Source organism: Bradyrhizobium sp. CCBAU 25360, assembly GCF_028128695.1.
Taxonomy (GTDB): Bacteria; Pseudomonadota; Alphaproteobacteria; order Rhizobiales; family Xanthobacteraceae; genus Bradyrhizobium; species Bradyrhizobium ottawaense.
Genome location: NZ_LBJA01000044.1, coordinates 631,109 through 688,364, shown reverse-complemented (window position 1 = coordinate 688,364; position 57,256 = coordinate 631,109). Strand labels below are relative to the sequence as shown.

Genomic DNA, 57,256 nt, shown 5'->3' with positions numbered 1-57,256 from the left:
CGAGACTGCCGGCTGGGAAACGCCGGATCTCACGGTCAGGGCCCCGACCGTCTGCTCCCCCTCGCGGCACAGCCGCTCGAAGATCGCCCGCCTTGTGGGGTCGGCGAGCGTCCGGAACAGGAGGTCGGGGGCGAGGGACATGGGAATCCATAACCGGGAAGTTATGGTTTAACTCATAACCGTTGGGTTATGGGTAAGTCAAGCATGATGGCGGCGGCGGGAGCTTTGCAGCGGAAGGCATCCGCGGGCGCGACTTACCTCTCTCGCTTGCGGGAGAGGTCGACGCGAAGCGTCGGGTGAGGGTTCTCTCCTCTGGGGGTTCTTCATTGCGGAGACACCCTCTCCCCAGCCCTCCCCCGCAAGCGGGGAAGGGGCGCACCTTTCTCGTGGCAACCGCAATGCCCTAGGGCCGCAAGTACAGATACCCCTGCGACTGCAGCTCGGCCAAACGAACCACGCCGCCCTTTTCCGCGCTCACGAAGCCCGGCAGCAGCTCGGTGAGCGTCACGTTCTGCGCCTTCATCGTGTTGCCGCACGCGGCGAGCTCGACGCCATCCTTGGAGAATTCGCCGACGCGCTTGCTGATGTCGGGGTTGGCCTGCGCCGAGTGGAATGCCTTCAGCGCCGGCCCGTGGATCACCAGCGCGATCGTGACGTGATCAGGACCGTCGACGCCGTCGATGTGGTTCTGGATGTTGCCCAGCACGAAATTGACCTTCTCGGCATCGCTGAGATGGTAGACCACTTTGAGCTTGTTGCCCGCGCCCGCTTCCGTCGCGGCTTTCGCGCTGGAGGCACCGAATGCCGCGCCCAGGGCCGAGATTGCGCTCCACAAGATGTTCCGCCGGTTCATGGCGATCTCCCTCGACTGGACTGAATTCGCCGGAGACATATCATCATTTGTGGCGGAGCGCTGCGAGTTCCTTGCGGTCGGTCACCAGCGAAGCGCACTCGCTGTTGTCGGTGCGGTCGAGGCGGAAAATCCGGTCGTCGGCACCGCCGACCAGCGACTGCTCGGCCTCGTCATCCGGCTTGTTGTTCTGCCAGACGCGGACCCGTTCGAGCCGCACGATCGCCGATCTGTCGTCTTTGGACAGTGCAACGCCGATGCCACCGCCCTCGCAATCGACACCGCAACCGAGGCGAACCTCGTTGCCGTCCTTGGTGAATACGGCGTGGTTACAAGAACCGCTGGAGTCGAAATCGCCGGAGCGATGGCGGTACCTGAAGCCCAGGCGGAAGGAATTGTGCAGCTCCCTGTCTTCCTTGTCCAACTCGGCTGAGATCAGCAGCTTCATCGAAGCGACCTTCTGTTTCGGATGCCGCGCCAGATGCTCCGCATCGTAGCGGCGGACGAAGCAGGCATAGGCCTTGTTGCCGGGGGTGCCCGCATACATCCGCGTGTTGAAGGTCTCGGCCTCGGCCTTGCTGGCTTCGCGGATGTCGTCAGCCTCATCCGCGTGGGCCGCGCTGATGAGTGCGGCAACGGCGAGGGCAGTCAGGAGAGAGAGCTTCATGATGGCCTCGAGCGCAATAGCTGAGCTGTAGGCTTTAGACGCGGCCCAAGTGCGACGCGTTCAACGCGCGCAAGTCGCGCATGATCATCGCAGCGCGGAGTGGGATGGATAGTTCCAGGCACGGCGTTAGTCACCGGGAGGGCGAGGAAGGTTCAACCGATGCGACGCCTTCGCCGTCCGGAACTCGATCCCTGCGAGTCGTTCGACATTGCTCCATTTCATCAATGTGATAGCCTTCACAGACGATCGCCTTTAGCGGTCGCAAGCTGGGGCTGCCTTTGTAGGTTTGTGGAGTCCCCCCGCAATGGGCGAAATTCGCAACTTCAGACCCGGAAGTCAGGATGAGCCGCCTCCGCACGGCTCAATGCCTCGTCGTCTCGCAGCCATCATCGTCGGTGACATCGCCTCCTACAGCCGCATGATGCAGGCCGACGAGGAGGGCACGCATGTCCGCGTCAAGCGGATCGAGCGTGATCTCATCCAGCCCAGCATCGTCGAACATCATGGGGCGCTGGTGAAGACGACGGGCGATGGCTTCATCGCGATCTTCGACAGTCCTGTCGAGGCCGTTCGCTGCAGCATCGTCATCCAGCAGAACCTCATCGGCCGCAATGCCTCGCTTCCGAAGCACTCCCGGCTCGAATACCGGATCGGCGTCAATCTCGGTGACGTGATCGTGGAGCCGGACGATGTCTATGGCGACGGAGTCAACATCGCCACACGTATCGAGGGTATCGCCGAGCCCGGTCACGTCTATATCTCGGGCGCGATCTACGAGCAGATCAAGCACAAGGTGGTGTGCGGCTATGAGTCGCTCGGGGACCGCAAGGTCAAGAACATCACGGATCCGGTGCGCGTCTATCGCGTGCTGCCGGACGCAGATGCCGTCGGAAGGACGCGAGGACGGCGCGAGAATACTCTGATCTTTCTCCTTGGCATCACGCTGCTGGTGATTGCGACCGGCGCGCTGTGGTATCTGCTGGCGCAGCCGCGGGGTAGAGTGGGCGAGCAGGCCGCCACGCCGGCCGCATCCCCGGTCGCTTCCCCGAGCCCGCTGGCTCCGCCGCGCGAAGCGGCGACGCAAACGCCGCAACCATCTCCGTCATTGGCGTCGTCTCCGGCACCGGCGCCCAGCCCGTCGGTCGCGCCGCCCAGCCCATCGGCCACGCCGCCCCGCGAACCCGAGATGATCGCCATTCGCGGCGGCAGCTTTGCGATGGGAAGCAATGACGATCCGACCGAACGTCCTGTCCACCAGGTCACGGTCAAGCCGTTCTCGATCGGCAAATATCCGGTGACCGTGCAGGAATGGAACGAATGCGCGGCCGCAAAGGCGTGCAGCTTCACCGCTACCGGCAAAGACGATGCGCCGATCAGCAATGTGAGCTGGACCGACGCGCAGCAATATGCGGGGTATCTGGCGCAGGCGACCAAGAAGCCCTACCGGCTTCCGAGCGAAGCCGAATGGGAATACGCCGCGCGCGGCGGCACGCAGAGCAAATATTGGTGGGGCGACAAGCTCCAGCCAGGCATGGCCGGATGCAAGGATTGCGGTGACCTCGCGGCCGAGCAGCCGGCGAAGGTCGGCAGCTTCAAGCCGAATCCGTTCGGCCTCCACGACATGGGTGGCGGTATCGATCAATGGGTCGAGGACTGCTGGCACAAGACCTATCAGGGCGCGCCCACCGACGGCTCGGCATGGAGTGGCGGGGACTGCAGCTCGCACGTCCTGCGCTCGGGCTCGTGGAAGAACGATGCGAGATATGTGAGGCCATCCAATCGCGATGGTTACGACACCAATGTCCGTTATCCCACGCATGGATTCCGCGTCGCGCTCGGTCCGTAAGTGCTGGAGTGGATTTGATGAAGATCATTCATTGTGTCGCATTGGCGACGGCGATCGCAGTGCACCCGGGCGCAGCCTACTCGCAGGGAAAGACCGCGCCAAAGGACGCAAAGCTCTATTTCATTACGCCGCACGATGGGCAGAAGGTTCGCGGTGGATTCTGGGTCCGGTTCGGGCTGCGCAACATGGGCGTGACGCATGCCGGCGACGATTACCAGAATGCCGGTCATCATCATCTGCTGGTCGACGTCAACGATCCCATCGATCCCAAGGAGCCGATCCCGCAGGACAAGTCGCACCTGCATTTCGGCGCAGGGCAGACCGAGACCATGCTGGACCTTGCGCCGGGGACTCACACCCTGCAGCTGGTGCTCGGCGACGCCAAGCACTATCCGTTCGAACCGCCGGTCGTGTCGGAGAAGATCACGATACGCGTCAGGTCGCCGGCTGCGGCCCGGAGCAAATGATCACCGCAGGCTGGCGTTGATCTTGTCCAGCACGGCCGAACCCGGGCACAGCGTGTCCGCTTCCAGCGTGTTGAGCGGCGTCTCGACCGTGTTGAGATGCTCGTGCAGATCTTCGGCGTCGGGGTCGACGTAAAGGAGACCGGTGACGATCTGCCCCTTGGCGGCGTGCCGCGCGAGGAAGGTCTGGGCGCCCAGCCGGTCATGCGGATCGTAGTCGGCGTCGATCTTGCGCAGCGCGATCTTGCTGCCGTCATGCTGCTCGACCATTTGCACCGTGCCCGGCGCATAGTCCACCGCGATGGGGTCGCGGCCGACCAGCACGTCGAGCCGGTTCACGGCGTCGTTGTGCTCGCGGACATAATCAAAGCTCTTGGTCGAGCCGGCGTGGTTGTTGAAGGCGATGCAGGGGCTGATGACGTCGATGAAGGACGCGCCCTTGTGGCGGATCGCGGCCGCGATCAGCGGCACCAGCTGGGTCTTGTCGCCGGAAAAGCTGCGCGCGACGAAGGTGGCGCCCAGCTGCAGCGCGATCGCAACGAGGTCGATGGCGTTGTCGGTGTTGGTGACGCCCTTCTTGGACTTCGAGCCGCGGTCGGCGGTGGCCGAGAACTGGCCCTTGGTCAGCCCGTAGACGCCGTTGTTCTCGACGATGTAGGTCATGTTGACGCCGCGCCGGATCGAGTGTGCGAACTGGCCGAACCCGATCGAGGCGGAATCGCCGTCGCCGGAGACGCCGAGATAGATCAGATCGCGGTTGGCGAGGTTGGCGCCGGTCAGCACGCTGGGCATGCGGCCGTGCACGGAGTTGAAGCCGTGCGAATTGCCGAGGAAATAGTCCGGCGTCTTCGACGAGCAGCCGATCCCGGAGATCTTCGCCACCCGGTGCGGCTCGATCGAGAGCTCGTAGCAGGCCTCGATGATCGAAGCCGTGATCGAATCGTGACCGCAGCCGGCGCACAGCGTCGAGATCTTGCCCTCGTAGTCGCGATGCGTGTAGCCGAGCTCGTTCTTCTTGAGGCCGGGATGATGGAATTTCGGCTTTGCAATGTAGGTCATGAGAGCACCTGCGATCCCAAGCCCGTCATGGCCGGGCTTGTCCCGGCCATCCACGTCTTGGCCGGGAAGAAGAAAGGCGTGGATGCCCGGATCAAGTCCGGGCATGACGATGGAGAGAGCAACGCGTCGGTCATGACACGGCCTTGCGGAGCGGGGTCACCTTGAGGTGATCCTGGTGGTCGCCAATGGCTTTTGCGATGAAACGGGCGGTGATCGGCGAGCCGTCATAGTGCACGATCGGCACGAGGCGCACCGGGTCGATGCCGTTCTCGTTGACGATCAGCTGGCGGAGCTGGCTGTCGCGGTTCTGCTCGACGACGTAGACGAAATCGTGCTCGGCGAGGAAGCTCGCCACGCTCGAATGGAACGGGAAGGCGCGGATGCGCAGGCGGTCGAGCTGATGCCCGCGCGCTTCCAAAAGGCCGATCGCCTCGTCCATCGCCGGTGAGGTCGAGCCGAAATAGATCACGCCGTATTTGGTCGGCCGTTCCGCATTGGCCTGCAGCGGTCGCGGTACCAGGTCCTGCGCGGTCTCGAACTTGCGCATCAGGCGCTGCATGTTGTCGGCGTAGACCGAGCCTTCCTCGGAGTAGCGCGCATAGCGGTCGCGCGAGGTGCCGCGGGTGAAATAGGAGCCCTTGGTCGGGTGCGTGCCGGGATAGGTGCGGTAGGGGATGCCATCGCCGTCGACGTCGAGATAGCGGCCGAAGTCGCGCCCCTCTTCCAGCATCTCCTCGGTCATCACCTTGCCGCGGTCGTATTGCCTTGCGTCGTCCCATTTCAGCGGGCGGCAGAGCCGGTGGTTCATGCCGATGTCGAGGTCGAGCATCAGGAAGATCGTGGTCTGGATACGCTCGGCGAGATCGAACGCGGCGGCCGCGAATTCGAAGGCCTCGGCGGGATCCTCGGGGAACAGCAGCACATGCTTGGTGTCGCCGTGCGAAGCATAGGCGCAGGCGATGATGTCGCATTGCTGGGTGCGGGTCGGCATGCCCGTCGAGGGGCCGGCGCGCTGGATGTTCATGATCACGGCCGGGATCTCGGCGAAGTATGAGAGGCCGATGAACTCGGTCATCAGGGAGATGCCGGGGCCCGACGTCGCGGTGAAGGCGCGGGCGCCGTTCCAGGACGCGCCGATGACGATGCCGATCGAGGCCAGTTCGTCCTCACCCTGGACGATGGCGTATTTCGCCTTGCCGGTCTCAGGATCGTGCCGGTATTTCTTGCAGTGCGCGGTGAAGGCTTCGGCCACCGAGGAGGACGGCGTGATCGGATACCACGCGCATACCGTGGCGCCGCCATAGACGGCGCCGAGCGCGGCGGCGCTGTTGCCCTCGATGAAGATGCGGTCGCCGACCTTGTCCGACTTTTTCACCCTGAGGCCAATCGGGCATTTCAAATTCTGCAGCGCCCAGTCGCGCCCCAAATGCAGCGCATGGACGTTGGAGGAGAGCAGCTTTTCCTTGCCCTTGTACTGCTCGCCGATCAGCTGCTCGATCAGCTTCGGGTCCATGTCGAGCAGCGCCGAGAGTGCGCCGAGATAGATGATGTTCTTGAACAGCTGGCGCTGGCGCGGATCGGTGTAGGTCGAGTTGGTGATGGCGGTGAGCGGCACGCCGATTACGGTGATATCGTCGCGGAATTTGGTCGACGGCATCGGCTTGGTGGAATCGTAGAACAGATAGCCGCCGGGCTCGATGCCGGCCACGTCCTTGTCCCAGGTCTGCGGGTTCATCGCCACCATCATGTCTACGCCGCCGCGGGCGCCGAGATGGCCGTCCTCGGTCACCCGCACCTCGTACCAGGTCGGCAGGCCCTGGATGTTGGAGGGGAAGATGTTGCGTGGGGACACCGGGACGCCGTGCCGCAGGATCGCGCGCGCGAACATCTCGTTGGCGCTGGCCGAGCCCGAGCCGTTGACGTTGGCGAAGCGGACGACGAAGTCGTTTACGCTGCTGATCGGCTTTTTGTCGGGCATGTCGAACCTGCGTGGGTCATCTCGATGAAATATTTTTGCATGTCCCAGGCGCCGGTGGGACAACGCTCGGCGCACAGCCCGCAATGCAGGCAGACGTCCTCGTCCTTCACCATTACGCGCCCGGTTTTGAGATCCGAGGAGACGTAGAGGTCCTGGTCCGGATGCGGCGAGGGTGCCTTCAGGCGCTGGCGCAAATCGCTTTCCTCGCCGTTGCCGGTGAATGTGATGCAATCCATCGGGCAGATGTCGGCGCAGGCATCGCACTCGATGCAGAGCGAGGTCGAGAACACGGTCTGGACGTCACAATTCAGGCAGCGCTCGGCTTCGCCCAACGCCAGCTTGACGTCGTAGCCGAGCTCGACCTCGGCGCGGATGTCCTTCAGCGCGATCACCTTGTCGCGATGCGGCACCTTGTAGCGTTTGTCGATCGAGATGTCGTTGTCATAGCTCCATTCGTGGATGCCCATCTTCTGCGATGAGACATGCACGTCGGGCAGCGGACGCTCGGTAATGTCCTCGCCCGAGAGCATCTTGTGGATCGACAGCGCGGCGTCATGGCCGTGCGCCACCGCCCAGATGATGTTCTTCGGGCCGAATGCAGCATCGCCGCCGAAGAACACCTTTGGATTGGTCGAGGCGAATGTCTTGGGATCGACCTTGGGCATGTGCCATTTGTCGAACTCGATGCCGCAATCCTGCTCGATCCAGGGGAAGGCGTTCTCCTGGCCGACTGCGACCAGCACGTCGTCGCAGGGAATGGTCTGATCGGGGTCGCCCGAAGGCACGAGGTTACGGCGGCCTTTGGCGTCAAATTCGGCTTTGACGTGCTGGAAGGTGACGCCGATGAGCTTGCCGGCGACGTGCTTGAATGCCACCGGCACCATGTAATTGAGGATCGGAATATCCTCGTGGATTGCGTCCTCCTTCTCCCACGGCGAGGCCTTCATCTCCTCGAAGCCGGAGCGCACGATCACCGTGACTTTCTCGCCGCCGAGGCGGCGCGCGGTGCGGCAGCAATCCATCGCGGTGTTGCCGCCGCCGAGCACGATCACGCGCTTGCCGATCTTGTCGACATGGCCGAATGACACGTTGGCCAGCCATTCGATACCGATATGGATGTTGCCCGCCGCTTCCTTGCGGCCGGGAATGTCGAGCTCGCGGCCGCGCGGTGCGCCGGAGCCGACGAAGATCGCGTCGTATTTCTCCGCGAGCAGCGACTTCATGCTCTCGATGCGGTGGCTGCCCTTGAAGTCGACGCCGAGACCCAGGATGTAGCCGGTCTCCTCGTCGATCACCGAATTGGGCAGGCGGAATTTCGGGATCTGCGTGCGCATCATGCCGCCGGCTTCGGGATCGGCATCGAACACGGTGCAGTGATAGCCGAGCGGCGCCAGATCGCGCGCCACCGTCAGCGAGGCGGGGCCGCCACCGACGAAGGCGACGCGCTTGCCGTTCTTCGGCGAGGGGCGCGGCAGGCGCTGCCTGATGTCGTCCTTGAAATCGGCGGCGACGCGCTTGAGCCGGCAGATCGCGACCGGCGTCTCCTCGACGCGTCCGCGGCGGCACGCCGGCTCGCATGGACGATCGCAGGTGCGTCCCAGAATTCCGGGAAACACGTTCGATTTCCAATTGATCATATAGGCGTCGCTGTAGCGGCCTTGTGCGATCAGTCGGATATATTCGGGAACCGGGGTGTGCGCAGGACAGGCCCATTGGCAATCGACCACTTTGTGAAAGTAGTCGGGGGCCGCGATATCGGTCGGTTTCATTCCTACCCTGTCCGCGCAGGCTCAAAGACCCGGCGGCCTCTTCTGAGCTTGGCGAACGCTTAACGCGCTGCGATCTGGTTTCTGAATGACGTCATTGGGTTAGCTTATTAGAACCTTTCCGAAGTACAACGGCAAAGTTCGGCGCGTCCCCGCTTTCATGGGAGCTACGCGCGCACAGCATTAACGGCCGTGCGCGATGCGCGTGCGGTGCAATATGTTGCGATGCAGATGGTTGTTCAGCCGCGCGCGATATCGCTCTTCGCGAGATCCCACATCAGGCTGTAAGTCCCGACCGAGACGGGCAGCGGGAAGGGTGATGCGGCAGGGCCGGTGAAGCGCTCGGCGATCACGGCCGAGACAGCGCCGACATGCGTGCCGTCGATCAGCACGAACCAGTCGCGGACGCCTTCGTTGCGCACCGCCGGAATGTCCGCTGTCGCGCCGGACAATTCCGGCTCGCTCTCGAGCAGATGCATGGAGATGATGCCGTCGCGCTTCTCCGGCGCCAGCTTCTCTTGCAGTGCATCACGCCATGCGCCGGCATTGTCGGGCGTCGGCCGCAGGCGCACCACGCCGAGCGCAGCGCCGCGGCCGGTGCCGTTGCTGATGGTAATGCGAGCGACGACACGGAGCATGTCCTTGAAATGCGCCATGCTCCGCCGCGACCATTCGGTCTGGTTGGCCAGCCGCGCCCGATAGGCGGGACTGTCGAGCACGTCGAGCGTCGCGGTCGAGTACAGCGAGAGATATTTGGGATTGGCGGCATGCGCGACATAGCGCCGCGCTTCCAGAAAGCCCTCGATCGCGACGCGCTCTTCCAGATGTTCGCGATCGTACCAGCGGTTGAAATCGGCCTCATTGCCTGCGTCGATGTTCATCGACGTCAGCAGCATGCCCTTTCCGGCGAGCGGCATTTTCTTGTTGTCCTTTTTCGCGCATTAGCGCGCGGCCTTCGACGCAAGGTCGGCAATCGACTTCATCACCGCATCCCTCACGCCGGCATCATAGAGCGAATGTCCGGCTTCTTCCACGAGGCGAATCTCGGAACCCGGCCAAACTTTCGCGAGCGTGTGTGATGTCTCAGGAGGGCACAACAGGTCGTAGCGGCCCTGCACAATAATGCCGGGAATGCCGGCGAGCCGGTCCGCGTTCCGCAGCAGCTGGTCTTGGTTCATGAAGGAGTTGTTGATGAAATAATGTGCCTCCATGAACGGCGTCGCCGGCAGCGTGCGCCACACGTTCAGTGACGCCAGGTCCAGCCGCGTCTTCGCCGCCTTGTGCTCCGACAGGGCTCGCTCGGTATCGTGCCAGGCGCGGGCCGCAGGTCCGTGAATGGCCGGATCGGCATCGAGGATGCGGCGATAATAGGCTTCCACCGGGCGTGCGCGTTCCCCGGGCGGCAGCACGCTCAGAAAATCCTCGTAGAGCGCGGGATAGAATTGCGGCAGGCGCACCGTGAAGGCCGTCTCGACCTCTGCCCGCGTGCCCAGAAAGGTCGCGCGGAGCGCAATGCCGGAGATGCGCTCCGGATGGGCCTGCGCGTACGCCAGCGCCAGCGTCGCGCCCCAGGAGCCGCCGACGACCATCCAGCGTTCGAAGCCGAACTTGTCGCGGATCATCTCCATGTCCGCGATCAGATGTTCCGTGGTGTTGTGCTCGCGCGATCCCTTGGGACGGCTGCGGCCGCAGCCGCGCTGGTCGAACAGCACGGCGCAGAAGCGATCAGGGTCGAACAGCCGGCGATGATCGGGCTGGCATCCGCTGCCGGGCCCGCCGTGCAGGTAGACCGCGGGAATGCCGCCGCTGCGACCGACGCTCTCGACATAGAGCTCATGGCCGTCGCCGACGTCGAGCATGTCGGAGGTCAGCGGCGCAAAGGGATCAGCGCGCCTCGCCGCTGTGCCTGCGTCGGCGTCAGGCCCCATTCTCGGATTCCAGGGTGCCGCCGGCGAAGTTGCGATAGAGGAAGCGGCTGGTCTCGCCCTCGGCCTCACGCTCGGCCTGCTTGAAGATGGTTTCGTGCAGCGGCGACAGCGCGCAGGCCGGATCGGTGTTGGCGGCATCGCCGGTCAGCGCAAAGGCCTGGCAGCGGCAGCCGCCGAAATCGATCTCGCGGAATTCGCAAGACTTGCACGGCTCCTTCATCCAGCCGGTGCCGCGATAGCGGTTGAAGGCCTCGGAGTTCTGCCAGATCCAGGCGATCGAATGGTTGGAGCGCACCGACTCGAAGTCGAGCCCGGTGATGCTCTCGGCGGCGTGGCAGGGCAGCACCTTGCCGGCGGGCGAGATGTTGAAGAACTGACGGCCCCAGCCGCCCATGCATTTCTTCGGCCGCAGCGCGTAGTAATCGGGAACGACGTAGTCGATCGCAAGCGTGCCCTTCAGCCGTTCGCGCGCCTCCTCGACGAGGCGGGTACATTCGTCGAGCTGCGCCACCGTCGGCATCAGCGCGGCGCGGTTCTTCAACGCCCAGCCGTAATACTGCACATTGGCGACCTCGAGCCGGTCGGCGTCGAGATCGACGGACATCTGGATGATGTCAGGCAGCTGGTGCAAATTCTGCCGGTGCATCACCGCGTTCACGGTGAGCGGCAAATCGAGCTCGCGCGTCCACTTTGCGACCTCGAGCTTCTTGCGGTGGCCGCCCTTGTAGCCGGCGACGCGATCGGCGAGGCCTTCCTCGATGCCCTGGAACGAGATCTGCACATGGCAGAGCCCGGCATCGGCGAGATCGCTGAGCTTCTCGCGCGTCAGCAGTACGGCCGAGGTGATCAGGTTGGTGTAGAGGCCGACGTCGCTGGCATGCTTGACGAGGTCGACGAGGTCCTTGCGCGCCGTCGGCTCGCCGCCGGAGAAATGCACCTGCAGCACGCCGATCTCGGCGAGCTCGCTCAAGACCTTCTTCCATTCCTCGGTGGTCAGCTCCTTGCCCGAGCGATCGAGCTCCACCGGGTTGGAGCAGTAGGGGCATTGCAGCGGGCAGCGATGGGTGATCTCCAGCAGCACCGCGAGCGGAATGCCAAAAGTCTCCGCTGTCGAGCGCTGCTTCTCCAGCACCGCGAGGCTGTCGCTGGCGTTGGGCGGGACGGTGGGATTGCCGAGCACATCGCTCATGACGTCTTCTCCCGGGCTTCCGTGAGAAAGCCCTTGTCGGCGAGATCCTGCAGCATGACGATGACATCGGCCAGGATCGCCTCGCGCGGCGCGGCGTATTTGACCGCCAACGCGTCCGCAATGTCGCCGACGCTGCGCTCGCCGTTGCAGAGCTGCAGGACCTCGACTGCGATCTCGTCCGGGGCCAGAACACGTTCCGGCGCCAGGATCACCCAGACCTTTCGCGTCTCGTCATATTTCAGCTTGGCATGCCGCGGCAGCACCGGGCGGCTTGCCTCGCTGACGCTGATGTTCCGCGGCCCGGCCATTCCAGTTCCTCTTCAGTTCGCTTTGGGCACGAACGCGCCCGGCGGAATGTTGCCCTCGACATAGGCGTGCTGGAGCGCGTCGAGCTGCACCCATAGCACGTTGGTCTTGAAGATCAGCGCGTTGCAGACGGAGGCGCGCTCTTCCGGCGTCCTTGCATGCGCCTTGACATAGTCGAGCGCAAAGCCGGCATCGCGCGGCGCCTGGGTCAGGCGACGCTTGAAGTAGCTCATGATGTCAGGATTGACGAAATCATAGTGCTCCAGCATGCCGGAGATGCGTTCTTCATGCAGATTTGGCGCGAACAGCTCGGTAAGCGAGGAGGCGATCGCCTCCAGCGGGCTCTTCTCGCGGCAGTAGTGGACGTAGGCTTCGACCGCGAAGCGCGTCGCCGGCAAGATGCCTTCGGTCGATTCCACGTAAGCCGTGTCGAGCCCGAGTCCTTCCGTCAGCTTGATCCAGCGCTCGATGCCGCCCTCGGAGCCGACATCGCCGTCATGGTCCTCGATGCGATGGCGCCATTCCAGGCGCGTGGCGCGGTCGCGGAAGCGCGAGATCACCACCGCGTCCTTGATCGGGATGGTGCTCTGGTAATAGTAGCGGTTCAGCGCCCAGGCCTGCACCTGGCCCTTGTTCAGCTTGCCGCCGTGCAGCAGCTTATGGAACGGATGCAGGCTGTGATAGCGCGTCGCCCCGATATGGCGCAGCGCCGCCTCCAGCTCCTCGGCGCTCGTGAGCTTGATGTCCTTGCCGATCGAGAGCGCAGTCATTCCAGTCATTGACGCCGCATTCACAGCACGATCTCCGTTCCATCCGCCGGTATCTGCCAGCCCGCCGCCTCAGCGGCCTTGCGCTCGGGTGAGGCAGGCAGCAGCGCCGGGTTCGAGTTATTGATATGCAGAAATATCTTCCTGTCGATAGCAAGGTCGGCCAGCCGTGCGATGGCGCCGTCCTGGCCGGACATGGCGACATGTCCCATGCTCTTGCCGGTCTTGTGGCCGAGCCCGCATTTGATCATCTCGTCGTCCTGCCAGACCGTGCCGTCGAAGAACACGAGCGAAGCGCCGTCGATTTCGGCCTTCAGCGCGTCGGTCACCTCGGCGCACGCCGCGATGAAGTAGAAGCACTTGCCGGTCGCCTTGTCGGTGATCTTCAGGCCCAGCGTGTCGCCGTCGCCGCTCTCGCCACCGGGATGCGCCTTGCCTTCCAGATACCAGGCCGACTTGCCGGGGACTGCGAAGGCCAGCACTTCCAGCCCGGAGCGCGCGCCATCCGGTAGCCGCGGTTCGAACGGCTCGCTGATGTCGATCGGCTGGCGCCGCACGTTCTTTTCGTTCAGCACGTCGAAGATGCTGTTGCTCTTCAGGATCGCCAGCACCTTCTCGTGCGCATAGACCGTGAAGGGCGAGCCCTCGCGCATCGAGAGCAGGCCTGCCACCGCATCCACCTCGCTGTTGGTCAGGATAACGCCTGCGATCGGCGTATGGCGCAGCGCGCCCGCTTTGGGGTGCAGCTGCGGCGTGGCATTCAATTGCTGCCGCAGGTCCGGGGAGGCATTGATCAGGAACCAGTGCTCGCCGTCGCCGCTGAAGGCGACCGAGGCTTGGGTTCTCAAGAGTTCATGGCCGTTCTCACGGGCCGCCCGGCAGCCCTCGCAGCCGCAATTCCATTGCGGCACTCCGCCGCCGGCTGCGGCGCCCAGGACGACGACGCGAAGCATGATCCGTCTCCTGGAAGCAACGTCACGGAGGTGGATCTCAGGCCGACACGATTTCCATCATTCGGAAACCGGTCGTGACCGAAAGATCCACCTGCGCTGAACGCAGATCACCAACCGCTTACTTGCGGGTGGCGCTCACGTACATGTTGATTTCCATGCCGCAGGGCACTTCGACGATCTTCGGGGCTTTCCAGGCCATTTTGGCACTCCATTTTCGCGAATTCGGACGTATCCGCCCACCCGTTAAATTAATGCGCGCCGAGAAGTTCGCCAGTGAAATTTTCCCGAGAAGCCCATGTTGCGCCGCGAAAAAAAGCCCTCGGGAACACCACTTCTGGGGCGCTGCCTTGCGTTCGGCGCATTCGGTCGCGAACCCTGTCCTGATAAAGCAGTTGTGAGTGCAGTGCAGCTTTCAATCCGGTACAGGCGACCCAACTGGATTTCGATGATGCCCAGATACTACTTCAACACCCGTATCGGCGACGAACTGATCGTGGATCCCGAAGGCGAGGACCTGCGCAACCCCGACCGCGCCTGGGAGGTCGCCCGCCAGATGATCCTGGAGGTGGTGAAATCCGAGGGCACCCAGCGCGCCCTGCTGGACGCCGTGATCGAGGTGACCGACGCCGAAGGCGAGATCGTGCTGGAGTTCCCCTTCACCGAGGCGCTGCTGGACATCCCGGACGCGTCCGCGACGCGGCACTAGCCCCCACTCTCTCCCCGTCATTGGCCCTTGCGACGAAGCAATCCAGACTGCCTCCGCGGAGGGATTTCTCGATTGCTTCGCTGCGCTCGCAATTCAATGACGAGGGACCACCCGGCGCCTCAGCGCCTTCGCCCCTGCGAAATCCGCATGGCTTTGCCGCGTTCCCGGCGCTAAAAGACGCCGGTTACACGGAGCAAGCCATGCAAGATCTCTGGCGCCTGTCGGCTGCCGACCTCGCCACCCTCGTCAAGTCCAAAAAGGTGTCCGCCAGGGAGGCCGCTAAGGCCGGTCTCGCCCGCCTGGACGCCGTCAATCCCCAGCTCAATGCGGTGATCGACCACCGGCCGGACGACGTGCTCAAGCAGGCCGACGCCGTCGATGCCGCCATCGCGCGGGGCGAGGACCCCGGCGTGCTCGCCGGCGTGCCCGTCACCATCAAGGCCAATGTCGACCAGGAGGGCTTTGCCACCACCAACGGCCTCAAGCTCCAGCGCGATTTGATCGCGCGCGAGGACAATCCGGTGGTCGCCAATTTCCGCAAAGCCGGCGCCATCCTGCTCGGCCGCACCAATTGCCCGGCCTTCTCCTATCGCTGGTTCACCACCAACCTCGTCCATGGCGACACCAAGAACCCGCGTGACGCCTCTCTGACCCCGGGCGGCTCGTCCGGCGGCGCCGGTTCGGCGGTCGCGGCCGGCATCGGCCACATCGCCCACGGCACCGACATCGCCGGCTCGATCCGCTACCCCGCCTATGCCTGCGGTGTGCACGGCCTGCGCCCGACGCTGGGCCGCATCCCCGCCTTCAATCCGGCACTGCCGGAGCGCCCGATCGGACCGCAGATCATGGCGGTCTCGGGTCCGCTGGCGCGCACCGTCAACGACCTCAGGATTTCACTGGCTGCGATGTCGGCCCGCGACATCCGCGATCCCTGGTACGCACCAGTGCCGCTGGAAGGCCCAGCACGGGACAAGCGCGCCGCGCTCTGCCTCAATCCGGACGGCCTTGCCACCACGCCCGAAGTGAAGGCGGCGGTGATCGATGCGGGCAAGCGCCTCGAGCGTGCCGGCTGGACGGTCGAGACGATCGAAAACACGCCGTCGATGCGCGAGGCGGTCGAGTGGCAGATCAAGCTTTGGCTCGGCGACGGCTATGAAGCGCAGCTGGAGATGGCCGAGCGCGAGGGCGATCCCGGTGCGCTGGCGTGCCTGCGCGGCAATCGCGGCAGGGTCACGCCGATGGATCAGGCCAATTACGCCAAGGCGCTGACGCGGCGGGCCACTCTGACCCGCGACTGGATGCTGTTCTTCGAAAAATACGCGGTGCTGCTGACGCCGGTGTCCGGCGAGCTGCCGTTCCCCGATCATCTCGATCGCAAGGACGATGAGTCCTTCAAGCGCGTCTGGGAAGCGCAGCTGCCGCAGATCGCCATTCCCTTCATGGGTCTGCCGGGCCTCGTGGTCTCCACGGGTCTGGTCGGCAAGGCGCCCGTCGGCGTGCACATCGTCTCCGGCCGCTACCGCGAAGACCTCTGCCTGCTCGCAGGCGAAGCGATCGAGGCGGGCGGCGTGCCGCCGTCGCCGATCGATCCCGTGGGTTAGCGATGTCCGCGATCTACGATTTCAAGGCCAACTCGCTTGCGGGTGAGGAGGTTGCGCTCCGCCGCTTCGAGGGGCAGGTGCTCCTGATCGTCAACACCGCGAGCAAATGCGGCTTCACGCCGCAATATCGCGGTCTGGAGGATCTGCATCGCGATCTCTCGCCGCGCGGCTTCTCCGTGCTCGGCTTTCCCTGCAACCAGTTCGGCGCGCAGGAGCCGGGGCAGGCGAGCGAGATCCAGGCGTTCTGCTCGACCAATTACGACGTCACCTTTCCCTTGTTCGAGAAGATCGACGTCAACGGCGCCCATGCGCACCCTCTGTATGAGTACCTGAAACACCAGCAATCGGGCTTGTTAGGGGCCTCCATCAAATGGAATTTCACCAAATTCCTGGTGGACCGTCAGGGCCGCGTAATCGCGCGCTACGCGCCGACCGCACGGCCCGAAGGATTGCGGAATCAAATCGAGACCCTGTTATGAGCGAGACAATCATGAGCGACGAATTTCCGGACCGCCTGTCGGTCGATCCGAACAGCCCCTATTACAACGCAGACATCCTGGCGCGCGACGTCGGCATCCGCTTCAAGGGCGTCGAGAAGACCAATGTCGAGGAATACTGCATCAGCGAAGGCTGGGTCCGCGTCACCGCCGGCAACGCCAAGGACCGCCACGGCAACCCGCTGACCATCAAGGTGCACGGGCCGGTGGAGCCGTATTTCAGGGATAAGAAGTGACGGCGAAGCCGTCATTCCGGGGCGATGCGAAGCATCGAACCCGGAATCTCGAGATTCCCCGGTGCGCAATTGCGCACCTGAGGTCAGGTCCTTCGGACCATCCCGGAATGACGGGCTAACAAATCGAAAGGCCCCCCATGTCCGTCCGCATCGTCGACGTCCGCGAGATCACCAAGCCGATCTCATCGCCGATCCGCAACGCCTATATCGACTTCACCAAGATGACGACGAGCCTCGTCGCCGTCGTCACCGACGTCGTTCGCGACGGCAAGCGCGTGATCGGCTACGGCTTCAACTCCAACGGCCGTTACGGGCAGGGCGGCCTGATCCGTGAGCGTTTTGCCTCGCGCATCACCGAGGCCGATCCGAAGTCGCTGCTGAATGCGGCCGGCGACAATCTCGACCCCGACAAGGTCTGGGGCGCGATGATGACCAACGAGAAGCCCGGCGGCCACGGCGAGCGCTCGGTCGCAGTCGGCACCATCGACATGGCGGTGTGGGACGCGGTGGCGAAGATCGCGGGCAAGCCGCTGTTTCGCCTGCTCGCCGAACGGCACGGCGTCAAAGCCAATCCGCGCGTGTTCGTCTACGCCGCCGGCGGCTATTACTATCCCGGCAAGGACCTCTCGATGCTGCGCGGTGAGATGCGCGGCTATCTCGATCGCGGCTACAACGTCGTGAAGATGAAGATCGGCGGCGCGCCAATTGAAGAAGACCGCACCCGCATCGAGGCGGTGCTGAAGGAGATCGGCAAGGACGCGCAGCTCGCCGTCGACGCCAATGGCCGCTTCAACCTGGAGACCGGCATCGCCTATGCCAAGATGCTGCGCGACTATCCCTTGTTCTGGTACGAGGAAGTCGGCGATCCCCTCGACTACGCGCTGCAGGCCGCGCTCGCCGAATTCTATCCAGGCCCGATGGCCACAGGCGAGAATCTCTTCAGCCACCAGGACGCCCGCAATCTGATCCGCTACGGCGGCATGCGCCCGGACCGCGACTGGCTGCAGTTCGACTGCGCGCTCTCCTACGGCCTGTGCGAATACCAGCGCACGCTGGAAGTCCTGAAAACCCACGGCTGGTCCCCCAGCCGCTGCATCCCGCATGGCGGCCACCAGATGTCGCTCAACATCGCCGCCGGCCTCGGCTTAGGCGGCAACGAGAGCTACCCCGACCTGTTCCAGCCCTACGGCGGCTTCCCGGATGGCGTTGGCGTCGAGAACGGCCACATCACCATGCCGGACCTTCCGGGCATCGGTTTTGAAGGCAAGTCGGATCTCTACAAGGAGATGAAGGCGCTGGCGGAGTAGGGTCGACGGCGTCTCCAACAACTCGGTGTCGTCCCCGCGAACGCGGGGACCCATAACCCCAGGGAGAGGTTATGGAGCGGGCCGGCAACTCCGAATCTTCGCCAAACCCAACCCTGTGGCTATGGGTCCCGGATCAGCGCTTCGCTTGTTCGGGACGACGACTGAGTTTGCGGCTACGACAACCGCATGTCCAGCAGCCGCCTTCCTTCGCCCTTCAGCAGCTTCTTCACAGCGCTCGACGCCACCACCTCGCCGTCATTCGCGTAGGCCTCGTGGTTTTTCTCGATGTCGTCGAGGCGATAGAGGTAGTTGACCATCACGCCGGCGGATTCCCGCACGCCCTTCGGCGAGAGATCGCCGAGCCAGTTGATGCGCTCCAGCCTTGCGCCGTTGCCGAGATGGAAGCGGGCGACGGAATCGATCAGCTTGCCCTTCGGCGTGCGCGCCTTGAGGAAGTAGTGCGCCGCGAGCGGCTCGATCACGGCGCGGAGCTGTGCCGTCGTCTCGGGGCTCTCGAACCATTTGGGGTCGTCGAGGCGCTTCAGCACCTCGCGGTCCTCGTCCGACAGCGGCAGGTCCTTGTCCTGCTTCAGCCATGGCATGAAACCCGGCACCGGCGACAGCGTCACGAAAGTGTCGAGCTTGGGCGTTTCGCGGCGCAGCTCCTCGACCACCTGCTTGATCAGGAAGCTGCCGAAGGAGATGCCGCCAAGACCGCGCTGGGTGTTGGAGATCGAATAGAACACGGCGGTGCGCGCGCGCTCGATCGGCAGATACTGGCGATCGACCGCGAGCAGCGGCGCGATCGCGCCGGGGATCGTCTCGGTCAGCGCCACCTCGACGAAAATCAAGGGCTCGTCGACCATCGCGGGATGGAAGAAGGCGTAGCAGCGGCGGTCGACCGGATCGATGCGGCGGCGCAGATCGTCCCAGTCGGAGATCTCGTGCACGGCCTCGTAGCGGATGATTTTTTCGAGGATGTTGGCCGGGGTCGACCAGTCAATCCTGCGCAGCACGAGAAACCCCCTGTTGAACCACGAAGAGAGAAGATGCGAGACGTCGCGATCGAGCGCGGCGAGCTCGGTGTGGCCGTTCATCATGCCGAGCAGATCGGCGCGCATGTTGACGAGATCGCCGGTGCCGCCGGGCGCGCGGTTGAGGCGGCGGATCAGCTCCTGCCGCCGCGGCTCCGAGGCGAAATGCAGCGAGCTCGCGTCCTCGTCGCTCGGCGCGGCGCGCCATTTCTCGATCGCCTTGGACAGGCGCTCCCGGTCCGGGCCGAAATCGCGCACCAGTCCGTCGAAGAAGGCGCGGCGTCCCGCCGCATCCAGCTCCCGGTAGATGTCGAGCACCTCACGCGCGATGGCGATGCCCGATGCCTCGCCCCGGCCCGACAGCAGCGCGTCGCAGAGATCGATCAGCCCGTCGGCGTCCCGTCTGGTGTCGGCGGAATCTCCCCGACGAAGCAGCGTGCGGCCGCGCTCGGAGATCGTGGCGAGCAGGTCGGAGAAGAAGGCGTTGGCCATCGGGACTTTCGTGTCGGGTTTGTGCGTTGCGGAAGCTTACACGGGATTTGGGCAGAAACCGATCACAATCAAGCGGAGGAATGCGGCAACTTTAGTTGGGCCGTGCGTCTGGAGAATGCCGGCATGCCTGCCTTTGCGGCAATGCCACCGAGGGCCCCCCTACCGTAGGGTGGGCAAAGGCGCACTTGCGCCGTGCCCACGATCTCTCTCGATTGCGAAAAATGCGTGGGCACGCTCCGCTTTGCCCACCCTACGAGTTCTGCGCTCGTATCGACCAGCTACACTTTCCCCGCAAACTCAGTCGGCGTGCGCCCCGTCACCTGGCGGAACGCGGCCGAGAACGCGGGCACGCTGGCATAGCCGAGCTGGGTCGCAAGCTGCTTCACCGACACGCTGGCATCCGTCGAGAGCCGCTGGATCGCCGCGGCAATCCGCGCGCGCTGGCACCAGCTCTTGAAGCTCAGCTGCGTTTCCGTCGAGAACAGCCGCGACAGCGTCCGCGCGGAAGTTCCAACCTCGCGCGCCAGCGTGTCGATGTCGTGCAGGCCGGTGGGATCGTCGAGCACGATCATGGCGGCGCGGCGGCAGCGCACTTCGCGCGGCAGCGGCACGAAGGTCGCGGAATCCTCGGCCTGGTGCAATTCCAGCATGACGAGGCGCACCAGCAGCTCGGTCCGCTCCTCCGTGTTGCGCGCGTCGAACAGCGCCAGGATCGCCTGATTGAGCAGCGGCGACACCCGCACCACGAATTCCCGGGTCAGGCCGACATAGCGCTGCTCGCGCTTCAGCCAGGACAGGTCGAAATACAGCGTGCGCATCTCGATGTCGGCGAGCAGATCGATGGCATGCTCGAGCCCGGCCGGGACCCAGACCGCGCGATCCGGCGGCACCAGCCATCGCCCCCCGGGCGTCGTCACCTGCATCGTGCCCTTGGCCGCATAGATCAGCTGCGCCTCGCGGTGCAAATGCGGATCGATCCGCATGCCCTTGGGATAGTCGCGCGCGACCAGGTGCACGCCCGCGGGCGAGCGGTGGTTGCTCCGGACCTCCCTCAGGATTGGCGTTTCCAAGATTGGCGTTTCCAAGACAGTCATTGGCAGCATCCCGTCATGGGTCCGACATATAACTCATTTTGGAGCAGGAGAGGATTCGTAATGAACAGCCCCAGCCGGGTCATCAGTTTCGTCAACGCAGGCCATTTCATCGACCATTATTCGATGCTGATCTTTGCCGCCGCCGTGATCATCATGGGGCCGGCGCTCGGCATGGCCTATTCGGAGCTGCTGCCTTACGCGACGCCGGGCTTCATCGCGTTCGGTGCCGGCTCGCTGCTGACCGGCTGGCTCGGGGACCGCTGGAGCCGCCGCCACATGATGCTGATCTTCTTCGTCGGCATTGGTGCCTCCATGATCTCGGTCGGCTTCGTGCAGACGCCCGTGCAGCTCGGCGCCGCGCTGCTCGCCATCGGCATCTTCGCCTCGATCTATCATCCCGTCGGCACCGCCATGATCGTGTCGTATGCCGACCGGCTCGGCCGCGAGATGGGCATCAACGGCGTCTGGGGCAATCTCGGCGTTGCCTCCTCGGCGCTGGTCACCGGCGTGATCGGCCAATATCTCGGCTGGCGTTTCGCCTTCATCGTTCCCGGCGTGGTCACGATCCTGATCGGTATCGCCTTTGCGATGCTGGTCGTGCACGAGGACCGCAAGGGCTCGAAGCAGGCGGCGGCGCAGGCGCGGGTGGCAAAACAGGACATGTGGCGCGTGGTGCTGTCGCTGCTGATCGTGGTGATCGCGATCTCCACCACGTTCAACGCCGTCACCGTCGCGCTGCCAAAACTGTTCGCGGAGCGTCTCGCCGATTTGACCAAGAGCCCGGCGTTGCTCGGCGTGATCGCGGCCTGCGTCTACGTGTTCGGCGCGATGACGCAGTACACGATCGGCCGGCTGCTCGACCGTTACTCGCTGAAGACGGTGGCGTTGCCGCTGTCCTTCATGCTGGCGCCGTTCCTCTATCTCGCCGCCAGCCTGAACAATCTGCCGCTGATCCTGGTCTCGATCGGCATCGTCATGGGTGCGTTCGGACAGGTCACGGTGAACGATGCAATGGTCGGCAAGTACACCAGCGAGGAATGGCGCTCGCGCGCCTACGCCGTGCGCTATTTCATCGGGTTCACCGCGGCGGGCGCCTCGGTCGGCCTGGTCGCCTGGCTCTACGAGCAGGGCGGCTTCGTCACCATGCTGCACGCCTTCGCCGCGCTCTGCCTGCTGGCGATCGCGGCGGCGATCATCCTGCCGCGCGAGATCAGGACGCCGGCTGCAGTGTGAGGGCCCGTGTCCCGGGCAAGCTGCAACGCGTAAGCGTTGCGGCGCAGAGCCGGGACCGAGAAAATTGCGGGCAAGTTTCTCGGCGGCATAGGCCCCGGCTCTGCAGCGCACCGCCGAAGAGGCACTGCGCTGCTTCCGGGGCACCAGCGGGGTGGAACCCGCCCCACCTCCCGAGGGTTCTATCCCCGTGGCCCCGACACCGGGGGTGAAGGGGGAAAGACACCAGCATGCCATGGCGCCTGCTTCGACCGGCCGGCCTCGTCCCCGCGGCGCTTGTCCTCACCACCATTGCGGCCGGTGCCGAGGGCGGCAAATCGGCTGGCCCATCCGAATTCCTGTTGGTGGCGCAGATCGTGCTGTTGATCGCGGTCGGTCGCGGTCTCGGCGAGATCATGCAGCGCGTCGGCCAGCCCTCGGTGATCGGCGAGTTGCTCGCCGGCATCATCCTGGGACCGTCGCTGTTCGGCTGGATCTGGCCGGAAGCGCAGCACGCGATCTTCCCGAAGGCACCCGAGCAGAAGGCGATGCTCGACGGCATTGCCCAGTTCGGAATCCTGCTCCTGCTGCTGCTCACCGGCATGGAGACCGACCTCAAGCTGGTCAGGAAGGTCGGCAGGGCCGCGATCGCGATCTCGATCGCCGGCATCCTCGTGCCCTTCGCCTGCGGCTTCGCGCTCGGCGAGTTCCTGCCCGATGCGCTGCTGCCCAATCCGCAACAGCGCCTGGTCGCTTCGCTGTTCATGGGCACGGCGCTGTCGATTTCGTCCGTGAAGATCGTCGCCGTGGTGGTGCGCGAGATGAATTTCATGCGCCGCAATGTCGGTCAGATCATCGTCGCGACCGCCGTGATCGACGACACCATCGGCTGGATCATCATCGCCGTCATCTTCAGCCTGGCCTCGCACGGCACGCTGGATATCGCCTCGGTGGCGAAAGCCGTGCTGGGCACGCTCGCCTTCCTCGCCGTCAGCTTCACCATCGGCCGCCGCTTGGTGTTCCAGCTGATCCGCTGGGCCAACGACAATCTCGTCAGCGCCGCGGCCGTGATCACGGTGATCCTGCTGTTGATGAGCGTGATGGCGCTGATCACGCATCTGATCGGTGTGCATACCGTGCTCGGTGCCTTCGTCGCCGGCATCCTGGTCGGGGAATCACCGATCCTGACGCGGCAGATCGACGAGCGCCTGCGCGGGCTGATCTCCAGCTTCTTCATGCCCGTGTTTTTCGGCCTCGCCGGCCTCAGTGCCGATCTCTCGGTGCTGCGCGATCCCAATCTGCTGATGCTCACCGGCCTCCTGGTCGTGATCGCCAGCGTCGGCAAGTTCGGCGGCGCCTTCGTCGGCGGCACATTGGGCGGCCTGAACAATCGGGAGTCGCTGGCGCTGGCGAGCGGCATGAATGCCCGCGGCTCGACCGAGGTGATCATCGCGACCATTGGCCTGTCCATCGGCGTGCTGAGCCAGAACCTGTTCACGATGATCGTGACCATGGCGATCGTGACCACGATGGCGATGCCGCCGATGCTGCGCGCCGCGCTGGCAAGGCTGCCGATGAACAAGGACGAGAAGGAACGGCTGGAGCGGGAGGAATTCGAGAAGCGCGGCTTCCTCGCCAATCTCGAGCGCCCTCTGCTGGCGGTGGACGAAAGCGTCAACGCCACCTTTGCCGCCCACATCGCCGGCCTGATCGCCGGCATGCGCGGGCTGCCGATCACCGTGCTGCATATCGGCAAGAGCGCCAAGGAACAGGAGAAGGGCCGCGACCAGGAGGAGAGCCACGAAGCGGTGGTGAAGAAGGCCGCCGAAGTCGTCTCCGCCCATGGCGACGGCGGGGCCGGCAACGTCGATGTCGTCACCCGTGCGAGGCAGGCGGAGCTCGGCGAGACCATCGCCGACGAGGCGCGCAAGGGTTTTGATCTTCTCGTCGTCGGCGTCGACAAGGTCGTGACGGCCAAGGACCGTTTCGACCGGAGGATCGACGACATCGCCGCGAAGTTCGAAGGACCGCTTGCGATCGTCGCGGCCAAAGGCAAGCACCTGAAGCAGCCGGCGCCCGATGCGCTCAACATCCTCGTTCCCGTCTCCGGCAGCGGCATCTCCAAGCGCGGCGCCGAGGTGGCGGTCGCGCTGGCGCAGGCCGGGTCAGGCTCGCTCCGGGTGATCTATGTCGCGACGACGCGCGACAAGGGCGCGCAGCGCGGCGCCTCCCGTGGCCTCGGCCAGGAGGCGGGCATCCTCAAGGACGCCAGCGATCTCGCCGCCCGCTACGACGTCGACATCACCACCACGCTGCGGGTGAACCGGGCGCCGGAGGCCGCGATCCTGCGCGAGATCGACACCACCGACGTCGATCTCGTCGTCATGGGCGTCGACCGCATCCAGGCCGACCATCTCTCCTTCGGCGGCGTCGCCGACGCCGTGCTCAGGCAGTCGAAAGTCTCGGTGCTGCTGGTGTCGAGCGGCGAGGCGCGGCAGGCGGTGGTGGAGAAGGCTTAGGATGTGGCTGTAGCCGCGTGGACGGTGCGCTCCCTCTCCCGCTCGCGGGAGAGGGGTGGGGAGAGGTGTTTCCGCAGTGGGCTCTTAGGGCTTCACCTCCGCCGCCGTCTCCACCTTCGCCACCTTCTTGCTCGCCCGCCAGTTCTCGAAGCGCTGCACCACCACGAAGAAGGCCGGCACGAACAGCACGGCGAGGCAGGTCGAGGCCAGCATGCCTGAGAACACCGTGATGCCGATCGACTTGCGCGCGCTGGCGCCGGCGCCGGTCGCGAGCACCAGGGGCACCACGCCGAGGATGAAGGCGAACGAGGTCATCAGGATCGGGCGGAAGCGGGCGCGCGCCGCCTCGATCGCGGCCTCAAGCACCGGCTTGCCGTCGCGGCCGTGGAGCTCGAGCCCGACCTCGACGATCAGGATCGCGTTCTTGGCCGACAGCGCGATCAGGAGGATCAGCCCGATCTGGCAATACAGGTTATTGTCGATCTTGAGCCCGGAGAGGATCAGCATCGGCCCGAGCAGCGACAGCGGCACCGCGAGGATCACCGAGATCGGCGCGTACCAGCTTTCATACTGGCCGGCGAGCACGAGATAGACCAGCAGCATGGCGAGGCCGAACACCCAGTAGATCTGGTTGCTGACCGCCTTCTCCTGATAGGACATCGCGGTCCATTCATAGCCGGTGCCAGGCGGCAGCGTCTTGTCGGCGATCTCCTCCATCAGCTTCAACGACTGGCCGGAGGAGTAGCCCTGCGCCGGCAGGCCGATCACGGTCGAGGACGGATAGAGGTTGTAGAGGCTGATCAGCGAGGGGCCGGTGGCCGGCGTGATCTTGGCGACGGTGCCGATCGGGATCATGTCGCCGTTCGAGTTGCGCACCTGCATGTTGGCGATGTCGCTCTCGGTGACGCGGAAGGCGGGATCGGCCTGGGTGTAGACCTGGAACACACGGCCGAACTTGTTGAACTGGTTGACATAGGACGAGCCGAGATAGGTCGACAGCGCCGAGAACACCTGATCGGTCGTGACGTGCAGCGTCTGGGTCTTGACCCGGTCGATCTCGACGTTGAATTGCGGCACCGAGGAGCGGAACGAGGACTGCACGCGCTGCAGTGCGCTCTGGCTCTGGCCGTTACTGACCATCGCGCCGGTGATCGCCTGCAGCTTGGCGAAATCGCTGTTGCCGTCGCGCAGCTCGACCTGCATCGAGAATCCGGCGGCGTTGCCGATGCCCTGGATCGGCGGCGGCGGCAGCACCAGCGTGCGCGCCTCCATGATGGTCGCGAGCTTGTCATTGAGCCCGTACACCAGCGAGCGCAGATCCTCGCCGGGTCCTTTGCGTGCGTCCCAATCCTTCAGGATGATGTAGGCGACGCCGGCATTGGCCAGGCTTGCGCTGTTGTCGAGCGCGGAGATGCCGGCGATGGTGATGACCTGCGCCACGCCCGGCGTCTCCTTGATCAGCCCGCTCGCTTTGTCGAGCACGGCTTGGGTCCGCTCCAGCGCGGCGCCGTCGGGCAGCTGCACGGCGGCGATCAGATAGCCCTGGTCCTCGATCGGTAGGAAGCCGGTCGGCACCCGCGACAGACCGTAGCCGCTGGCTCCGATCACCAGCAGCGCGAACGCAACCGAGACGGTGGCGTGCCGGCACAGGAAGGTGATCAGCCTTGTATAGCCGCGCTCGACCCGGTCATAGACCGCGTTGAAACCGCGATAGAAGAAGTTGCGCTGCTCGGGCGGCACCGTCGGTCGCAGCCACAGCGCGCATTGCGTCGGCTTCAGCGTCGCCGCGTTGATGGCGGATAGCAGCGCAGTCGCCGCGATCACCAGCGCGAATTGCGAATAGATGCGCCCGGTGAGCCCCGCGAGGAACGAGGCCGGCAAAAACACCGAGATCAGCACCAGCGTGATGCCGACGATCGGCGCGAACAGCTGGTCCATCGCCTTGATCGCGGCATCGTGGCCGTTCATGCCCTGCTCGATGTTGTGCGCCGCGCCTTCGACCACGACGATGGCGTCGTCGACAACGATGCCGATCGCGAGCACGATCGCGAACAGCGTCGACATGTTGATGGTGAAGCCGAGCGCCGCCATCGCCGCAAAGGCGCCGATGATGGTGACAGGCACGGTTGTCGCCGGCACCAGCATCGCGCGCCAGTCCTGCAGGAAGACGAGGATCACGACCAGCACCAAAAGGCCGGCCTCGATCAGGGTCATGTAGACCTCGTGCACCGAGGCCTCGACGAATTTCGTGGTGTCGAACGGCGTGTCGTATTTGATGCCTTCCGGAAACCGCTTGGCGAGGTCCGCCATCTTCTTCTCGACGGCCTGCTCGACCTGGAGCGCGTTGGCGCCGGGCGACTGGAACACGCCGATGCCGACGGCCGGCTGCTTGTTGAGCGAGAAGATCTGGCTGTAGGTCTGCGCGCCCAATTCGACCCAGCCGACATCGCGCACCCGCGTGACGTCGCCGCTGGTGCCTGACTTGACGATGATGTTCTCGAACTGGCTGGTGTCGTCGAGCCGTCCGTTGACGTTGAGCGTGTACTGGAACGCCTGGCCCGGCGGCGTCGGCGGCGCGCCGACCTGGCCGGCGGAGACCTGCTGGCTCTGCTGCTGGATCGCGTTGATGACGTCCTGCGGCACGAGGCCGCGAACCTGCAGCTTGTTGGGATCGAGCCAGACCCGCATCGAATACTGGCCGGCGCCGAACACGGTGACGTTGCCGACGCCGGGCAGGCGGGAGAGCTCGTCGCGGATGTTGATGGTGGCGTAGTTGCTAAGATACAGGCTGTCGTATCTGGAGTCCGGCGATGTCAGCGTCACGAACAGGAGGATCGAGGTCGACCGCTTCTGCACGGTGACGCCCTGGTTCTGCACCGCGCTCGGCAATTGCGACAATGCGCTGGAGACGCGGTTCTGCACCAGCACCTGCGCGAAATTGAGGTCGGTGCCGATCTTGAAGGTCACGGTCAGCGTATAGGTGCCGTCGGAGCCGCTGTAGGACTGCATGTAGAGCATGTCCTCGACGCCGTTGACCTGCTGCTCGATCGGCAAGGCAACGGTGTCGATCACGGTCTTGGCGCTGGCGCCGGGATAGCGCGTGGTGACCTGCACGGTCGGCGGCACCACATCGGGGTATTGCGCGATGGCGAGATTGAACAATGCGACGCCGCCGATCAGGATCATCAACAGCGCGATGACGTTCGACAGGACCGGCCGCTCGATGAAGAACTTTGAGATCATGGCAGGCAGCTCCCTACTTGGCAGACGCCTGCGGCTGCTCGATCTTCGTTGTTTGCGGATCGATCTTCTGGCCCGGGATCACCCGCAGCAGTCCCGCGATGACGACGCGGTCGTCCGGCTTCAAGCCGCTTTCGATGACGCGCAGCCCGTTGTCGACCGGGCCGATCTGCACCTTGCGCTGCTCGACGACGTTGTCGCCGTTGACCACCAGCAGATAGCGGCCGCCCTGGTCACTGCCGAGCGCGGTGTCGGGGACGAGCAGGGCGCTCTTCTCCTGGTCGAAGGGCACGCGCACCCGGACGAAATAACCGGGCAGCAGCACCCGCTTGTCGTTGGGCACGACGCCGCGCACCGCGAGCGTGCCGGTTGACGTATTGAGGGTCGGCGAGACGTAGTCGAGCTTGCCCTCATGCGGATAGCCGGTCTCGGTCTGCAGTCCCACCTGAATCGGGAATTGCTTCATGTCGGCGGGGGTCAGTCCGCGGCGGGCCGCTTCGGCGCGGATGCGCAGCACGTCCTGCTCGTTGACCGTGAAGTTCACCCAGATCGGATCCATCGCGACGATGGTCGCGAGCTGGGTCGGCGAGGAGACGCCGACGAGCTCGCCGATCGAGACCAGGTGGGCGCTGACGATGCCGTCGAACGGCGCTGTCACCCTGGTGTAGCCGTAATTGACCTCGGCCAGCCTCGTATTGACCTGGGCCTGCTGGAGGTTGGCCTGGGCGTTGTCGCGGGTCGATGTTGAGGTGTCCAGGGTGGACTGCGAGACCGCCTGGCGCTGCACGAGCTCGACCTGCCGCTTGAAATCGGCTTCGGCCTGCTTGACCGTGGCTTGCGCACCGACCTCGGCCGCCTTCGCCTGCTCGACCTTGAGCTTGTAGGTCTCGGGCTCGATCGTGAACAGCTGGGTGCCCTGCTTGACGAAGGTGCCGTCCTGATAGTCGATCGACTGCAGGAAACCCTGCACCCGCGCCACGAGATCGACGCTCTTGATCGGCGCGGTGTTGCCGGTGGCCTCGATGTAGCGCGTCACCGGACGCTGCACCGGCGTTGCCACGTCCACCTTGGGCGGCGGCGGTGCGACGAACGTGTTCTTGTCCTCGCAACCCGCCAGTGCGACCACGGCCGCAGCGGCGGCCAGTGTCCGCCCGGCCTGTCTCCACGCTTCATTGCGCCGTGCAGCAGATGCGGGATTCGATGAGGTCATTCGGCAGCCCCCGAGTATCGTCTGTCGGTCCGGCAGGCTACCAACAAATGTCCGGCCGTGGAACACCATAGCCATGGCAGTCGCCGGCCTTGCGCTGCACAGGGCGGTGTGGCCTTTGACAGATTTGTCACGACAAACCGCTTTTCACCGAGAGCACGATCGACCAGAATTGTGCCAAAGACCGTGTGACGGTGCGCGAGCCAGCCGGGAAGAAGCCAAGAAGAAAAGGTGAGGAGAACATGACATGCCCACGTCCCTCCAGTCGGGCCTTGCCGGCCTCGTTCTCGCAGCGATGGTCGCCATGCCGGCGCTAGCAGACGGTCTGAAGGACGAGATCGCGCCGACCGGCAAGCTGCGCGTCGCGATCGCAATCAGCCCCGCAGGCGGCGCATTCTGGTCGACCAAGATCGAAGCCGGCTATGCCGGCGTTCCCGTCGATCTCGGCAAGGCGATGGCCGCCAAGCTCGGCGTCCCCGTCGAATATGTCGTCCACCAGAACTCCGGACAGATCACCGACGCTGCGTCAAAAGGAACGTGGGACGTCACCTGGCTCCCCAGGGATCCCGAGCGCGAGACCAAGATGCTGTTCGGCCCGATCTACGAAGTCGCCGACGCCACCTACATCGTCAAGCCCGGCTCGAACGTCACCAATTTTGCGACGCTCGACCAACCCGGAATCAAGGTCGCGGCCGTCAACGCCACCACCACCATGCGCGGCGCGATCGCGCATCTGAAGCATGCAACGGTCACCGGCTATCAGACCTATGACGAGATCTTCGGCTTGCTCAGGAGCGGCGAGATCGACGCCTTCGCATTGTCGCGCGACCAGCTCAACAAGATGGCGCAGAAGATTCCGGGGACAAAGGTGCTGGACGAGACGTTCAAGAAGACAGTGACCGCCGTCGCCGTGCCGCTCGGCCACGGCCAGGCACTGGCCTTCGTCACCAAATTCATGACCGAGGCCACGACGAACGGCACTCTGCGCAAGGCCTATGATGACAACGGCCTGAAGGATTCGCCGATCCGGACGGAGTAGACTGTCAGCCGGCTTGCGCGATTGGGCTAGGTTCCGGTTGCCGGTGTCCTTTCGGCATGCCAGGCCGCCAGCACGTCCCGCTCTTCATCGGCGGAAAGCCCGACGACCGGGCCGCCGCTGACGTGAAGCCAATGCAGCGTGTCGCGCGCGGTGTCTCCCGCTGGTCGCGAGGTCAGTCCGGCCTCGCGCGCCGGCGAGGTGTCGCGCGTCAGGAAGCCCGCGAAGTCGGGCAGGGGCAGCCACATCGGCAATGACCGCGGACCGGCCCAGCGCCGCACGTCGTGTGCCTCGAGGAAGGCGCGATCGATCCAGGTGAACGTGCAGGACGTGTTCAGCGCCGATGCGCATTCAGCCAGGAACTCGCCGCGCGTGCGTATTGGTCCAATCCCGTCATAGATGCCGGTGAGACGAATCTCCGCCGCATGCACGATCCACTGCGCGAGGTCGCGGACATCGATGAACTGGACGGCATCGTCAGGCGATCCCGGCGCCAGCACCTCGCCGCCGCGTGCAAGCCGTGTCGGCCAATAGGCGAAGCGCCCCGTCGGGTCCTCCGGGCCTGCGATCAGGCCGGCGCGGCAGATGAAGGCATCGCCGCCGACCACCTGTTCGCAGGCGACCTTGGCCGCGCCGTAAATGGCATCGGTGCTGTGCTCCACATCCTCGGCCGCAGGCTCGCGCAGCGGCGCCGTGTCGGCACGTTGTCCGGGTATCCGATTGTCCGCATACACGCTGATGGTCGAGACGAAGGTCCAATGCACATTTGGTCGCGTCAGCGCCGCGACCGCGCGGCGAACCTGGCCGGGACGACGCGAGACGTCGACCACGGCATCGAACGACTCGCCTGCGAGCGGCGCAAGCCCGCCGGCCACATCACGGTCGATCCGGACGAGACGCGCGCCTGCCGCAATCGGACCCGCGAGACCGCGGGCGGCGCAGGTCACCTCATGACCGGCAGCACATGCATGGGCCGCAATCGCCCGCCCGAGAAACTGGCTGCCGCCGAGAATGAGAATGCGCATGTGACGGTCCGTGCTGCAAAGGAGATCCCGCAATAATACAATTACTGGTTGTCGCTGCAACTCCGTCAGCGCGGCTTGATCTCCGCATATTTCGCCATCGCCTTCTCGAACTTGCGGTTGAACAGCCACATCGCGGCGAGGATCTCGCGGAAGCTTGCCGAGGTGCGCGCCCGGTCGGCCTGTCCGAAGGCAAAGATGCTGTTGTTGCGCAGATGCTTCATGATCGTCGGGCTCGACACCCTGTAGTTCAGGAGGTCGCCGGACTTGAGCGCCGATCTCGTCGGCGTGGGAACGATCTGGATCAGCTCGAACAGCTTCATCTGGTCGATCGGGTCGGGCAGCGTCTTCACGATTCCAGGGATCTCGCGGAACACATCCGCATGTGCGTTCATCAGGCCGTCGCGCACGTTGGTCCAGTGATTGAAGCGGAGATCGGTGCCGCGGGCCCGCGCCTCTTCCTTGTCGTCGCGCGCGCTTAAGGCGGGATCGATCGCGGCGATCTCGCCCTTGATGGTGCCCCACTTCCTGCGGCCGTTGCGGTCCTCGGACGGGCCGGTCTGGAAGCTGCCCATATAGGTGTTCGAGCGTCCGTTGCGGACGTTCTGCTTGCCGTTGGTCTCGGCAAAGAACAGCCCGAGGCTGATGCGCCCCGCAGCGGCTGCGTGGTCAGGCGCAAGCCCCTTGGCGCGCGCGATCACCGTCGCGAGATCGACGACGTCCTTGAATGGCGTCGGCGAGTTCTGCGCATTGGCGGGCGGCGCCTCCATCACGTCGAAGAGCTCAGAATATTCGTCGATCAGCGGCTCGATCTCGGCGTCGAAATAGGCCGGAGGAATCTCGAACTTGTTGGGCCTGCCGATCCGCGACGGCATGGCGTCGGTGAGATCCTTGTAAGAACTGATGACGGCGACGCGGGCGAGGTAGAGCGCCTGTCCCGGCAGGTTCGGCAGCGGCTGCTTCGCCTCGATCTGGCGCCGCCGCTCGGCGAGGATCGATTTGAACTCGGCGAGCGCCTTGTCATAGGTGGCGACCGCCTCGGATTGGCGAGGCGTGAGCGCGCGCTGTTGTCCGACGGCGGGCGCCGCGACGAAGAAGGCAACAACCGCAAGGGCGGCAAGACGTCTCGATCCCATGGCCGGTTCCTGTCGATTCGGTGGCCAGGGAGATCGTAAGCATCAGAGGCGAGGGCTGGCGAGATGCAAATCCCGCTCAGCCGGAATTCTTATGCCGCCCGGTAGTCCGGCGCCGTCGCCAGGAATTTCGCATAGGCATCCGCATTTGGCGGCTGGAAGCGCCCTTTGAGCCCGCCGCGCTTCTGGTTCTTGGCGCCGATGTCGGCCATCAGCTCGTCGAAATGGCGGTAGTGATAGGGCGCGACGCAGAGGCCGCCATAGACGCCGGCGGCCGGCCGCTCGACGCGCTTGAAGTGCAGCATCATCTCGATGTTGTCGTGCATTTGCTGCGCCGTCGGCTGGTTGGCGAGCTGGCCGTCGGCATAGCGTACCAGCCAGTTGGCGGCGAGGTCGGCGCAGAGCACGGTGCAGAAAGACGAGTTGAAGCCGACGAAGCCGAGCTCGGGCAGATCAGGGTTGGCGATCAGGCGGTAGAGCCGGTACTGGCCGTCGGCATCGACCAGCTTCTGCTTGTAAGCCGCGGGCAGGAACGGCACGCCGAGCTTGTAGCCGATCGCGAGCACCGCGACGTCGGCGCTCACGCGCTCGCCGCCGTTCATCACGATGCTGTCGCCGTCGTAATGGTCGAAGGTGCCGAACACCGCCTTGATGCGGCCGTCGGCGACCATCGGATAGAAGCCCGGCGTTGCGATCGGCACCGAGCAGTTGACGCCGTCCTCGATCCGCTCCTTCGGCACCATCTTGCAGCGGCCGAGCTTGAGCTGCGCCTTGAGCAGGCTCTCCAGCCCACGCCAGTTCGCCCAGACCAGCGGCGCGGCGATGCGGTGCGCGAGCCGCGTCATCGCGCCGATGCCCCAGCCCGGAAACATCTCCTCCTGCGCGCGGATGTAGAGGATGCGCTTGAAGTTCACGAGCCCGCCGATGAAATAGGGGATGCGCCAGACCGGCTCGCGCATCACGATGGTGACCTCGCGCGCGCCCGATTTCACCGCGTTCACCGCGATGTCGGTCGCCGATTTCGAGCCGCCGAGCACGACGATTCGGCGTCCTTTCGCCAGCGTGGGATCGCCGTATTTCGACGAATGCAGGATCTGGCCGCCCTGGGCGAGGAATTCATCCTCGCCAGGGCAATGCAGCTCGCGCGGCTCGTTGAATTGGCCGGTGCAGACCGCGACAAAATCGAAATCCTCGCTCGTGCTCGTGCCGTGCTTGTCCTTCAGCGCGAGCGTCCAGCCGGGCTTGCCGTCGGCGCGGCGCGCCATGCCGGCGACCTCGGTGCCAAGGCGCAGCATGCGGTCGAGACCAAAACTCCTGGCGTAGTCGGCGAGATAGGCGTGGACCTGCGGCCCGGTTGGCCATTCCGGATAGGCCTCCGGCATGGCGCGGTCGGTGTAGCGGTAGAGTTCTTTCGGGCTCTGCGTCTGCACGTCGGGATAGGAGCGCGCCGGCTCCCAGACGCCGCCGAGATCGGCGCTGCGCTCGACGATGGTGACGCGGTGGCCACGGCTGGAGAACGCCTTGGCGGCAGCAAGGCCGGAGACGCCGGCGCCGATCACGCAGATATGCTTGGGGCTGACCATGGATTTGCTCGCAAACGATGGGTTTTCCGCGCGCAAGCGGCCTCGTTCGGCCGCAAGGCGCGGCCGGCGGACCTGCAAGCAGATGAAAGTGGACGAGGGGGCGCGCCTAGTCGTTGGCCTCGGGCGGCAGGAAGTCGACCTCATGCAGCGCCGAGATGCGCACGACTTCGGCAGGGTCCGTCAGATTGTGCAGCTGGTTGAACAGCGCCTCCAGCTTCTGCATCGGCGAGACCCAGAACAGCGCGCGGCACGGCTTGTCGGACTTGTTGAAATAGCCGTGCGGAATGCCGCGGGGCATGCGCACGAGGTCGCCGGCATGGGCCTTGACCCATTTGCCGTCGAGCTTGAGGTCGAGCGTGCCCTCCTGCACCAGGATGAATTCGTCCTGGGTCGGATGGATGTGCACCGGCACGAACTGGCCGGGATCGCTGTTGGTCTCGAACGCGAAGGTGGAGTCGGTGACGGCCTTGGGGAAGTAGACCTGGCCAAGAATGTTCCAGCTCTTGCCGCCGTAGCCTGTGCCGCTAGCGGTAATGCCCTTTTCGAGTGCAGTCATGGCGCGCTCCTGTTGGATTCCGGCGGGAATGGAGCTTCAGCCAGCGGTGGGGTGCCTGTCTATCCGCTAAACGAATCCGCGAACGCCTGTTGCCATGCAGCATGACTATTTCGCCGGCGCTGCCCTTTTCGCGTCCGGGGAACTATTATAGGCTTAAAGCAATTCCCTGACGCGAAGCGTGGTCGACCATGTCCGCAGCCGTGCTGGAAATGAGCGCAAGGGCGCCCGCGGCCGAACGGCTCGCGGACTTCGCCCGCGTCACCACTGACGATGTCGACGAAGCGGCCGAACAGATTGGGCGCATCTTCTGCCCGCACGATCTCAAGCCGGCACGGCTGCGCGCCTCCGGCTTCTCCGCCCGGCACAATTGCGCCGATTTCGACGGCTTTTCCATCAATTACGTCGCCTATGGCGGATCGGTCGGCATCGACCCCGGCTGCCTCGAGCGCTTCTTCCTGGTGCAGGTCCCGCTCACGGGCACGGCCTACATTCGCGCCGGCACGACCGAGCTTGACGCCGCGCCGGAGCGGACGGCGTCGCTGCTGTCGCCGACGATCCCGACCCGAATGATGTGGCGCGACTGCGCGCAGGCGATCCTGCTGTTTGACCGCCGCATGGTCGAGCAGCGCGCCGCGGCGCTGTCGGGCAGGGTCTCCGGGACGGTCGAGTTCGATCCGGTGATCGATTTGGACGCGCCGACCGGGCGGGCGCTGCGGACCAGCCTGGCCGAGCTGATGATGCTCGCCGAGCGTCTCGGTCCCTCCCGCCGGCTGTCACCGGTCGCGATGGCCGATTGGCGGGAACTGCTGCTCGATCACCTGCTCAATGGCCAGCGCCATGGCCTGTCGGATGCGATTCAGAACTTCTCCGGCCAGGCCGAGCGTCTGCCGCGCGCGCTCCGCGCTGCGCGCGACCACCTGGCGGACAATGCCGGCGAGCCGCTCGACCTTGTGCAGCTCGCCTGCGCCTCCGGCATCGGCATCCGCGCGCTCCAGCTCGGCTTCCGCCATCACTTCGGCCTGTCGATCTCGCGGATGCTGCTCGACATGCGCCTCGCCGGTCTGCACGCCCGCCTGGCGCAGGCCGCGCCCGATGCCTCCATCACCGACATCGCCTTCGATCTCGGCTTCACCCATCTCAGCCGCATGGCCGGCGCCTATCGCGAAAAATTCGGCGAGACGCCGTCGGCGACGCTGCGGCGAAGGATGAGCTAGCGCGAGAGAGCTATTTCCGTGGCCGCGTTCTGCCGTTGTCTTCCGCCGCCTGTTTGCGCAGGAACGCCTCGACATCGGCCTGCACCGAATAGGGCGTCGGGATCGCGTCGCCGGCGGAATCGACGGCGGTGTCGAGGCAGCGGCGCAGCATGCGTGCGAGCTCGGCCTTGCGATAGGGCTTTCTCAGCAGCGGCGCGCCCATCGTCGCGCGCCCCTGTGCGTGCAGCGAATCGTAGGCGTAGCCCGACGTGAACAGAACCCGCAGGGAAGGGCGCGCCGCCACCATCTGCTCGGCGAGCTCGCGTCCGTTCATGCCGCCGGCCATCACGATGTCGGTGAAGAGCAGGTCGAACGGCTTGCCTTCGGCCGCAATCGCAAGCGCCTCGGTCGCATTGGCGGCTGGGATGACCTTGTAGCCGAGGCCTTCGAGCTGGACCGTGACGTAGTGGCGGACGTCGCGGTCGTCTTCGACGCAGAGGACGGTTTCCTTGCCCCCGATGATCTTGCGGTCGTCATAGCCGGTCGGGCGCAGCGCGCTCGCCTCCGCCTTCGGCAAATAGAGCGTGAAGATCGTGCCGCGGCCTTCTTCGGAGGCGACCTTGATGCCGCCGCCGGACTGCTTGACGAAGCCGAACACCATGCTGAGCCCGAGCCCTGTGCCTTTGCCGACCTCCTTGGTGGAGAAGAACGGATCGAAGATCCGCTCCAGGATGGCCTGCGGAATGCCGGTGCCGGTGTCGGCGATCTCGATCTCGACATAGTCACCCGCATAGCCGGCGCCGACCGCGACCGCCTCGCGGACGCCGAACACGACGTTGCGCGTCGTCAGCGTCAGCCTGCCGCCGTCCAGCATGGCATCGCGCGCGTTGATCGCGAGGTTGAGCAGTGCCGAGCTGAGCTGGCCGCGGTCGGCGTAGGCGAGCCAGACGTTGCGGTCGAGCCGGGTGACGATCTCGATCTTCTTGTCGAAGGTCGCCAGCAGCAGCTTTGCGAGCTCTTCCAGCAGCTCGTTGACGTCGATCTCGGCCGGCTGCAGCGCCTGCTTGCGGGCAAAGGACAACAGGCTCGACGTCAGCGCGGCGCCGCGATCGGCGGCCTCGCCGATCAGCTTGGTGATGGTCGCAAGCGGCGGGTTGTCCCTGACGGCGTCGGCGAGGATCTCGATCGTGCCTGTGATCACCGTGAGCATGTTGTTGAATTCGTGCGCGATGCCGCCGGTGAGCTGCCCGACCGCTTCCATATTCTGCGACTGCACCAGCTGCTCCTCGGCGGCGCGCTTCTGGGTGATGTCCCTGACGAAGGTGTTGACGATGGCGCGTCCGCCCAGCCGCATGACCGTGCTGGAGGCCTCGGCCAGGATCCAGTCACCGTTCCGGTGGATCAGGGCGAGCTCGAAGCGCAAGCCGGACGGGGTGTCCGACAATTCCGGCACCAGCCGCGCCATGCGCTGCCTGAAGGCGGCGCGCAGCGGCTCGGCGACGATGAGATCGACGACGTCGGCGCCGAGCGCCTCCTGGCGCGTCCATCCGGTCAGGGCCTCAGCCTGAAAGCTCCACTCCAGCACGGCGCCGCTGTCGTCGATCTGAATGAAGGCATCGAGCGCGGTCTTGATGACGGCTTGTGTCATCTGTGCGCTGTCGCTGCGCGCCCGCGCCAGCTCGGTCGATTGCGTGGCGGCGCGCTTGTCCTCCGATCTCTCGATCGCGCGGGCGCAGAGGCGAACCATCAGCGCCGCAACGGCAGCGCTTGCCATTAGGGCAACAAGCTGGGGAATGCCGAAGCCGGCTCCGGCCATGGCATAGGAGGCGAGGAGGGCCGCCGCGGTCACCACGACCTGTGCGGCCATCGCGAGTGTCAGAAGCCCCCTGAGTTTCATGGTCTCCCACCAAAGAAGACTACCGCATCGGCCGCCCGGTCCCGGGTGCCGCTTTGATGTGAGCTACAGACTCCGCGCGGCGGCGTCGAGGGGCAATTTGCGGTGGTGTCGGCCGCCAGCCTTTCTCCGGCCTCAACCTGCGGGCGAATCGCATGGCGAGGAGGCGCGCATACAATCAATGCGATTGACAGCTGTATTCAGTCATGTTCGTTCGAACTGAACTCCAGGAGTGCCCATGTCCCCGCCGCTCAACCGGATCAACAGCGACGAACGCCTGCCGCAGCAGGTCGATGTCGTCGTCATCGGCGGCGGCGTCATCGGCGTCTCCGCGGCCTATCATCTGGCGAAGAAGGGCCTCTCGGTCGCTCTCGTCGAGAAGGGCCATGTCGGCGGCGAGCAGTCGAGCCGTAATTGGGGCTGGTGCCGCCAGCAAGGCCGCGCGCGCGAGGAGATTCCGCTCGCCCGTGAAGCGTTGAGGCTCTGGGAGGACATGCAGAACGACGCCGGCGTCGATGCCGGCTTCCGCCGCACCGGCGTGCTGTTCCTGACCAAGAGCAAGGACGAGCTTGCGAGCTGGGAGCGCTGGGCCGCGGTCGCGCGCGAGATGCAGGTCCACTCCACCGTCCTGACGCCGGCGGAGGTCGCCGCGCGCATGCCGGGCAATACCGACACCTGGGTCGGCGGGCTGCATACGCCGAGCGACGGTCGCGCCGAGCCGTCGATGGCGGTGCCCGCGCTCGCCACCGCCGCGCGAAAACACGGCGTCACCATCCATCAGGGCTGCGCCGCGCGCGGGCTGGAGACGACGGGCGGGCGGGTCAGCGCCGTCGTCACCGAGAAGGGCACCATTCGCACGCAATCCGTGCTGCTGTCGGGCGGCGCGTGGTCGTCGCTGTTCTGCCGCCGTCACGGCATCGAGCTGCCGATCGGTCTCGTCAACGCGACGGCCTGCCGGACCACGCCGGGACCGGAGATCACCTCGGGCGCGCTGGGCACCGATCTCTACTGCGTCCGCCGCCGCCTTGACGGCGGCTTTACGCTGGCGTTGCGCAACCGCGGCACGGTGGAGCTGTCGCCCGATTTGTTCCGCTATGCGCGCACCTTCTGGCCGACCTATCTGCATCGCAAGAACGGACTGAAGCTGTCGCTCGGCAAGTCCTTCTTCGACCAGATCGTGCGCGGCACCAGCTGGAGCTTTGACAAGCCGTCGCCATTCGAGACCGAGCGCGTGCGCGATCCCGAGCCCGACATGTCGCTGGTGAATGCTGCGCTCGCTTCATTGATCAAGGCCAACCCTGAACTCAAGGATGTCGAGATCGCGGAAGCCTGGGGCGGCACCATCGACTGCACGCCCGATACGATCCCGGTGATCTCGCCGGTCGACGCGCTGCCGGGCTTCTTCCTCGCCACCGGATTCTCCGGCCACGGCTTTGGCATCGGCCCCGCCGCCGGCAAGCTCGCCGCCGACATCGTGACCGGCACCACGCCGCTGGTCGATCCCGTGGCCTACAGCCACAAGCGCATGATCGACGGCCGCCGGCTCGCGCCGGTCAGCCCGTTCTGAGGGCTCGCATGACGGTTCTCTACAAGGCCAACATGGTTCGCGGCGCCGAGTGGGCGCGCTTCTTCGCGGAGCGCGCACCCGACGTCCCATTCCGGCTCTGGCCTGACATCGGCGATCCCGCTGATATCCGATATCTCGTGGCGTGGGTGCCGCCCGACGACATCGCGACGACGTTCCCCAATCTCGAGCTGGTCTTCTCGGTCGGCGCGGGCGTCGATCAGTTCGATGCCACCAAAGTCCCGGCGCACATTCCACTGATCCGCATGCTGGAGCCCGGCATCGCCGAGACCATGGTGGAGTACGTCACGATGGCTGTGCTCGATCTGCATCGCGACCTCCTGCATTTCATCAATCAGCAGAAGCAGCAGGTCTGGCGCGAGATCCGGATCACGCCGGCGAAACGGCGGCGTGTCGGCGTGATGGGACTTGGCCAGCTCGGCCAGGCCGTGCTCGAACGGCTCAAGGCGTTCGGCTTTCCGCTGTCGGGGTGGAATCGCTCGGTGCGGAAGATCGAGGGCGTGACCTGTTACGCGGGTGCTGACACCTTGCCGGATTTCCTCGCACAGAGCGACATCCTCGTCTGCCTGCTGCCGCTGACCGACGAGACGCGCGGCATCCTCAACGCGGATTTGTTCGCACGCCTGCCGCGCGGTGCGTCCCTCGTCAATGTCGGACGTGGCCCGCATCTCATTGAGGCCGATTTTCTTGCGGCGCTCGACAGCGGCGCGCTGTCCGGCGCGGTGCTCGATGTCACCGAGCCCGAGCCGCTGCCTGAGGGACATCCGTTCTGGCGCCATCCCCGCATCCTGCTGACGCCGCACAATGCCAGCATGACGACGCCGGACACGGCTGTCGATTTCGTGCTCGATGTCATCGACCGTCACCGCCGCGGCGAGGAGTTGCCGGGGCGTGTCGATCGCAGCCGCGGTTACTGAGGTGAATGGGAACACCAGCAGCCCCGGGCTCCTCTTTACCTCTCATGCTCGAGGGATGATGGATTCCCGTCGTCGAGGTCGAGGCGCGACGATGAGGATCTATCCTCCTGAAATTGTGACTGGATGGAGCGACAGGGAACTGCGGTATGTGAATTGCCTCATATTCCATCACTCTCTTTTCCAGCTATCACTCCCGCAAGAAATTGTCGCAGCCGGCGCCAACTGACAGACACGGGTGAGAGACAATGCCTGCGAAGCCGCGTGCTCGCAGCTTTGGATTGGCTCTCGTCTTGGTCACGAGCAAGCCAACCCCATCACTCAGCAAAGATCTTTCAGAAATTGGAAGCAAGGACATCGCGAAACGCGTCCACGCAGCTCCTATTCGGGGGTCGGCCGGTAGGCTGCTACTTAGTAAGGAGTACCCAATGAAGACGAGCAACGCAGCACCCAGCGCATTTTCCCTGACAAGGTACGCCGGCAATCTTCGGATCGCCCGTTCCAGTCTGATCAGGTCGGCCCATCTTCTTGAAAGAATTGGGCTTGCAGCCGTCGGGGCCTCCTGCGGCCTCTATGTGGGTGCGGCCCTATTGCGTCAGAAGGGCGGACTTTTTGAAAGCGGCTGGATCGTGCTGCTGACGGTGCTCTACGGCGCTCTCAGCTATTATGTCGGAATTGATTTGTCCCGGTCGATCGCTCGGAGGTCGATTTCGAGTACCTCCGAAGAATACGATGGCTCCGAGATGGTTGAGATCATGAGTGCGGCCGGAACGTTCGGCGCAGCGATTGCAGCAGCCCTGTCCGTCAGCATCCTTGTCCTTGATCAAAACCTCCCCAACGGCCTGGTAGCCTTCGTCGCTGGCTGCTGGGTGGTTGGCTCTTCGCTTCAAGTTGCGGCGGGAGCGATGGCGCGTAACTGCGAAGTGCCCGACAACAAGGACTAAAGATAATTGTGCTCACGGAAAAACGTCTGCTTGGCGTCGTGACGTGGGCACAAGCCCGGTACCGGGATCAGGCTTAGGGCCTGAAAGCGAGTGACCGACGACTCATCGCAACTTCTGTCGTCCAATGCGGCGTGCAGACGATTTTTGGTAGCGCAGCCGCTCGCATCAAGCAATGTCCCAGCGTGGAAGCGGTATCGGTACCAAGCAACCTAAGTTATCGCGCAACAAACAAGACGTGCCATCATGGTGAGGTTGGGATATTGTCCCTGCGCGCCGTGGTCCAAAATTCTGCTCACCGCCAACCACACGATCGGTGGAGCCAATGCAGATTGCGGAGTGGCTCGAGAAGCTGGGGCTTGGGCAATACGCAGAGCGTTTTGTCCAAAATGGGATCGACATGGGCGTCCTTCCCGAGCTGATGGTCGAGGACTTCGACAAGCTCGGAGTCCTGCTCGGGCATCGCCGCAAAATGCTGCGTGCGATTGCCGACCTTGATCCAGCCGCGTTGATCGCATCGCCGACGCCTCCTCACGACGCCGAGCGTCGCCACCTCACTGTCATGTTCTGCGATCTGGTCGGCTCGACTGCGCTCTCGGCGCGTCTCGATCCCGAGGATATGTGGGAAGTGATCCGGGCCTATCGCGCCGCCTGCGCGAGCGTCGTTGCTGCTTATGACGGCAGGATAGCCAGGTTCGTCGGTGACGGAATACTCGTCTATTTCGGCTATCCGCGCGCCCACGAAGATGATGCGGAGCGCGCAGTGCGGGCCGGCCTTGACACCATCTCCGCGGTTCGCCAGCTCAAGATGGGCGCCGACGAACGGGTTGAACTGCGGATCGCAATTGCGACCGGGCTTGTGGTGGTCGGCGACCTCATCAGCGGAGATGCGTCAGAGGAGCGCGCAACCGTCGGCGATACACCAAACCTCGCTGCCCGGCTCCAGAGCCTGGCGGAGCCGGGAGCGGTCGTCGTTGCCTCGTCGACGCGCCGGCTGCTCGGTGATCTCTTCACGTTTCGCAACCTCGGCCGCCGCGAGGTCAAGGGGATATCCGAACCCATCGCGGTCTGGGCGGTCGAGGGAGCGCCCGCATCGGAAAGCCGCTTCGAGGCGGTCCACGCGGCGCGCTCGATCGGCTTTGTCGGCCGCAAGGAGGAGATCGAACTCACGCTCTCGCGCCAGCGGTTGGCATGGCAGGGGCACGGGCAGATGGTGCTGATTTCCGGCGAAGCCGGCATCGGCAAGTCGCGCATGGTCGCAATGCTGTCCGAAAGCCCCGTGTTGGGGACGCACCGCCGGGTGCGATATCAGTGCTCGCCGTACCACACCAACAGTTCGCTTCATCCCTTTGTCGCGCAACTCGAGCGCGCTGCCGGCATTTGCTCGCACGACACGCCCGGGCAAAAGCTCGACAAGCTCGAGGCGATGCTGGCGCTTGGAACGCAGCAGGTTGCCCGGGCGACAGCTCTCATTGCGGCACTGCTTTCGATCCCAACCGGCGACCGTTATCCGCCGCTCGGTCTGAGCCCGGCGCAGCTGCGGCGGCAGACCTTTGCCACCCTTCTCGATCAGCTCGAGGGATTGGCGCGAGAGCAGCCCCTGCTGATTGTCTGCGAGGATATGCACTGGGCCGATGCCACGACACTCGAACTGTTCGATCTCGGGGTCGATCGGATCAGGGGGCTGCCGATACTCGTGCTCATGACATCGCGGCCGGAATTCGAGCCCTCCTGGTCGGGCCTTGCCAACGTCAGTCTGTTGCGGCTCGACCGGCTCGACCGGCAGGACACGCGCGCGCTGGTCGAGCAGGTGACCGTTGGTCGCCAGCTGCCACGCGAGATGCTGAAGCAGATCATCGACAGGACGGATGGCGTCCCGCTCTTCGTCGAGGAATTGACCAAGATGGTGCTGGAGTCCGGATGGCTCGTCGAAGGTGCCGGGCGCTATCGCCTCGAAAGTCCGCTCCCGCCGCTGGCTATTCCCGCGACGCTGCAGGATTCGCTGATGGCGCGGCTCGACCGGCTGGCTCCGGTCAAGGAGGTGGCGCAGATAGGCGCCGCCATCGGCCGCGATTTCTCGTACGCGCTGCTGAGATATGTGGCGGGACGCGATGATCTGACGCTGAGCGCTGCGCTGGGGCAACTCGAAGAGGCCGAACTGCTGGTGTGTCGCGGGGCTCCGCCCGAAGCAAGCTATAGTTTCAAGCACGCTCTCGTTCAGGAGGCGGCCTACGAGAGCCTGCTCAAGAGCAAACGGCAGGTGCTTCACACGCGCATCGGTGATGTCCTGCGCGAAAAGTTTCCAGCCGTGGCCGAGACTGAGCCGGAAGTTCTGGCGCACCACTTCACCGAAGCTGGGCTGAACGAGGTCGCCCTCGAGTGGTGGCGCAAGGCGGGCCAGCAGGCGCTGAAACGCTCGGCCTATTCCGAGGCGATTGCGCATCTCGGCAAGGCGATTGCCATTGCCGATGAGTTGCCCGACGAGCCTCGCCGGATGATGAGCAGGCTGCATCTTCAAATCGCCTATGGCCGCGCATTACGGGGCAGCCTCGGCCACAGTGCTCCGGAAACGGTCGCGGCATGGACGCGAGCGCGCCAGTTCGCAGTCGACATCAATGATCCCGTTGAACTTGCGCCGATCCATTCGGGCCTCTTCAATGCCTGCCTGACACACGGCGAACTCGCTCCGATGCGGGAGCTGGCGGATGCCATCAAGAGCGCGGCCGACCGACGACCGGACTCACCGGTGGCCGCCGTCGTTGCACATTGGACCGGCGGGGTGACCTGTTGGTTCGGGGGCGACTATTTGAACGCGAGGGTGCATCTCGAGCAGGCACTGGACATCTATGGCGCCGAGCCGGATCCAGCGACGTTCAGGGCCTCGGCGCTGGATCTTCCGTTCGTGATCATGAGGTTTCTCGCCTTGGTGCTTTGGCCGCTTGGCAGGATCGCCCGGGCACGCCGCCTCGCCGCCGAAGCGGTGAGTGCTTCCGGAGAAAAACGGGCGCTTTCCCAGGCCAATGCGCTTGTGCATCGAGCCGTGTTCGACGGAGTATGCGGCGGCATGTTGCAGCAAACAGAGACGATCCTGGCGCTCGGTCTCGCGCGCGACCACACGATGCCGCTGTATGTGGCCGCGGGCACCTACCTGAACGGCCTGGCCAAGTGGCGCGACGGCGACCGAGCCACTGGACTTACGGAAATGCGCCGCGGCTGGACCTTGCTACACGAAAATGACTGCTACCTCTGTGAACCGTTTTGGGGGATGCATGTCGCCATGGCGGACGCAGAGTCGGGCCAAGTCGAAACCGGGCTGGAAATCCTGAGCGAATCGATCGCATGGGTGGCGCAATCCGGCCAGCATTGGCTCGATGCCGAGCTGCACCGCGTCTATGGCGAGCTTTTGTTGCGTCAGGATCCTCCAGACGAATCCGGTGCCGAAGATGCCTTCGAGCAAGCGCTGAAAATCGCACGACGCCAGCAGGCGAAGACGTTCGAGTTGCGCAGCGCCCTTGGACTTGCTCGCCTGCACAAGACAAGGGACCGAGCGGGCGCGGTCTCTGAAGTGCTTGCTCCCTTGCTCGCCGAGTTCGATGCGGAGCGAAATCTTCCCGAAGTCGTAGAAGCGAAAGAGCTGCTTGGGAACGGGCGTTAGCCGCGCCGCCATTCGATCGGCGCAAACGCCGCGCCGACTTCAAGCCGGAATGGGTCGATATCTCGATCCTCGACTCGGCAGCCGTAGTTATCCGGTTTTGACACAGCTTAACCTGTTGTGGTGAATGCTAGATATGCTTCTCGTGGTTGCGAAGGCGAGTCTGCCGCGGCGGCGAATCCTGATTTCGGCTGGCGGCAATGTTGTCGGATTGCTCCTTGCCTCAAGGCGCAGACGTCATCCCAGCGCCGGGCCATGCGGCGATTGGCTTGCCTTCGCTGCGGCTGGCGCAGCGACCAAAGCCCATTGGAGATCCAGTCGTGGTTCGTTTGCACGTCGAACGTTTCATTCGTAGCCGGGTTGTTCGTCGAGCCCTGGCGCTCGGGATCATCGCGCTGAGCGGATGGGCCCTGTTGCCGTATGTGACCTACCGAATCGCTCCCTCCGCATTCGTCAATGCCGAGCTCATGCGGGTGACTGCACCCTTCGCGGGTCAGCTCTCGCCTGATCTTCCACGCAAGGGTGAATATTTCCAGCAGAGCCGGGTGGTGCCGATGGTCGGGGCGCGGTCGCCGGATCGCCGGCACCTCATGGACCTCGATCAGCAGCTTGCCATGTCCACCAAACGCGCCGAGCTCGCACGTCGGCAACTCGAGGAAATCGCCGGGCTCGATCGCAAGCTCGGCGAGCGCAGCGAGGACTATCGTTTGGGGATGGTCGCGCGCCTGAACCACGAGATCGGCGAAACGGAAGTTGAAAAAGGCGGCTGTCTCGCCGAGGCGCGGCAGCGGAACGATGTCGCGGGCCGGATGGAGAGGCTCGTGAAGCTCGGCATCAGTTCGCAAATCCGCTCCGGTGAGGCCCAGGCCTCGCAGGAGGCAACCGCAACGCGGTGCCAGATGGCCGATGAACGCCTGCAGCGCCTCAAGACCGAGTTGGGGGCGGCCGAGAAGGGCATTTATCTTCGTGGCGACGCCAATGACGTGCCGTATTCTCAGCAGCAGCGCGAGCGGCTTGTCCTCCGCCGCCAGGAGCTCGAGACAGACCTGTTGCAGAACAGCTCACGTGCCACGCAGCTGGCCGCGGAAATCGCAGAGGAACGCACTCGGCTCGATCGTCTCGATCACTACGATCTGTCCTTGCCCGCAGCCCATGTGGTCTGGTCGGTCGCGGCCAGCCCGGGCTCGATGGTCACGGAAGGGCAATCGGTCTTTGATTTTGCAGATTGCGAACGCCGATTTATCGTTGTTGAACTCCCCGAACGCGATTTCGAGAAGATCAAGGCCGGAGATGCGGCTACCGTGCGCCTGATTGGGAGCCGCGAATGGAAGACCGGCCAGATCCGGCAAGTCCGCGGATCGGCAGCGTACGGCGATGATCGGCTGCTTGCGGCTCGGGTGCCGCGGCCCGATCCGGGCAACATTACCGTTGAGATATCGCTTCCGCCCAATGAGACGTCGGCCGACCATAACGGCTCCTGCGATATCGGACGGTTGGCTGAGGTGCGCTTCGAGCGTAGCGCCGACGGCCTGCTACGATTGGTCAGCTCGAAGTTGAAATGGCTGACCGCGCGCCTGGAGCTCGATCATTCGTCCCTGTGAGCGAGATGTTCCATGCAGGCCATGACTCTGCCTCTCTCTCAGCTGTTCGCGCCGATGCTGGGCATCTTTGCGGCGATGTACCTGTTGGCGCCGACCTTTCCAGTCGCGCGCCTTTGGGCGCGTGTCGCGGTCTTTATCGTGGTTTGGCTTGTGGTCGCCCGCTATCTCGAATGGCGTATTTTCACAACCGTGCTGCCGGCAAGCGGGACTTGGTATCAGGTCGGCTGGATCTGGTTCTGTCTCTTCGTCGAGCTTCTGACCTTCACAGATCAGTTCATTCTCTATCTGACGTTCCTTCGCAGGACCGATCGCAGCAGCGAAGCAGATCAGCACGAGCATCGGCTTCGCAGCCTGCCGGATGACGAGCTGCCCTCGGTCGACGTCTTTATTCCGACCTATGACGAGCCATTCGAGGTGCTGGAAAAGACGATCACTGGCGCGTTGTGTCTGGACTATCCAAACATCCACGTCTGGGTCCTGGATGATGGTCGCAGACCCTGGCTCAAGGAACTCTGCGAACACAAGGGCGCCGGGTATCTCACGCGCGCCGACAACTTGAATGCCAAGGCCGGCAATATCAATCATGCGCTGACGAAGACGAGCGGCGAGTTCTTCGCGATCTTTGACGCGGACTTCGTGCCGCAGCGCAATTTCCTGATGCGGTCGATGGGCTTCTTCGCTGATCCAAAGATCGGAATCGTTCAGATCCCGCACACCTTCTACAATGAGGACCCGATGCAGGCGAATCTTGGCCTGCACAGGGGGCTGCCGGACGAGCAACGGTTCTTCTTCGATTCCATCATGCCAGCGCGCGACGGCTGGGATGGTGCCTTTTGTTGTGGTTCCAACTCCGTCACGCGTCGCGCAGCACTCCGCGCCGTGGGCGATGCCTTGCCGACCCAGTCCATTACGGAAGACATCCTGCTGACGCTGGTCCTGCTGCGCAAGGGGTACGTCACTCGCTATCTACACGAGCCGCTGGCGATTGGACTGGCGCCGGAAAGCCTTGACGCCTTTTTCGTGCAGCGGCAACGCTGGGCGCGTGGCGCGATCCAGACGCTGTATCTCGCCGACGGCCCGCTCGGCCCCGGATTGGGCTTGATGCATCGGCTCCTGTTCTTTCCGACCCATTGGCTCTCATTGGGCCTGCGGGCGCTCACGGTCGTGGTGGTTCCGATCGTGTTCATGTGGACTGGGCTCGCGCCTGTCGTCGACGTTACCCCTGAGTCGGTCTTCTACTACTTATTCCCCGCGATCCTGGCGCTCAACGGCGGCATCTCGTGGTTTGCGCCGCACGCGCATTTTCCGCTCGCCGCTCAGGTGTCGGCGACGATCCAGAGCTTCAAGATTCTGCCGACGGTGCTTGGGACTCTCGTCAAGCCGACGGGACATGCGTTCAGGGTGACGCCCAAGGGAGTTGCCGCGCGGTGCGCAAGCTACGCCGCGGAGATATTCTGGCCGTCAGCGGCCTTGATGGCGTTGACGGTTGTCGGCCTGGTTGTGAACACCATCCCGGAATGGCGGATGATCGATCATCCGGCCGCTTTACCGATGGTCGCCTTCTGGTCGGTGGTGAACATCGTCGTGCTCTTCTTCGTCTGCATGACCTCGCTGCAGGCACGGATGGGACGCGCCGAGGAGCGTTTCGACTTCGATGAATCAGTCTTGATCGAGACTGGCACCGGCGAGCGGCTTTCCGGGCGCGTGAGCAACATCTCCCTCTCTGGCGCCGGCGTTCTGCTCGGCGCCGGCATTGACTGTCCTCGCGGTGGAGAACCGCTGCGCGTGCACATCGCGCAGGTGGGGTGGATCGACGCGATGGTCGTGCAACGAAGAGGCCATCTCATCGGGCTGCAGTTCCATTTGCCGCAGTCGCTTGAACGAGACCTGCTGATCCGCAAGCTCTTTACCGTCGCCCGTCTGAAGGGGAACGGTGTCATCGCATGCTCCGTGAACAGGGCTATGCTCAAGAACATCTGGTCAATGGCCGCGCCGTTGCCTCACATTGTTACAACTGGCGCGAAGCCCGCATCGCTCTCGCCGACGGTGCGTCTGCCGGCAGAGAGCCTGGTCATTCGGCCTCAACCGCGGATCGACGATTTGGCACATCTTGCCGGAGTTCGAAGCCTGCATCCGACGAGTTTTACTGAACCTGGCTGCGTCTCTTGATCGATCACCGTAGTGATGTTCGCCAGGGGCGTCTGACGCTCTGGGCCTCGGCATTCGTCGTGGTCGCCTGCTTGGCGATTGTCGCAATCAGCGGTTGGCGGGAGTGGTCCTCGCGACAGACGGTGCTGAAGGGCTCCGAAACAGACATGGCCAATCTGGCCCGGTCGGTGACGCAGCACGCGGACGATACGTTCGAACTCGCGGACACCGTTCTCAATGTGTTGGTTGGCCAACTCGAACTCGAGGGAACCAGCCCGGCGGCAATCGCCAAGATTCAGACCTTTCTTTCCCGGCGCAAAGCCGCGAACCGGATCCGCGCCGTGTTCGTCTATGACGAGACCGGCCGCTGGCTCGCGACCAGCGAGCCTGTGGATTTCGCCGGCCTCAACAACAGCGACCGAGAGTATTTCCAGCATCATCGTGCCGTGGCTGACCGGGGCACCTTCATTGGGTCTCCAGTGAGGAGCAGGTCGGGCGGGCAATGGATCATCGCCGCGTCGAGGCGCTTCAATCATCCTGACGGCAGTTTTGCCGGAGTTGCCCTTACCACGATCGACGTCGACTATTTTCTGCAGTTTTATCGTGGTTTCGACGTCGGCCAGAGCGGTTCAATTGCACTGGCGACAGCGAACGGCATTATCCTCGCGCGTAGCCCGGACAACGGATATACGGGCCGCGATCTGTCGGGTGCTCCGCTCTTCAGGATTATCCGTGAGCGGCCGGCCGCGGACGTCTACTACTTCACGTCGCCTCTCGACGGCGTCCGGCGTCTGAGCTTTTATCAACTCAGCAGTCGCTACCCCGTTCTCCTCGTTGCTACGGAATCGGAAGATGACGTCTTGGCCCCCTGGCGCCGAGCCGCGCTGACGCGCATTGCCGCAGTCCTGGCGCTGACAGCTGGGCTCGGTGTTGCCGGGCTCTTTCTGGTGCGCCAGTTGCACCTGCGGCAGAAGATGGCCGCTGCCCTGGTCGCCAAGGAGGCGGATTTTCGCCTCCTTGCAGAGCAGTCGGGAGACATGGTCATGCGCGTCGCAGTCGATGGACGGATCCTCTATGCGTCGCCGTCCACCGCTCGAATCCTTGGCTGGGCTCCAAACCAGTTGGTGGATACATCAGCCCTCGCCGGCATCAATCCCGCGGATCTGGCCCGAGTTGAGCAAACGCTCTCCGCATTGATGAACGGCGAAGCCGAGGAGGCGAGAATCACGTATCGCACCCGTCATCGTGAGAAGGAAGAGATCTGGGTCGAAACTGCACTGCGCGTCACGAGGAGTGCGCAGAGTGGACACATCAACGGCGTGGTGGCGATCTCGCGCGACATGACCGAACGCAAGGATCTGGAGGATAGGCTGGCGGCTCTCGCCCGTTCGGACGGCCTGACGGCCTTGGCAAACCGCCGACACTTCGACGAGCGGCTGGAGGCGGAATGGGACCGGGCCAGGCGGGAAGGAACGCCTCTGTCACTGCTGCTGATGGACGTCGATCATTTCAAGAGCTTCAACGACCGGTACGGGCATCAAGCGGGCGATTCATGTCTCCGCTCAATCGCGGGGGTCCTGGCGCAGCAGGCCAGACGGCCGGCAGACGTGGCGGCCCGGTACGGTGGTGAGGAATTCGCCTTGCTACTACCGAATACCGATGCAGGAGGTTGCGAGCAGGTCGGCGAGCGAATCCGGCAGGCGATCGAGGACCTCGGCATCCTGCACGCGCTCAACGCGTCATCCAGGCAGGTCACCCTCAGTATTGGTGGCGCCACACATAATTCGTTCGGCGACAAGGCGGATTGCTCGTCGCTGATAGCGGCTGCGGATAAGGCGCTTTACGCCGCCAAGGAGGGCGGACGCAACCGCCTGGTGATGTCAGGGCAAGTCGTCGCGTGGCCCGGCTCGATACGGGCTTGAAGAGCAATTCCAGCTGCCGCGGCGTGGTGTCACGAATTCACGTGCACGAAATCCCGCAGCAGCGGATAGATCTCGTTATTCCAGCGCCGGCCTGAGAACACGCCGTAATGGCCGACGCCGGCCTGCATGTGGTGGACGCGCCGATAGGCACGCACGCCGGTGCAGAGGTCTTGGGCTGCAAGGGTCTGGCCGATCGAGCAGATGTCGTCCTTCTCGCCTTCGACCGTCATCAGCCCCATGCGGCTGACCGCCTTGGTGTTCACGGGGCGGCCGCGATGCATCAGTTTGCCTTGCGGCAACAGGTGCTCCTGGAAGACGTCGCGCACGGTCTCGATGTAGAACTCGGCCGGCAGGTCCATCACGGCGAAATATTCGTCGTAGAAGGTCTTGATGGTCGCGGCCTTGTCCTTCTCGCCCTTGGCGATGTGGTTGGCGAGGTCCATGTGCTGCTTGATGTGGCGCTCGAGGTTCATCGAGACGAAGGCGGTGAGCTGCACGAAGCCGGGATAGACTTTCCGCAGCGCGCCGCGGCACTGCATCGGCACATAGTTGATCAGATTCTGCTCGAACCATTCGATCGGCTTGCTCTTGGCGAAGTCGTTGACCCTGGTCGGCTGGATGCGGGTGTCGATCGGCCCTGCCATCAGCGTCAGCGTCGCCGGGCGCGAGGGATGGTTGTCCTCGCACATGATCGCGGCGGCCGCGAGCGCCGATACCGACGGCTGGCAGATCGCGACCATGTGCGGGCGCGGGCCGAGCTGTCCGAGGAAATCGATCAGATGCTCGGTGTAGTCGTCGAGCCCGAAGCGGCCCTCGCTGCGCGGGATGTCGCGCGGATTGTGCCAGTCGGTGATGTAGACGTCGTGGTCCTGCAGCAGCGTCTGCACGGTGCCGCGCAGCAGCGTTGCGAAATGGCCGGACATCGGCGCCACCAGCAGCATGCGCGGCTGCTCCGTCACGCCGTCCTTCCTGAAGTGCAGCAGCGAGCCGAACGGTGTCGCGTAGGCGATCTCCTCGGTGACGGCGACTTCGCGATTGCCTACCATGACGCTGTCGATGCCGTAGGCCGGGCGATGATAGGTGAGGGTGGAGCGCGAGATCAGCTCCAGCGCCGCCGACAGCCGGCCGACGACCTGATCCGACATGCCCTGCGGCACCAGATTGAGGAATCTGAGCGCGGACGAAGCCCCCGCGCGCCACGGCGCAGTCAGGTCCATCTGGTTCTGAAAGGCCTGATAATACATCGACATCATACTGAAGTGCCCACCTGTCCCCCGTCTTGATGCAATATCGAAGCCAGATGGGGCCGGACCGCCGGCAAAATTGGCACGTCGCTTGCTGCTCTTTGGGTGGGAAGGACGGGGCGCGCACGCCCGGCAGCGCGCTCCCAGGCGTGAGGGAAGGGCCATATGGCGAAGGCGACACTGACCATCAGCAGCAAGAACTACTCGTCCTGGTCGCTGCGCGGCTGGCTGCTGACGAAATTCTCCGGGCTCGATTTCGAGGAAATCGTCACCGCGCCGGACGATCCGTCGGCGCGTGCCGAAATCCTCTTGCTGTCGTCGTCGATCCTGGTGCCGTGTCTGCGGCACGACGGTGCCGTGGTCTGGGATACGCTTGCGATCGCCGAATACCTCAACGAGGCGATGCCGTCAGCCGGCCTGCTGCCTGACGACCGCGTGCAGCGCGCCCATTGCCGCTCGATCTGCGGCGAAATCCATTCCGGCTTCACCACCTTGCGCGCCTCGCTGCCCGTCAATCTGAAAGGACATTTTCCCGGCTTCAAGATCTGGTCGCGCGCCCAGGCCGACATCGACCGGGTCTGGTCGATCTGGCGCGACTGCCTGGAGAAATCCGGCGGCCCGTTCCTGTTCGGCGAGCGGCGCACCATGGCGGATGCGATGTACGCGCCCGTGGTGACGCGCTTCGTCACCTATGACGTCAAGCTCGAGCCGCAGCTGAAGGCCTACGCCGACACCGTCATGGCGATGGATGAGATGAAGGAATGGATCGCGGCGGCGAGGGAGGAGCCGGCCGAGATCGAGGAGCTCGAGGTCGAATATTAGGCAGTCCTTGCCTGGCCCTGCCTGTTTCGGGGGCGGGTGCCGGCCAGGGTGGTCTTGCGCGCTATACCCTTGTCGCGATTAACCTTTGGCGCCCGTGCCCGGCCCGGGCCATCCGCCGCGCTGCGCAGATATTGTACGCGCCGGTAGAGCCGCATCGACATCTAGCCGTGAACAGCTGCGTACGCAGCCGTTCGGCCGATTCGGACGTGATTCGTTCGGGCCGCGTTCCGAAGGTTAAGGCGGAGCGCGGCCGCGTTGCATTTTGGAACAGATATGGGCGTCAGGCGGCCCCGCGCTGCCTCACGCGCGGCAGGCGCCAGCCGATGACGGTCGCTTCCACCGCGATGCCGGCCTCGTGGTTCTGCCAGCGTCCCTCGACATAGCGGCAGGCGAACGGCAGCTGGTACGTTCCGCTGTGGTCCTCGCACAGCACTTCGAGCGCAAGCCCCGGCGGTGGTTCTCCGGCGCCGTCGAATTCCGCCAGTCGTCTATCGCGCGTTGCCATTCCAAAAATCTCCCCTAAACAAAGCCGCGGAACAGCGCCCACTTCTTCCGCGTGCCGATCATCGTTCCCCGTCCAAGGGAACGATGCAAGCTCAACGCGAGAATGCGGTACGAGTGTGGTAGCCCTGAGTGGCTGTGCGCAAAAAGCGCACATTGCCGTGATCGATTGGACGAGGAACCTCTCATGCTGCTTCGAAACGCCGGCATTTGTTTCGCAATATTGCTGCTCGCAACGCTGGCGAATGCGCAGGTGCACGCGCAGGACGTGCCCGGCATCGAGATCTGCACGGTCGAGAAGACCATGGAGCGGCGCACCAGCTGCCTGCAGAGCAATGTCGACTTCCTGCAGAAGACGATCACCAAGCTCACGCTCGACCACCAGCAGAAGCTGGATGCAGCAAACCGCCAGATCGACGCGTTGAAGACGAACCTCGTGGGCCTGCAGAAGACGCTTCTCGATCTCCAGGCCGCCCACGTGAAGACGGCCGAGGATCTGAAGAAGAAGCAGGACGCGCCGCCGGCGAAGGACGCGAAATGAGCGCGCCGGTCACGTCACGCGATATCGCTCCATCACGTCCCGATCGGGCTCATAACCGAGCCCCACGCCCGAGGGCACCGCGACATGGCCGGTGGCATCGCTGTCCGCGCGGTCGCCCCAGAGGCAGGCCTCGCGCTTGAGATAGAACATCTCGACCAGCCCGTCGTCGCGTGTCGCGAGGAGATGCAGCGTCGCGAGCAGGCCCGGACCGAAATACGGGGAGTGCGGAACGATCTTGACGCCGAGCTGATCGGCGAGCGCCGCGACCTTCAGAAATTCCGTGATGCCGCCGACCTTGGTCACCGACGGCTGGGCGTGGCTCACCGCGCCCGCCTCCATCATCTGGCGGAATTGATATTCCGTGCAGGCATTCTCGCCGGCGGCGATGCCGAGCCCGCCTTTGCTGCGGACCTCGGCGAGCGCGGCGAAGTCTTCCGGCGGCCACACCGGCTCCTCCAGGAACATCGGCCGCGCATCGCGGCACGACGTCGCGAATGCGATCGCCTGCTCGGCCGTGAGCGGGCAGTTCATGTCGACCATCAGCGGAATGGCCGGCCCGATCGCCTCCCGCGCGGCGAACACCGCAGGCGCCGTGGTCTCGTGCAGCTTGATTGCGCCATAGCCGAGCGCGAGCGCCTTCCTGCATTCGGCCGCGATGTTGTCGGGCGAGCCGATCCGCAGCAGGCTCGCATAGGCGGGAATGGCCGTGCGCCTGGTCTCGCCGAGCAGGCGATGCAGGGGCACGCCCTCGACCTTGGCAGCGAGGTCCCAGAGCGCGATGTCGAGCCCCGAGATCGCGAACATGGTGATGCCGTAGCGGCCGAACAGATGCAGATTGCGCTGGATCTGCTCCATCGCGGCGGGGATGCCGGCGGCATCGGGCACCTTCAGCCCGCGGGCCTGCGGCGCGATCATCTCCTCGACGGCGCTGCGCGTGGTGCGCGGGCAGACATAGGCGAAGGCGTCACCCCAGCCGGTCAGCCCGGCGTCGGTGGTGACCTCGACCAGCACCATGTCGAGCGCGGTGATCGCGGATGCGCCCTGGCGGAAGCTCGCAACGCCGGCGTCATAGGGGATGCGGATATGGTGTGCCCGCACATCGGTGATTTCCATGACGCGGGTTCCTCTTTCTCGTGAGCGGTTTCCAAACAGTCTAGCCGCGAACGCCAGGGCGTTGCCAGTGGCCATTCCCGGGCTATCCTCCCGCGAGGACAGCAATGCCGATCAAGCGAAGCCGGCGCTGACGGCGCATCATCGTCACGCTTCGAACGAGGGTTGAGCCGCCATGAACCCTGCCCAGCGCGCGCTCTGGTATATCGAGAGCCATCTGGCCGAGCCGATGACGCTCGACGAGATCGCTGCGATCTCGGGCGTGTCGCGGTTCCACATCGTGCGCGCGTTTGCCGCAGCCACCGGACTTCCGGTGATGCGCTATTTGCGCGCGCGGCGGCTGACAGAGGCGGCGCGTCTTCTCGCGAACGGCGCGCCTGATATCCTCAGCGTCGCGCTGGAGGCCGACTACGGCTCGCACGAAGCTTTCACCCGCGCGTTCCGCGACCAATTCGGCACCACGCCCGAAGCGGTCAGGGCGGCAATGTGCGCCAATGACCTCAAGCTTCAGGAGCCGATCCTCATGGACTCCACCATGCTCGACCATCTCGCCCCGCCGCGCTTCGAGACCGCGCGGGCGTTGCTCGTCGCCGGTCCCGGCGAGCGCATTTCTTGCGACAACGGCGCCGTCATCCCCGGCCTGTGGCACCGCTTTCATCAGGAGGTCGCCGATATTCCCTCGAGGGTCGGACAGGTCGCCTACGGCGTCTGCTGCAACGGCGACGATTCCGGCAATTTCGACTACATCGCAGGCGTCGAGGTCGCCGAGTTCTCGGACCTGCCGCGACGCTTCGCCCGCATCCGCATCCCCGAGCAGCGCTATGCCGTGTTCACGCATACCGAGCACGTCGCCTCGATCCGCCGCACCGTCAACACGATCTGGAATCGATGGCTGCCCGCCTCGGGTTTGACGGCCGCGGACGCGCCGAGTTTCGAGCGCTACGACGAGGCGTTCGATCCCGCAACCGGCAATGGCGGCTTCGAGATCTGGCTGCCGGTGAAGCCGTAGGCTTCCGCAACGCTGGCATACCATCCCGCTTGCTTGGCAAGCCGGGGTGTCTTTGTCATAACCGCAGGCAAATCTTGCGTGTGAGGCCCGTGCCGGACATCCCGTGCAAGTCATAACAATCAGCCGGGAGGGGCCCCAATGTCCACCGCCACGTCCAACGTCCGCGTTCTCGCCACCGACCTCGAATTTCCCGAAGGGCCAGTCGTGATGCCTGATGGTTCGGTGGTGCTGGTGGAGATCCGCGGCCAGCGCCTGACGCGCGTTTATCCCGACGGCCGCAAGGAGATCGTCGCGAAAATTCCGGGCGGGCCGAACGGCGCCGCCCTCGGCCCCGACGGCAAGATCTACATCTGCAACAATGGCGGCTTCTCCTGGATCCCGACCCGCAACATGATCATGCCGGGCCCGCAGCCCGACGATTACCTCGGCGGCTCGATCCAGCGCGTCGATCTGCAATCCGGCAAGGTCGAGACCGTCGTCACCAGATGCGGCGCGCACGATCTGCGCGGGCCGAACGATCTGGTGTTCGACAAGCAGGGCGGCCTTTGGTTCTCCGATCTCGGCAAGCGCCGCGCCCGCGAGATGGACGTCGGCGGCATGTACTACCTCAAGCCTGGGATGACCGAGCTGGTCGAGGTCGTGCACGGCATATTGCCGGCGAACGGCATCGGGCTGTCGCCGGATGAGTATACCGTCTACATCGCGGAGACGCCGACCGGCCGGCTCTGGGCCTACGAGCTCTCCGCGCCCGGCACGCTGAAGCCGCGCGACGTGATCTATCGCGGCGAGCGGGGTAAGCCGATCTGCGGCCTCGGCGGCTACCAGATGTTCGACTCGCTCGCGGTGGAGGCGAACGGCAATGTCTGCGTCGCCACCCTCGTTTCCGGCTGCATCTCGGTGATCGCGCCCGACGGCACGCTGGTCGAGCAGGTCCCGACCGGCGACCGCGTCACCACCAACATCGCCTTCGGCGGCCCCGCGCTGAAGACCGCCTACATCACGCTATCGGGCAAGGGCGAGCTCGTCGCCATGGACTGGCCGCGTGGCGGTTTGCCGTTGAACTTTTTGAACAAGTGAATGTATCTGGACGAGCCGTGCCAATACATCCGTCGTCATTCCGGGATGCGTGCGCCAGCACGCAGGCCCGGAATCCATAACCCCGGGCGGTGGTTATGGATTCCGGGCTCGCCGCTTCGCGTCGCCCCGGAATGACAGCAGTCAATATGGAGTGAGAAATGCCCTGGCCCGATCCCATCACCCTGCGTGGACAGCACGCCCGTCTCGAGCCGCTGTCGCAGCAGCATCTCGACGGGCTGGTGACGGCCGTGAAGGATGGCGAGCTGTCAAAGCTCTGGTACACCGCGATCCCGCTGCCGGACAACATGGCCAAGGAGATCGACCGGCGCCTGGGGCTGCAGGCTGCGGGCTCGATGCTGCCGTTCACCGTGTTCGACGCCGGCGGCAACATCGTCGGCATGACCACTTACATGAACATCGATGCCGCCAACCGCCGCGTCGAGATCGGCTCGACCTGGTACGGCAAGAGCGCGCAGCGCGGCCCGCTCAACACGCAGTGCAAGCTTTTGCTGCTGCGCCACGCCTTCGAGACGCTGAACTGCATCGCGGTCGAATTCCGCACCCATTTCTTCAACCACCAGAGCCGCCGCGCCATCGAGCGCCTGGGCGCCAAGCAGGACGGCATTTTGCGCAGCCATCAGGTCGCGCCGAACGGCAGCTTGCGCGACACTGTGGTCTACAGCATCACCGCCGCCGAATGGCCGACGGTGCGGACGCATCTGGAATTTCAACTCAACGACAAGCCGCGCTAGGAGCGGCCGAGGCACCATGGACAGATTTGATTATGTGATCGTCGGCGCGGGCTCTGCGGGTTGCGTGCTCACCAGCCGGCTGAGCGAAGACCCCAACGTCAGCGT

At 64.6% G+C, this 57,256-nt stretch carries 49 protein-coding genes (2 of these 49 cut by a window edge); 24 read left to right on the top strand and 25 right to left on the bottom strand.

Going from position 1 to position 57,256, the window contains the following annotated elements; translation table 11 throughout:
- From XH81_RS33490 to XH81_RS33480, 3 genes are all read right to left on the bottom strand, one after another.
- Positions 1 to 141: the 5' end (the start) of an ArsR/SmtB family transcription factor gene (locus tag XH81_RS33490; protein WP_028145658.1), read on the bottom strand. It extends 183 nt beyond the left edge of the window; only the first 141 of its 324 coding nucleotides appear in the window; it begins with the start codon at positions 139 to 141; its stop codon lies beyond the left edge, outside the window.
- 262 nt (positions 142 to 403) lie between these two features.
- On the bottom strand, positions 404 to 853 hold the full coding sequence (locus XH81_RS33485; RefSeq protein ID WP_028145657.1) for a DsrE family protein: 450 nt from the start codon (positions 851 to 853) through the stop codon (positions 404 to 406).
- Between the two features lie 43 nt (positions 854 to 896).
- The gene (locus tag XH81_RS33480; RefSeq protein WP_028145656.1) at positions 897 to 1,517 is read right to left on the bottom strand and encodes a hypothetical protein; all 621 of its coding nucleotides are present in this window, start codon (positions 1,515 to 1,517) and stop codon (positions 897 to 899) included.
- Between the two features lie 304 nt (positions 1,518 to 1,821).
- Between XH81_RS33480 and XH81_RS33475 the strand changes: the two genes are divergently transcribed.
- Both XH81_RS33475 and XH81_RS33470 read left to right on the top strand, forming a co-directional pair.
- The gene (locus XH81_RS33475) at positions 1,822 to 3,363 is read left to right on the top strand and encodes an SUMF1/EgtB/PvdO family nonheme iron enzyme (protein ID WP_028145655.1); all 1,542 of its coding nucleotides are present in this window, start codon (positions 1,822 to 1,824) and stop codon (positions 3,361 to 3,363) included.
- Between the two features lie 17 nt (positions 3,364 to 3,380).
- On the top strand, positions 3,381 to 3,830 hold the full coding sequence (locus XH81_RS33470; RefSeq protein WP_028145654.1) for a DUF4399 domain-containing protein: 450 nt from the start codon (positions 3,381 to 3,383) through the stop codon (positions 3,828 to 3,830).
- Here XH81_RS33470 and XH81_RS33465 read toward each other — a convergent pair whose 3' ends face one another.
- The 10 genes from XH81_RS33465 to pqqA form a co-directional block, all read right to left on the bottom strand.
- On the bottom strand, positions 3,831 to 4,886 hold the full coding sequence (locus XH81_RS33465; RefSeq protein ID WP_018318541.1) for a 2-oxoacid:ferredoxin oxidoreductase subunit beta: 1,056 nt from the start codon (positions 4,884 to 4,886) through the stop codon (positions 3,831 to 3,833). It lies immediately after the preceding gene.
- A 130-nt stretch (positions 4,887 to 5,016) separates the two neighbouring features.
- Entirely contained in the window at positions 5,017 to 6,864 is a 1,848-nt protein-coding gene (locus XH81_RS33460; RefSeq protein WP_028145653.1) for a 2-oxoacid:acceptor oxidoreductase subunit alpha, read from the bottom strand.
- Positions 6,834 to 8,633 (bottom strand): FAD-dependent oxidoreductase, encoded by a 1,800-nt coding sequence (locus tag XH81_RS33455; protein ID WP_028145652.1) that lies wholly within the window; start codon positions 8,631 to 8,633, stop codon positions 6,834 to 6,836. Before XH81_RS33455 ends, XH81_RS33460 begins: the two co-directional genes overlap by 31 nt.
- A gap of 236 nt (positions 8,634 to 8,869) precedes the next feature.
- Complete coding sequence (locus XH81_RS33450; protein ID WP_028145651.1) at positions 8,870 to 9,547, bottom strand: DUF4286 family protein; 678 nt, start codon at positions 9,545 to 9,547, stop codon at positions 8,870 to 8,872.
- Between the two features lie 24 nt (positions 9,548 to 9,571).
- Positions 9,572 to 10,558 carry a prolyl aminopeptidase gene (gene pip, locus XH81_RS33445; protein ID WP_028145650.1) on the bottom strand — a complete coding sequence of 329 codons (987 nt, stop codon included), beginning with the start codon at positions 10,556 to 10,558 and terminating at the stop codon, positions 9,572 to 9,574.
- Positions 10,548 to 11,747, bottom strand: a complete 1,200-nt coding sequence (pqqE, locus tag XH81_RS33440) for a pyrroloquinoline quinone biosynthesis protein PqqE (protein ID WP_028145649.1) — start codon at positions 11,745 to 11,747, stop codon at positions 10,548 to 10,550. The genes pip and pqqE overlap by 11 nt, the downstream gene beginning before the upstream one ends.
- Complete coding sequence (gene pqqD, locus XH81_RS33435; RefSeq protein ID WP_028145648.1) at positions 11,744 to 12,055, bottom strand: pyrroloquinoline quinone biosynthesis peptide chaperone PqqD; 312 nt, start codon at positions 12,053 to 12,055, stop codon at positions 11,744 to 11,746. The genes pqqE and pqqD overlap by 4 nt, the downstream gene beginning before the upstream one ends.
- Positions 12,056 to 12,067: 12 nt before the next feature.
- Positions 12,068 to 12,847, bottom strand: coding sequence for a pyrroloquinoline-quinone synthase PqqC (gene pqqC, locus XH81_RS33430; protein ID WP_028145647.1), 780 nt, complete (start codon positions 12,845 to 12,847; stop codon positions 12,068 to 12,070).
- The gene (gene pqqB, locus XH81_RS33425) at positions 12,844 to 13,773 is read right to left on the bottom strand and encodes a pyrroloquinoline quinone biosynthesis protein PqqB (protein WP_097668422.1); all 930 of its coding nucleotides are present in this window, start codon (positions 13,771 to 13,773) and stop codon (positions 12,844 to 12,846) included. The genes pqqC and pqqB overlap by 4 nt, the downstream gene beginning before the upstream one ends.
- A gap of 118 nt (positions 13,774 to 13,891) precedes the next feature.
- Complete coding sequence (gene pqqA, locus XH81_RS33420; protein ID WP_007595659.1) at positions 13,892 to 13,972, bottom strand: pyrroloquinoline quinone precursor peptide PqqA; 81 nt, start codon at positions 13,970 to 13,972, stop codon at positions 13,892 to 13,894.
- A gap of 249 nt (positions 13,973 to 14,221) precedes the next feature.
- Between pqqA and XH81_RS33415 the strand changes: the two genes are divergently transcribed.
- The 5 genes from XH81_RS33415 to tarD all read left to right on the top strand — a co-directional run bounded on the left by XH81_RS33415 (position 14,222) and on the right by tarD (position 18,120).
- Positions 14,222 to 14,479, top strand: a complete 258-nt coding sequence (locus XH81_RS33415) for a DUF6894 family protein (protein WP_026202038.1) — start codon at positions 14,222 to 14,224, stop codon at positions 14,477 to 14,479.
- A gap of 200 nt (positions 14,480 to 14,679) precedes the next feature.
- Entirely contained in the window at positions 14,680 to 16,080 is a 1,401-nt protein-coding gene (locus XH81_RS33410; protein WP_028145645.1) for an amidase family protein, read from the top strand.
- A gap of 2 nt (positions 16,081 to 16,082) precedes the next feature.
- On the top strand, positions 16,083 to 16,559 hold the full coding sequence (locus XH81_RS33405) for a glutathione peroxidase (RefSeq protein WP_028145644.1): 477 nt from the start codon (positions 16,083 to 16,085) through the stop codon (positions 16,557 to 16,559).
- Positions 16,556 to 16,813, top strand: a complete 258-nt coding sequence (locus tag XH81_RS33400) for a DUF3297 family protein (protein ID WP_018318553.1) — start codon at positions 16,556 to 16,558, stop codon at positions 16,811 to 16,813. Before XH81_RS33405 ends, XH81_RS33400 begins: the two co-directional genes overlap by 4 nt.
- A 137-nt stretch (positions 16,814 to 16,950) precedes the next feature.
- Entirely contained in the window at positions 16,951 to 18,120 is a 1,170-nt protein-coding gene (gene tarD, locus XH81_RS33395; RefSeq protein ID WP_028145643.1) for a D(-)-tartrate dehydratase, read from the top strand.
- A gap of 173 nt (positions 18,121 to 18,293) precedes the next feature.
- Here tarD and XH81_RS33390 read toward each other — a convergent pair whose 3' ends face one another.
- Both XH81_RS33390 and XH81_RS33385 read right to left on the bottom strand, forming a co-directional pair.
- On the bottom strand, positions 18,294 to 19,646 hold the full coding sequence (locus XH81_RS33390) for a malonyl-CoA decarboxylase (protein WP_028145642.1): 1,353 nt from the start codon (positions 19,644 to 19,646) through the stop codon (positions 18,294 to 18,296).
- Positions 19,647 to 19,924: 278 nt separating this feature from the next.
- Positions 19,925 to 20,749 (bottom strand): AraC family transcriptional regulator, encoded by an 825-nt coding sequence (locus XH81_RS33385; RefSeq protein WP_028145641.1) that lies wholly within the window; start codon positions 20,747 to 20,749, stop codon positions 19,925 to 19,927.
- A gap of 51 nt (positions 20,750 to 20,800) precedes the next feature.
- Between XH81_RS33385 and XH81_RS33380 the strand changes: the two genes are divergently transcribed.
- Together XH81_RS33380 and XH81_RS33375 are read left to right on the top strand one after the other, a co-directional pair.
- Positions 20,801 to 21,973 (top strand): MFS transporter, encoded by a 1,173-nt coding sequence (locus XH81_RS33380; RefSeq protein WP_028145640.1) that lies wholly within the window; start codon positions 20,801 to 20,803, stop codon positions 21,971 to 21,973.
- A 227-nt stretch (positions 21,974 to 22,200) separates the two neighbouring features.
- Positions 22,201 to 24,468: a cation:proton antiporter domain-containing protein gene (locus tag XH81_RS33375; protein ID WP_028145639.1), complete on the top strand. Its 2,268-nt coding sequence runs from the start codon at positions 22,201 to 22,203 to the stop codon at positions 24,466 to 24,468.
- An 84-nt stretch (positions 24,469 to 24,552) separates the two neighbouring features.
- On the opposite strand, the gene XH81_RS33370 is transcribed toward XH81_RS33375, so the two are convergent.
- Together XH81_RS33370 and XH81_RS33365 are read right to left on the bottom strand one after the other, a co-directional pair.
- Entirely contained in the window at positions 24,553 to 27,711 is a 3,159-nt protein-coding gene (locus XH81_RS33370; protein WP_028145638.1) for an efflux RND transporter permease subunit, read from the bottom strand.
- Between the two features lie 13 nt (positions 27,712 to 27,724).
- Positions 27,725 to 28,918, bottom strand: coding sequence for an efflux RND transporter periplasmic adaptor subunit (locus XH81_RS33365; protein WP_028145637.1), 1,194 nt, complete (start codon positions 28,916 to 28,918; stop codon positions 27,725 to 27,727).
- A 244-nt stretch (positions 28,919 to 29,162) separates the two neighbouring features.
- On the opposite strand from XH81_RS33365, the gene XH81_RS33360 reads away from it, so the two are divergent.
- Positions 29,163 to 29,954 (top strand): ABC transporter substrate-binding protein, encoded by a 792-nt coding sequence (locus XH81_RS33360; RefSeq protein WP_028145636.1) that lies wholly within the window; start codon positions 29,163 to 29,165, stop codon positions 29,952 to 29,954.
- Positions 29,955 to 29,980: 26 nt separating this feature from the next.
- Here the strand turns inward: XH81_RS33360 and XH81_RS33355 are convergent, their stop codons facing one another.
- The 4 genes from XH81_RS33355 to XH81_RS33340 all read right to left on the bottom strand — a co-directional run bounded on the left by XH81_RS33355 (position 29,981) and on the right by XH81_RS33340 (position 34,245).
- The gene (locus tag XH81_RS33355) at positions 29,981 to 30,976 is read right to left on the bottom strand and encodes an NAD-dependent epimerase/dehydratase family protein (RefSeq protein ID WP_028145635.1); all 996 of its coding nucleotides are present in this window, start codon (positions 30,974 to 30,976) and stop codon (positions 29,981 to 29,983) included.
- Positions 30,977 to 31,041: 65 nt separating this feature from the next.
- Positions 31,042 to 32,109, bottom strand: coding sequence for a hypothetical protein (locus XH81_RS33350; protein WP_028145634.1), 1,068 nt, complete (start codon positions 32,107 to 32,109; stop codon positions 31,042 to 31,044).
- Between the two features lie 89 nt (positions 32,110 to 32,198).
- Positions 32,199 to 33,689, bottom strand: coding sequence for a flavin-containing monooxygenase (locus XH81_RS33345; RefSeq protein WP_028145633.1), 1,491 nt, complete (start codon positions 33,687 to 33,689; stop codon positions 32,199 to 32,201).
- Between the two features lie 106 nt (positions 33,690 to 33,795).
- Entirely contained in the window at positions 33,796 to 34,245 is a 450-nt protein-coding gene (locus XH81_RS33340; RefSeq protein WP_028145632.1) for a cupin domain-containing protein, read from the bottom strand.
- Positions 34,246 to 34,433: 188 nt separating this feature from the next.
- Here XH81_RS33340 and XH81_RS33335 point away from each other — a divergent pair, with 188 nt between their 5' ends.
- A complete protein-coding gene (locus tag XH81_RS33335; RefSeq protein WP_271596765.1) occupies positions 34,434 to 35,459 on the top strand; it encodes an AraC family transcriptional regulator in 1,026 nt (341 codons plus the stop codon).
- Positions 35,460 to 35,469: 10 nt separating this feature from the next.
- On the opposite strand, the gene XH81_RS33330 is transcribed toward XH81_RS33335, so the two are convergent.
- Positions 35,470 to 37,335 (bottom strand): ATP-binding protein, encoded by a 1,866-nt coding sequence (locus XH81_RS33330; RefSeq protein WP_271596764.1) that lies wholly within the window; start codon positions 37,333 to 37,335, stop codon positions 35,470 to 35,472.
- A 235-nt stretch (positions 37,336 to 37,570) separates the two neighbouring features.
- On the opposite strand from XH81_RS33330, the gene XH81_RS33325 reads away from it, so the two are divergent.
- From XH81_RS33325 to XH81_RS33295, 7 genes are all read left to right on the top strand, one after another.
- Positions 37,571 to 38,899 carry an NAD(P)/FAD-dependent oxidoreductase gene (locus tag XH81_RS33325; protein WP_028145629.1) on the top strand — a complete coding sequence of 443 codons (1,329 nt, stop codon included), beginning with the start codon at positions 37,571 to 37,573 and terminating at the stop codon, positions 38,897 to 38,899.
- Positions 38,900 to 38,907: 8 nt separating this feature from the next.
- The gene (locus XH81_RS33320) at positions 38,908 to 39,834 is read left to right on the top strand and encodes a 2-hydroxyacid dehydrogenase (RefSeq protein WP_028145628.1); all 927 of its coding nucleotides are present in this window, start codon (positions 38,908 to 38,910) and stop codon (positions 39,832 to 39,834) included.
- A gap of 425 nt (positions 39,835 to 40,259) precedes the next feature.
- Entirely contained in the window at positions 40,260 to 40,775 is a 516-nt protein-coding gene (locus tag XH81_RS33315; RefSeq protein ID WP_028145627.1) for a hypothetical protein, read from the top strand.
- 322 nt (positions 40,776 to 41,097) lie between these two features.
- The gene (locus tag XH81_RS33310; protein ID WP_028145626.1) at positions 41,098 to 44,427 is read left to right on the top strand and encodes an adenylate/guanylate cyclase domain-containing protein; all 3,330 of its coding nucleotides are present in this window, start codon (positions 41,098 to 41,100) and stop codon (positions 44,425 to 44,427) included.
- 317 nt (positions 44,428 to 44,744) lie between these two features.
- On the top strand, positions 44,745 to 46,025 hold the full coding sequence (locus tag XH81_RS33305; RefSeq protein ID WP_240536535.1) for an HlyD family efflux transporter periplasmic adaptor subunit: 1,281 nt from the start codon (positions 44,745 to 44,747) through the stop codon (positions 46,023 to 46,025).
- Positions 46,026 to 46,037: 12 nt separating this feature from the next.
- Entirely contained in the window at positions 46,038 to 48,194 is a 2,157-nt protein-coding gene (locus tag XH81_RS33300) for a glycosyltransferase (RefSeq protein WP_028145624.1), read from the top strand.
- Entirely contained in the window at positions 48,191 to 50,095 is a 1,905-nt protein-coding gene (locus XH81_RS33295; protein ID WP_028145623.1) for a sensor domain-containing diguanylate cyclase, read from the top strand. Before XH81_RS33300 ends, XH81_RS33295 begins: the two co-directional genes overlap by 4 nt.
- A gap of 29 nt (positions 50,096 to 50,124) precedes the next feature.
- On the opposite strand, the gene XH81_RS33290 is transcribed toward XH81_RS33295, so the two are convergent.
- Positions 50,125 to 51,348 (bottom strand): polyhydroxyalkanoate depolymerase, encoded by a 1,224-nt coding sequence (locus XH81_RS33290; RefSeq protein WP_028145622.1) that lies wholly within the window; start codon positions 51,346 to 51,348, stop codon positions 50,125 to 50,127.
- A gap of 156 nt (positions 51,349 to 51,504) precedes the next feature.
- Between XH81_RS33290 and XH81_RS33285 the strand changes: the two genes are divergently transcribed.
- Positions 51,505 to 52,161, top strand: coding sequence for a glutathione S-transferase family protein (locus XH81_RS33285; protein ID WP_028145621.1), 657 nt, complete (start codon positions 51,505 to 51,507; stop codon positions 52,159 to 52,161).
- A gap of 280 nt (positions 52,162 to 52,441) precedes the next feature.
- Here the strand turns inward: XH81_RS33285 and XH81_RS33280 are convergent, their stop codons facing one another.
- Positions 52,442 to 52,666, bottom strand: a complete 225-nt coding sequence (locus XH81_RS33280; RefSeq protein ID WP_018318578.1) for a hypothetical protein — start codon at positions 52,664 to 52,666, stop codon at positions 52,442 to 52,444.
- Positions 52,667 to 52,849: 183 nt separating this feature from the next.
- Between XH81_RS33280 and XH81_RS33275 the strand changes: the two genes are divergently transcribed.
- Positions 52,850 to 53,203, top strand: a complete 354-nt coding sequence (locus XH81_RS33275; protein ID WP_028145620.1) for a hypothetical protein — start codon at positions 52,850 to 52,852, stop codon at positions 53,201 to 53,203.
- Between the two features lie 9 nt (positions 53,204 to 53,212).
- Here XH81_RS33275 and XH81_RS33270 read toward each other — a convergent pair whose 3' ends face one another.
- The gene (locus XH81_RS33270; RefSeq protein ID WP_028145619.1) at positions 53,213 to 54,316 is read right to left on the bottom strand and encodes a mandelate racemase/muconate lactonizing enzyme family protein; all 1,104 of its coding nucleotides are present in this window, start codon (positions 54,314 to 54,316) and stop codon (positions 53,213 to 53,215) included.
- A gap of 172 nt (positions 54,317 to 54,488) precedes the next feature.
- Here XH81_RS33270 and XH81_RS33265 point away from each other — a divergent pair, with 172 nt between their 5' ends.
- From XH81_RS33265 to XH81_RS33250, 4 genes are all read left to right on the top strand, one after another.
- Positions 54,489 to 55,322: an AraC family transcriptional regulator gene (locus XH81_RS33265; RefSeq protein WP_028145618.1), complete on the top strand. Its 834-nt coding sequence runs from the start codon at positions 54,489 to 54,491 to the stop codon at positions 55,320 to 55,322.
- Positions 55,323 to 55,460: 138 nt separating this feature from the next.
- Positions 55,461 to 56,399 (top strand): SMP-30/gluconolactonase/LRE family protein, encoded by a 939-nt coding sequence (locus tag XH81_RS33260; RefSeq protein WP_028145617.1) that lies wholly within the window; start codon positions 55,461 to 55,463, stop codon positions 56,397 to 56,399.
- 158 nt (positions 56,400 to 56,557) lie between these two features.
- Positions 56,558 to 57,151: a GNAT family N-acetyltransferase gene (locus tag XH81_RS33255; RefSeq protein ID WP_028145616.1), complete on the top strand. Its 594-nt coding sequence runs from the start codon at positions 56,558 to 56,560 to the stop codon at positions 57,149 to 57,151.
- A 16-nt stretch (positions 57,152 to 57,167) separates the two neighbouring features.
- Positions 57,168 to 57,256, top strand: the 5' portion of a protein-coding gene (locus tag XH81_RS33250) for a GMC family oxidoreductase (RefSeq protein WP_028145615.1). 1,558 nt of this gene lie beyond the right edge of the window; 89 of the gene's 1,647 nt are visible here — the first part of the coding sequence; it begins with the start codon at positions 57,168 to 57,170; its stop codon lies off the right edge, out of view.

Bases quoted from the DNA above. Each gene is read 5' to 3' on its own strand.
- XH81_RS33485 (WP_028145657.1), bottom strand. From the start codon at position 853: ATGAACCGGCGGAACATCTTGTGGAGCGCAATCTCGGCCCTGGGCGCG.
- XH81_RS33480 (WP_028145656.1), bottom strand. From the start codon at position 1,517: ATGAAGCTCTCTCTCCTGACTGCCCTCGCCGTTGCCGCACTCATCAGC.
- XH81_RS33475 (WP_028145655.1), top strand. From the start codon at position 1,822: ATGGGCGAAATTCGCAACTTCAGACCCGGAAGTCAGGATGAGCCGCCT.
- XH81_RS33470 (WP_028145654.1), top strand. From the start codon at position 3,381: ATGAAGATCATTCATTGTGTCGCATTGGCGACGGCGATCGCAGTGCAC.
- XH81_RS33465 (WP_018318541.1), bottom strand. From the start codon at position 4,886: ATGACCTACATTGCAAAGCCGAAATTCCATCATCCCGGCCTCAAGAAG.
- XH81_RS33460 (WP_028145653.1), bottom strand. From the start codon at position 6,864: ATGCCCGACAAAAAGCCGATCAGCAGCGTAAACGACTTCGTCGTCCGC.
- XH81_RS33455 (WP_028145652.1), bottom strand. From the start codon at position 8,633: ATGAAACCGACCGATATCGCGGCCCCCGACTACTTTCACAAAGTGGTC.
- XH81_RS33450 (WP_028145651.1), bottom strand. From the start codon at position 9,547: ATGCCGCTCGCCGGAAAGGGCATGCTGCTGACGTCGATGAACATCGAC.
- pip (WP_028145650.1), bottom strand. From the start codon at position 10,558: ATGGGGCCTGACGCCGACGCAGGCACAGCGGCGAGGCGCGCTGATCCC.
- pqqE (WP_028145649.1), bottom strand. From the start codon at position 11,747: ATGAGCGATGTGCTCGGCAATCCCACCGTCCCGCCCAACGCCAGCGAC.
- pqqD (WP_028145648.1), bottom strand. From the start codon at position 12,055: ATGGCCGGGCCGCGGAACATCAGCGTCAGCGAGGCAAGCCGCCCGGTG.
- pqqB (WP_097668422.1), bottom strand. From the start codon at position 13,773: ATGCTTCGCGTCGTCGTCCTGGGCGCCGCAGCCGGCGGCGGAGTGCCG.
- pqqA (WP_007595659.1), bottom strand. From the start codon at position 13,972: ATGGCCTGGAAAGCCCCGAAGATCGTCGAAGTGCCCTGCGGCATGGAA.
- XH81_RS33415 (WP_026202038.1), top strand. From the start codon at position 14,222: ATGCCCAGATACTACTTCAACACCCGTATCGGCGACGAACTGATCGTG.
- XH81_RS33410 (WP_028145645.1), top strand. From the start codon at position 14,680: ATGCAAGATCTCTGGCGCCTGTCGGCTGCCGACCTCGCCACCCTCGTC.
- XH81_RS33405 (WP_028145644.1), top strand. From the start codon at position 16,083: ATGTCCGCGATCTACGATTTCAAGGCCAACTCGCTTGCGGGTGAGGAG.
- XH81_RS33400 (WP_018318553.1), top strand. From the start codon at position 16,556: ATGAGCGAGACAATCATGAGCGACGAATTTCCGGACCGCCTGTCGGTC.
- tarD (WP_028145643.1), top strand. From the start codon at position 16,951: ATGTCCGTCCGCATCGTCGACGTCCGCGAGATCACCAAGCCGATCTCA.
- XH81_RS33390 (WP_028145642.1), bottom strand. From the start codon at position 19,646: ATGGCCAACGCCTTCTTCTCCGACCTGCTCGCCACGATCTCCGAGCGC.
- XH81_RS33385 (WP_028145641.1), bottom strand. From the start codon at position 20,749: ATGCTGCCAATGACTGTCTTGGAAACGCCAATCTTGGAAACGCCAATC.
- XH81_RS33380 (WP_028145640.1), top strand. From the start codon at position 20,801: ATGAACAGCCCCAGCCGGGTCATCAGTTTCGTCAACGCAGGCCATTTC.
- XH81_RS33375 (WP_028145639.1), top strand. From the start codon at position 22,201: ATGCCATGGCGCCTGCTTCGACCGGCCGGCCTCGTCCCCGCGGCGCTT.
- XH81_RS33370 (WP_028145638.1), bottom strand. From the start codon at position 27,711: ATGATCTCAAAGTTCTTCATCGAGCGGCCGGTCCTGTCGAACGTCATC.
- XH81_RS33365 (WP_028145637.1), bottom strand. From the start codon at position 28,918: ATGACCTCATCGAATCCCGCATCTGCTGCACGGCGCAATGAAGCGTGG.
- XH81_RS33360 (WP_028145636.1), top strand. From the start codon at position 29,163: ATGCCCACGTCCCTCCAGTCGGGCCTTGCCGGCCTCGTTCTCGCAGCG.
- XH81_RS33355 (WP_028145635.1), bottom strand. From the start codon at position 30,976: ATGCGCATTCTCATTCTCGGCGGCAGCCAGTTTCTCGGGCGGGCGATT.
- XH81_RS33350 (WP_028145634.1), bottom strand. From the start codon at position 32,109: ATGGGATCGAGACGTCTTGCCGCCCTTGCGGTTGTTGCCTTCTTCGTC.
- XH81_RS33345 (WP_028145633.1), bottom strand. From the start codon at position 33,689: ATGGTCAGCCCCAAGCATATCTGCGTGATCGGCGCCGGCGTCTCCGGC.
- XH81_RS33340 (WP_028145632.1), bottom strand. From the start codon at position 34,245: ATGACTGCACTCGAAAAGGGCATTACCGCTAGCGGCACAGGCTACGGC.
- XH81_RS33335 (WP_271596765.1), top strand. From the start codon at position 34,434: ATGTCCGCAGCCGTGCTGGAAATGAGCGCAAGGGCGCCCGCGGCCGAA.
- XH81_RS33330 (WP_271596764.1), bottom strand. From the start codon at position 37,335: ATGAAACTCAGGGGGCTTCTGACACTCGCGATGGCCGCACAGGTCGTG.
- XH81_RS33325 (WP_028145629.1), top strand. From the start codon at position 37,571: ATGTCCCCGCCGCTCAACCGGATCAACAGCGACGAACGCCTGCCGCAG.
- XH81_RS33320 (WP_028145628.1), top strand. From the start codon at position 38,908: ATGACGGTTCTCTACAAGGCCAACATGGTTCGCGGCGCCGAGTGGGCG.
- XH81_RS33315 (WP_028145627.1), top strand. From the start codon at position 40,260: ATGAAGACGAGCAACGCAGCACCCAGCGCATTTTCCCTGACAAGGTAC.
- XH81_RS33310 (WP_028145626.1), top strand. From the start codon at position 41,098: ATGCAGATTGCGGAGTGGCTCGAGAAGCTGGGGCTTGGGCAATACGCA.
- XH81_RS33300 (WP_028145624.1), top strand. From the start codon at position 46,038: ATGCAGGCCATGACTCTGCCTCTCTCTCAGCTGTTCGCGCCGATGCTG.
- XH81_RS33290 (WP_028145622.1), bottom strand. From the start codon at position 51,348: ATGATGTCGATGTATTATCAGGCCTTTCAGAACCAGATGGACCTGACT.
- XH81_RS33285 (WP_028145621.1), top strand. From the start codon at position 51,505: ATGGCGAAGGCGACACTGACCATCAGCAGCAAGAACTACTCGTCCTGG.
- XH81_RS33280 (WP_018318578.1), bottom strand. From the start codon at position 52,666: ATGGCAACGCGCGATAGACGACTGGCGGAATTCGACGGCGCCGGAGAA.
- XH81_RS33275 (WP_028145620.1), top strand. From the start codon at position 52,850: ATGCTGCTTCGAAACGCCGGCATTTGTTTCGCAATATTGCTGCTCGCA.
- XH81_RS33270 (WP_028145619.1), bottom strand. From the start codon at position 54,316: ATGGAAATCACCGATGTGCGGGCACACCATATCCGCATCCCCTATGAC.
- XH81_RS33265 (WP_028145618.1), top strand. From the start codon at position 54,489: ATGAACCCTGCCCAGCGCGCGCTCTGGTATATCGAGAGCCATCTGGCC.
- XH81_RS33260 (WP_028145617.1), top strand. From the start codon at position 55,461: ATGTCCACCGCCACGTCCAACGTCCGCGTTCTCGCCACCGACCTCGAA.
- XH81_RS33255 (WP_028145616.1), top strand. From the start codon at position 56,558: ATGCCCTGGCCCGATCCCATCACCCTGCGTGGACAGCACGCCCGTCTC.